This is a genomic window from Pseudomonas sp. GYB4201 (assembly GCF_056312595.1).
In genome coordinates, this window is sequence record NZ_JBWGIG010000039.1 from 1 (window position 1) to 57,186 (window position 57,186).

General features: G+C 65.5%; 49 protein-coding genes and 3 tRNA genes (1 of these 52 only partly in view). 24 read left to right on the forward strand and 28 right to left on the reverse strand.

All coding sequences use genetic code 11. The features are described 5' to 3' along the window. Positions 1–606: 606 nt before the first annotated feature. The 7 genes from AC0Z2B_RS26670 (at position 607) to csrA (ending at position 9,867) form a co-directional block, all read left to right on the forward strand. Complete coding sequence (locus tag AC0Z2B_RS26670) at positions 607–1,275, forward strand: TIGR02466 family protein (protein ID WP_476300622.1); 669 nt, start codon at positions 607–609, stop codon at positions 1,273–1,275. Between the two features lie 116 nt (positions 1,276–1,391). Beyond that, complete coding sequence (locus AC0Z2B_RS26675; RefSeq protein WP_476300624.1) at positions 1,392–2,606, forward strand: hypothetical protein; 1,215 nt, start codon at positions 1,392–1,394, stop codon at positions 2,604–2,606. A 51-nt stretch (positions 2,607–2,657) separates the two neighbouring features. Then, positions 2,658–3,905: a hypothetical protein gene (locus tag AC0Z2B_RS26680; RefSeq protein ID WP_476300626.1), complete on the forward strand. Its 1,248-nt coding sequence runs from the start codon at positions 2,658–2,660 to the stop codon at positions 3,903–3,905. A 74-nt stretch (positions 3,906–3,979) separates the two neighbouring features. After that, entirely contained in the window at positions 3,980–6,502 is a 2,523-nt protein-coding gene (locus AC0Z2B_RS26685; RefSeq protein WP_476300628.1) for an excinuclease ABC subunit UvrA, read from the forward strand. 327 nt (positions 6,503–6,829) lie between these two features. Further along, complete coding sequence (locus AC0Z2B_RS26690) at positions 6,830–7,630, forward strand: glucose 1-dehydrogenase (RefSeq protein ID WP_476300630.1); 801 nt, start codon at positions 6,830–6,832, stop codon at positions 7,628–7,630. Further along, the gene (locus AC0Z2B_RS26695; RefSeq protein WP_476300632.1) at positions 7,623–9,434 is read left to right on the forward strand and encodes a glycoside hydrolase family 15 protein; all 1,812 of its coding nucleotides are present in this window, start codon (positions 7,623–7,625) and stop codon (positions 9,432–9,434) included. Before AC0Z2B_RS26690 ends, AC0Z2B_RS26695 begins: the two co-directional genes overlap by 8 nt. 235 nt (positions 9,435–9,669) lie before the next feature. Further along, a complete protein-coding gene (gene csrA, locus AC0Z2B_RS26700) occupies positions 9,670–9,867 on the forward strand; it encodes a carbon storage regulator CsrA (RefSeq protein WP_027979421.1) in 198 nt (65 codons plus the stop codon). Positions 9,868–9,957: 90 nt separating this feature from the next. Here csrA and AC0Z2B_RS26705 read toward each other — a convergent pair whose 3' ends face one another. The 12 genes from AC0Z2B_RS26705 to AC0Z2B_RS26760 all read right to left on the reverse strand — a co-directional run bounded on the left by AC0Z2B_RS26705 (position 9,958) and on the right by AC0Z2B_RS26760 (position 22,037). Beyond that, positions 9,958–12,369, reverse strand: coding sequence for a response regulator (locus AC0Z2B_RS26705; RefSeq protein WP_476300634.1), 2,412 nt, complete (start codon positions 12,367–12,369; stop codon positions 9,958–9,960). A gap of 40 nt (positions 12,370–12,409) precedes the next feature. Then, positions 12,410–12,868, reverse strand: coding sequence for a response regulator (locus AC0Z2B_RS26710; protein WP_476300636.1), 459 nt, complete (start codon positions 12,866–12,868; stop codon positions 12,410–12,412). Positions 12,869–12,889: 21 nt separating this feature from the next. Continuing rightward, the gene (locus tag AC0Z2B_RS26715) at positions 12,890–15,148 is read right to left on the reverse strand and encodes an ATP-binding protein (protein ID WP_476300638.1); all 2,259 of its coding nucleotides are present in this window, start codon (positions 15,146–15,148) and stop codon (positions 12,890–12,892) included. Positions 15,149–15,498: 350 nt separating this feature from the next. Then, positions 15,499–16,239, reverse strand: a complete 741-nt coding sequence (locus AC0Z2B_RS26720) for a hypothetical protein (RefSeq protein WP_416423358.1) — start codon at positions 16,237–16,239, stop codon at positions 15,499–15,501. A gap of 168 nt (positions 16,240–16,407) precedes the next feature. Beyond that, positions 16,408–17,772, reverse strand: coding sequence for an ArnT family glycosyltransferase (locus AC0Z2B_RS26725; protein WP_476300640.1), 1,365 nt, complete (start codon positions 17,770–17,772; stop codon positions 16,408–16,410). Positions 17,773–17,922: 150 nt separating this feature from the next. Then, positions 17,923–18,009: transfer RNA gene (locus tag AC0Z2B_RS26730), tRNA-Leu, on the reverse strand. Positions 18,010–18,227: 218 nt separating this feature from the next. Then, positions 18,228–18,301: transfer RNA gene (locus AC0Z2B_RS26735), tRNA-Cys, on the reverse strand. Positions 18,302–18,344: 43 nt separating this feature from the next. Further along, positions 18,345–18,420: transfer RNA gene (locus tag AC0Z2B_RS26740), tRNA-Gly, on the reverse strand. Between the two features lie 66 nt (positions 18,421–18,486). Continuing rightward, complete coding sequence (pgsA, locus tag AC0Z2B_RS26745) at positions 18,487–19,047, reverse strand: CDP-diacylglycerol--glycerol-3-phosphate 3-phosphatidyltransferase (protein ID WP_416423354.1); 561 nt, start codon at positions 19,045–19,047, stop codon at positions 18,487–18,489. 33 nt (positions 19,048–19,080) lie between these two features. Next, positions 19,081–20,904 carry an excinuclease ABC subunit UvrC gene (uvrC, locus tag AC0Z2B_RS26750; RefSeq protein WP_476300642.1) on the reverse strand — a complete coding sequence of 608 codons (1,824 nt, stop codon included), beginning with the start codon at positions 20,902–20,904 and terminating at the stop codon, positions 19,081–19,083. A 2-nt stretch (positions 20,905–20,906) separates the two neighbouring features. Beyond that, the gene (gene gacA, locus AC0Z2B_RS26755) at positions 20,907–21,551 is read right to left on the reverse strand and encodes a response regulator transcription factor GacA (protein WP_416423352.1); all 645 of its coding nucleotides are present in this window, start codon (positions 21,549–21,551) and stop codon (positions 20,907–20,909) included. A 117-nt stretch (positions 21,552–21,668) separates the two neighbouring features. After that, entirely contained in the window at positions 21,669–22,037 is a 369-nt protein-coding gene (locus AC0Z2B_RS26760) for a helix-turn-helix domain-containing protein (RefSeq protein WP_416423351.1), read from the reverse strand. Positions 22,038–22,118: 81 nt separating this feature from the next. On the opposite strand from AC0Z2B_RS26760, the gene AC0Z2B_RS26765 reads away from it, so the two are divergent. Beyond that, positions 22,119–22,331: a DNA-binding protein gene (locus AC0Z2B_RS26765; RefSeq protein ID WP_416423350.1), complete on the forward strand. Its 213-nt coding sequence runs from the start codon at positions 22,119–22,121 to the stop codon at positions 22,329–22,331. Positions 22,332–22,344: 13 nt separating this feature from the next. On the opposite strand, the gene AC0Z2B_RS26770 is transcribed toward AC0Z2B_RS26765, so the two are convergent. Then, entirely contained in the window at positions 22,345–22,779 is a 435-nt protein-coding gene (locus AC0Z2B_RS26770; RefSeq protein ID WP_476300644.1) for a GNAT family N-acetyltransferase, read from the reverse strand. Positions 22,780–22,790: 11 nt separating this feature from the next. After that, positions 22,791–23,543: a carbon-nitrogen hydrolase family protein gene (locus tag AC0Z2B_RS26775; protein WP_476300646.1), complete on the reverse strand. Its 753-nt coding sequence runs from the start codon at positions 23,541–23,543 to the stop codon at positions 22,791–22,793. Positions 23,544–24,269: 726 nt separating this feature from the next. Between AC0Z2B_RS26775 and AC0Z2B_RS26780 the strand changes: the two genes are divergently transcribed. From AC0Z2B_RS26780 to hbdH, 7 genes are all read left to right on the forward strand, one after another. Next, on the forward strand, positions 24,270–25,358 hold the full coding sequence (locus AC0Z2B_RS26780; RefSeq protein WP_416423347.1) for a 3-deoxy-7-phosphoheptulonate synthase: 1,089 nt from the start codon (positions 24,270–24,272) through the stop codon (positions 25,356–25,358). A gap of 158 nt (positions 25,359–25,516) precedes the next feature. Further along, the gene (locus tag AC0Z2B_RS26785) at positions 25,517–25,798 is read left to right on the forward strand and encodes a peptidylprolyl isomerase (protein WP_007952068.1); all 282 of its coding nucleotides are present in this window, start codon (positions 25,517–25,519) and stop codon (positions 25,796–25,798) included. A gap of 112 nt (positions 25,799–25,910) precedes the next feature. Next, positions 25,911–27,758 (forward strand): extracellular solute-binding protein, encoded by a 1,848-nt coding sequence (locus AC0Z2B_RS26790; protein WP_476300648.1) that lies wholly within the window; start codon positions 25,911–25,913, stop codon positions 27,756–27,758. Next, positions 27,758–28,819, forward strand: a complete 1,062-nt coding sequence (locus AC0Z2B_RS26795; RefSeq protein WP_416423345.1) for a microcin C ABC transporter permease YejB — start codon at positions 27,758–27,760, stop codon at positions 28,817–28,819. The genes AC0Z2B_RS26790 and AC0Z2B_RS26795 overlap by 1 nt, the downstream gene beginning before the upstream one ends. After that, a complete protein-coding gene (locus AC0Z2B_RS26800) occupies positions 28,819–29,841 on the forward strand; it encodes an ABC transporter permease (protein WP_416423344.1) in 1,023 nt (340 codons plus the stop codon). The genes AC0Z2B_RS26795 and AC0Z2B_RS26800 overlap by 1 nt, the downstream gene beginning before the upstream one ends. A 7-nt stretch (positions 29,842–29,848) precedes the next feature. Then, positions 29,849–31,435, forward strand: coding sequence for an ABC transporter ATP-binding protein (locus tag AC0Z2B_RS26805; RefSeq protein ID WP_476300674.1), 1,587 nt, complete (start codon positions 29,849–29,851; stop codon positions 31,433–31,435). A gap of 16 nt (positions 31,436–31,451) precedes the next feature. Next, positions 31,452–32,222, forward strand: coding sequence for a 3-hydroxybutyrate dehydrogenase (gene hbdH, locus AC0Z2B_RS26810; RefSeq protein ID WP_476300650.1), 771 nt, complete (start codon positions 31,452–31,454; stop codon positions 32,220–32,222). Positions 32,223–32,238: 16 nt separating this feature from the next. Here hbdH and AC0Z2B_RS26815 read toward each other — a convergent pair whose 3' ends face one another. Continuing rightward, positions 32,239–33,393 carry a PilT/PilU family type 4a pilus ATPase gene (locus tag AC0Z2B_RS26815; RefSeq protein ID WP_416423342.1) on the reverse strand — a complete coding sequence of 385 codons (1,155 nt, stop codon included), beginning with the start codon at positions 33,391–33,393 and terminating at the stop codon, positions 32,239–32,241. Positions 33,394–33,480: 87 nt separating this feature from the next. On the opposite strand from AC0Z2B_RS26815, the gene AC0Z2B_RS26820 reads away from it, so the two are divergent. Together AC0Z2B_RS26820 and AC0Z2B_RS26825 are read left to right on the forward strand one after the other, a co-directional pair. After that, positions 33,481–35,655 (forward strand): PAS domain-containing protein, encoded by a 2,175-nt coding sequence (locus AC0Z2B_RS26820; protein WP_476300652.1) that lies wholly within the window; start codon positions 33,481–33,483, stop codon positions 35,653–35,655. A 51-nt stretch (positions 35,656–35,706) separates the two neighbouring features. Beyond that, on the forward strand, positions 35,707–35,982 hold the full coding sequence (locus AC0Z2B_RS26825; RefSeq protein WP_008369722.1) for a peptidylprolyl isomerase: 276 nt from the start codon (positions 35,707–35,709) through the stop codon (positions 35,980–35,982). A gap of 69 nt (positions 35,983–36,051) precedes the next feature. Here AC0Z2B_RS26825 and AC0Z2B_RS26830 read toward each other — a convergent pair whose 3' ends face one another. Both AC0Z2B_RS26830 and AC0Z2B_RS26835 read right to left on the reverse strand, forming a co-directional pair. Beyond that, positions 36,052–37,251: an amino acid deaminase gene (locus AC0Z2B_RS26830; RefSeq protein ID WP_476300654.1), complete on the reverse strand. Its 1,200-nt coding sequence runs from the start codon at positions 37,249–37,251 to the stop codon at positions 36,052–36,054. 37 nt (positions 37,252–37,288) lie between these two features. Next, positions 37,289–37,678 (reverse strand): RidA family protein, encoded by a 390-nt coding sequence (locus AC0Z2B_RS26835; RefSeq protein WP_476300656.1) that lies wholly within the window; start codon positions 37,676–37,678, stop codon positions 37,289–37,291. A 197-nt stretch (positions 37,679–37,875) separates the two neighbouring features. Between AC0Z2B_RS26835 and AC0Z2B_RS26840 the strand changes: the two genes are divergently transcribed. Continuing rightward, positions 37,876–38,283, forward strand: a complete 408-nt coding sequence (locus AC0Z2B_RS26840; protein ID WP_416423338.1) for a hypothetical protein — start codon at positions 37,876–37,878, stop codon at positions 38,281–38,283. Positions 38,284–38,358: 75 nt separating this feature from the next. On the opposite strand, the gene AC0Z2B_RS26845 is transcribed toward AC0Z2B_RS26840, so the two are convergent. Beyond that, on the reverse strand, positions 38,359–38,619 hold the full coding sequence (locus AC0Z2B_RS26845; protein WP_416423337.1) for a DUF1652 domain-containing protein: 261 nt from the start codon (positions 38,617–38,619) through the stop codon (positions 38,359–38,361). Positions 38,620–38,967: 348 nt separating this feature from the next. Here AC0Z2B_RS26845 and ligD point away from each other — a divergent pair, with 348 nt between their 5' ends. Then, positions 38,968–40,590 carry a non-homologous end-joining DNA ligase gene (gene ligD / locus AC0Z2B_RS26850; RefSeq protein WP_476300658.1) on the forward strand — a complete coding sequence of 541 codons (1,623 nt, stop codon included), beginning with the start codon at positions 38,968–38,970 and terminating at the stop codon, positions 40,588–40,590. 492 nt (positions 40,591–41,082) lie between these two features. Here ligD and AC0Z2B_RS26855 read toward each other — a convergent pair whose 3' ends face one another. The 4 genes from AC0Z2B_RS26855 to rlmKL form a co-directional block, all read right to left on the reverse strand. Beyond that, the gene (locus tag AC0Z2B_RS26855; protein ID WP_476300660.1) at positions 41,083–41,706 is read right to left on the reverse strand and encodes a LysE family translocator; all 624 of its coding nucleotides are present in this window, start codon (positions 41,704–41,706) and stop codon (positions 41,083–41,085) included. A gap of 56 nt (positions 41,707–41,762) precedes the next feature. After that, positions 41,763–41,945 carry a hypothetical protein gene (locus AC0Z2B_RS26860; RefSeq protein ID WP_476300662.1) on the reverse strand — a complete coding sequence of 61 codons (183 nt, stop codon included), beginning with the start codon at positions 41,943–41,945 and terminating at the stop codon, positions 41,763–41,765. A 71-nt stretch (positions 41,946–42,016) separates the two neighbouring features. After that, the gene (locus AC0Z2B_RS26865) at positions 42,017–44,404 is read right to left on the reverse strand and encodes a sensor domain-containing diguanylate cyclase (RefSeq protein WP_476300664.1); all 2,388 of its coding nucleotides are present in this window, start codon (positions 44,402–44,404) and stop codon (positions 42,017–42,019) included. 193 nt (positions 44,405–44,597) lie between these two features. Next, a complete protein-coding gene (gene rlmKL, locus AC0Z2B_RS26870) occupies positions 44,598–46,862 on the reverse strand; it encodes a bifunctional 23S rRNA (guanine(2069)-N(7))-methyltransferase RlmK/23S rRNA (guanine(2445)-N(2))-methyltransferase RlmL (protein ID WP_416423330.1) in 2,265 nt (754 codons plus the stop codon). Between the two features lie 538 nt (positions 46,863–47,400). On the opposite strand from rlmKL, the gene rmf reads away from it, so the two are divergent. Next, the gene (gene rmf, locus AC0Z2B_RS26875) at positions 47,401–47,616 is read left to right on the forward strand and encodes a ribosome modulation factor (RefSeq protein ID WP_008368461.1); all 216 of its coding nucleotides are present in this window, start codon (positions 47,401–47,403) and stop codon (positions 47,614–47,616) included. Positions 47,617–47,719: 103 nt separating this feature from the next. Here the strand turns inward: rmf and AC0Z2B_RS26880 are convergent, their stop codons facing one another. Continuing rightward, positions 47,720–48,745: a quinone-dependent dihydroorotate dehydrogenase gene (locus AC0Z2B_RS26880; RefSeq protein WP_416423329.1), complete on the reverse strand. Its 1,026-nt coding sequence runs from the start codon at positions 48,743–48,745 to the stop codon at positions 47,720–47,722. A gap of 160 nt (positions 48,746–48,905) precedes the next feature. On the opposite strand from AC0Z2B_RS26880, the gene AC0Z2B_RS26885 reads away from it, so the two are divergent. The 4 genes from AC0Z2B_RS26885 (at position 48,906) to AC0Z2B_RS26900 (ending at position 53,762) form a co-directional block, all read left to right on the forward strand. Continuing rightward, positions 48,906–50,093 (forward strand): CmpA/NrtA family ABC transporter substrate-binding protein, encoded by a 1,188-nt coding sequence (locus AC0Z2B_RS26885; protein ID WP_476300666.1) that lies wholly within the window; start codon positions 48,906–48,908, stop codon positions 50,091–50,093. A 15-nt stretch (positions 50,094–50,108) separates the two neighbouring features. After that, positions 50,109–50,684, forward strand: a complete 576-nt coding sequence (locus tag AC0Z2B_RS26890; protein WP_416423327.1) for an ANTAR domain-containing response regulator — start codon at positions 50,109–50,111, stop codon at positions 50,682–50,684. 187 nt (positions 50,685–50,871) lie between these two features. Next, complete coding sequence (locus AC0Z2B_RS26895; protein WP_476300668.1) at positions 50,872–52,083, forward strand: nitrate/nitrite transporter; 1,212 nt, start codon at positions 50,872–50,874, stop codon at positions 52,081–52,083. 2 nt (positions 52,084–52,085) lie between these two features. Next, a complete protein-coding gene (locus tag AC0Z2B_RS26900) occupies positions 52,086–53,762 on the forward strand; it encodes a bifunctional protein-serine/threonine kinase/phosphatase (protein WP_476300670.1) in 1,677 nt (558 codons plus the stop codon). A gap of 234 nt (positions 53,763–53,996) precedes the next feature. On the opposite strand, the gene AC0Z2B_RS26905 is transcribed toward AC0Z2B_RS26900, so the two are convergent. From AC0Z2B_RS26905 to AC0Z2B_RS26925, 5 genes are all read right to left on the reverse strand, one after another. Beyond that, positions 53,997–54,980 (reverse strand): OmpA family protein, encoded by a 984-nt coding sequence (locus tag AC0Z2B_RS26905; RefSeq protein WP_416423324.1) that lies wholly within the window; start codon positions 54,978–54,980, stop codon positions 53,997–53,999. A gap of 109 nt (positions 54,981–55,089) precedes the next feature. Continuing rightward, on the reverse strand, positions 55,090–55,680 hold the full coding sequence (gene sigX, locus AC0Z2B_RS26910) for an RNA polymerase sigma factor SigX (RefSeq protein ID WP_008368464.1): 591 nt from the start codon (positions 55,678–55,680) through the stop codon (positions 55,090–55,092). A 90-nt stretch (positions 55,681–55,770) separates the two neighbouring features. Then, on the reverse strand, positions 55,771–56,595 hold the full coding sequence (locus AC0Z2B_RS26915; protein WP_416423323.1) for a mechanosensitive ion channel family protein: 825 nt from the start codon (positions 56,593–56,595) through the stop codon (positions 55,771–55,773). A 2-nt stretch (positions 56,596–56,597) separates the two neighbouring features. Beyond that, positions 56,598–56,843: a CrfX protein gene (locus AC0Z2B_RS26920; protein WP_416423322.1), complete on the reverse strand. Its 246-nt coding sequence runs from the start codon at positions 56,841–56,843 to the stop codon at positions 56,598–56,600. Between the two features lie 91 nt (positions 56,844–56,934). Next, a protein-coding gene (locus AC0Z2B_RS26925) for a zinc transporter ZntB (protein ID WP_416423321.1) crosses the window boundary here: on the reverse strand, positions 56,935–57,186 show its end. 744 nt of this gene lie beyond the right edge of the window; the window shows 252 of its 996 coding nt (coding positions 745–996); its start codon lies beyond the right edge, outside the window — the gene reads right to left on this strand; it ends in the stop codon at positions 56,935–56,937.

Below are 57,186 nucleotides of genomic sequence, written 5' to 3' on the forward strand. Positions count from 1 at the left end.
AGCAGGGGCAAGCCTTTTTTGCTTACTTTTTGTGGCGTTTGACAAAAAGTGAGCCGCCGTAAGGGCGGAAAGGTGATTGTGCATCACCCTTGGTATTGGATATGTGCATGGCTTTCGAATCTCGCTTTTGAGGGATTCGGACATATCCATTTTCGCGGTGCGACCACCGACTGTTTCGGCCTTACGCCGACTCACTTTTTTTCAGACGCCAAAAAAAGTAAGCAAAAAACGCTTGCCCCTGCTTGGGCCCTCCGCTGCGCTACGGGTCCCCTCCTTCCGGCGCCGCTCAACGGGCAGACGGCACCCGCTATAGAAGCCTGCGGGTTACCGTCTCTTCGGCCTGCGGCCTCGGCCCTTCGGGCAGCCCATTGATCGACGCCTCCAGTCGGCCCGGGCGCTTTACGGGGCATACAATCAAGATCAAAAGCAAAATCAAAAGCCAGAGCAAAAGCCAGATCAACAGCAGATCAACAGCAGGTCACAGGCCAGGTCACGGGCCAGGTCACAGCCTGGATCAGCCTGGATCACAGGCTCGCCGCCTGCCCGCTGGCGCGGGGGGCGCGCACTGGGCGATAATTGCCACCTCCTCCGCCCGCGAGCCCCGTCATGTCCGACTCCAGCTTCCCACCGCAGGTCGACCCCGACCAGATCAAGATCACCCGGCTGTTCCCCACGCCCATCGCCGCGTTGCAACACCCGGACTTCGAGCACCTCAACGAACGCCTCAAGGCGGTGATCCTGGCGCGCAGCGAGTCCCACCCCGGCACCCAGCATAGCAACCTGGGCGGCTGGCAGTCGGACGACGGCTTCACCGACTGGGCCGGCGAGCCGGGCGCGCAGTTGCTGGCCTTCGCCCAGGAGTTGGCCAACCAGCTGTCAGCCGTCAGCTCGCCGGAACATGGCCTGATCGAGGCGCACCTGAAGTGGAACTACAGCGCCTGGGCCAACATCAACCGTCGCGGCCACGCCAACGCCCTGCACGGCCACCCCGGCTCGTTCTGGTCCGGGGTGTACTGGGTGGATGACGGCGGCCGCGCCGATGATCCGGCAGTGGGCGGTGAACTGGAGTTCGTCGACCCCCGCGGCATCACGCCGATGCTGCTCAACCCGGCGCTGCGCATGCGCATCGAAGGCTGCCTGGGCGCCGGCGCAGGCCACGCCCACACGCCGCAAAGCGGCACGCTGCTGATGTTTCCGTCCTGGCTGCTGCACTCGGTGCGGCGCTACGAGGGCGACCGCCCGCGGATCTCCGTGGCGTTCAACTTCTCCATCTGAGCGGGCGCCCGGGCCATTCGGCGCCGGGCGGCTTCCTTAGGAAAAGTCCTACATAAGTCCTGATCTCTGCGCGTGACAATGCCGGCTTCTTGAACGCACATTGGAAGGGAGGCCACATGAACAGGGCTTATCTGCAAGTTGCCTCGCTCGGCCTGGCGCTAGTCACACCCGCAAGCTGGGCCAGCGAGCTGGACATCACTGCCGAGTTCATTCCGCGCATCAGCTCGCCCGGCAACGTCAAGTTCGTCAACACCACGCCGTTATCAGGCTATTGCGGTGACAACAACGCCAACTGTCGACCCGGCGATTTCACCATCATGTTTCCACTGACCATCGAGCGCACCTGGGTGAACCCAGGCCCTCTCGATGGGCACAATTACCAGCGCGTCGACGGCGACTGGAAGACCGTCTACGTCAGCCAGGATGGCGGCGGGCCAACCGTGCCCGTGCGCTTTCGCCTCAACCTGCTGGCCCGGCGCTACAACCTGGGCACGCTGATGCCAGGCGGCACCCCGGGCAGCATCAGTTTCATCTCCAACCTCGCTGGCCGCTATGGCGCGACCAGCGGCGGTTGCCAGGGACGGGTCGGCGCCGGCAACGGCATCTTTTATAGCTATGCCTGGAGCGTGCCCCAGGGCACCGTGACCTGCACCCGGGAACCGGCCAACGACCTGCTCGGCCCCTATGCGGGAACCCTCAGCGAGGTGTCCGTGGGTTACGAACTCGAAGCCCCCAACCCCTTCGCCCTGGGCAACGGCACCTACCGCGGCACCTTGCGCTACAGCCTCGGGCCAGGCAGGCAGATCGACCTGGGTAACGGCCGCTATAACGAGGATCAGATCAACTTCAATTTCCAGCTCAAGGTACAACACGAACTGCGCGTCGACTTCCCCGACGGCAGCGACCACGCCGTGCTGGAGCCCGATGGTGGCTGGACCCAATGGCAGCACGGCGGCCGGGCGCCCACGAGCCTGCGGCGTACCCACCCGTTCCTGATCTGGGCCTCGGCACCGATGAAGATGTACCTCAAGTGCGAGGCGACCATCGGCAACCAATGCAGCATCCGCGAACCGCTCAGCGGCCACCAGGTGCCCATCGTGGTGGCCGTGACACTGCCGGGCGAGGTGCGCCACAACGGCGCCGTGGTGCAGCAACTGCCACTGCCGCTGGGCGAGGCCCAGGCGCTGCAGTTCCAGAACGTGGCCATTGCGGCGGGGCGCCAGGCGCGCCTGCACTATGGGGTGGAACAGCCCTACGTAGCGGCGATGCTGCAACATCCCGGCCGCCAGTACAGCGGCGACGTGACGATCGTCTTCGACGCCCAGCTGTAGCACGCAACTTGGGAATTGCCCTACAGACGCAGGCCAGCTTTCCTGTCCAGAATGCTGCTCTCAAGTTTTCCCTCTCCGGAGGCTACGATGTGGCGGGTTCAATCGGTAGGTTGGGGGCTGGCAAGCCTGTTCAGCGCGTATTGCCACGCCAGTGAACTGGAGGTGACAGCCGAGTTCATCCCAAGGGTCACATCGCCCAGCAATATGAAATTTGTCAACACCACACCGGTCACGGGGTACTGCGCCACCCACGCCAATCATTGCCGGCCCAATGATGTGACCTTGGTGTTCCCCCTGTCCATCGAACGCCAATGGATCGTCCCGGGGCCTATCGAGGGGCACAATTACCAACGGGTGGACGGGCGCTGGAGAAGCGTCCTGGTCAATCATGATCGCAGCGCAGCCAGCATTCCGTTGCGCCTGCGCCTCAACTTGCTGGCACGACGCTATGAGCGTGGTGTGCTTGCGCCAGGGGGGAAAGCGGCGGGCATCGCCAGCGTCGGCAACAGCTCGGGGAGCTATGGCGCCAGCACCGGTGGTTGCCTGGGGCGAACAGGGAACGGCACAGCGTCCTTGTACGATTTCGCCTGGACGGTTCCCGCCGCCTGGGCAACCTGCACACGCAGCCCCAAGACCGCCCGCATGGGGCCCTATGCGGGCAGGGTGGACCAGGTGTCGGTCGGCTACGAGCTCGAGGCGCCAAACCCGTTCGCCCTGGCCAACGGCACTTATCGCGGCAGCCTGACCTATACCCTGGGTCCAGGCCAGCAAATTGACCTGGGCAATGGCCGCTACAGTGAGTCCGAGGTCACCTTCAATTTCGTCCTGTTGGTGCAGCATGAACTGCGAGTGGACTTTCCCGCAAACTCGCACCGTGTTGTCCTCGAGCCTGCTGGCGGCTGGCCACGCTGGCAAGGAAGCAGCCAGATACCGCCACAGCTGGAACGCGTGCACCCGTTCCAGATCTGGACCTCCCTGCCCATGAAGGTCTACCTGAAATGCGAGTCGCCGATCGGCAACCAGTGCAGCATCCGCGAGCCCATCAGTGGCCACGCGGTACCGCTGGCGGTCGCCGTGACTTTGCCGGGCAATATCAACCATGGCGGCAAACCCGTAAAGCTCCTGCCCTTGCCGGTGGGCGAGGCCCAGGCGCTGGCGTTCCAGAGCGTAGCCATCACCAAGGGCGGCCCGGGGCGCTTGCACTATTGGGTGCAGGCCCCACACGTGGCAGCCATGATGAAAAACACCGGCCGCCAGTACAGCGGCGACGTGACGATCGTCTTCGACGCCCAGCTGTAACTGCGGCGCACTTTGCCAACCGCCAACGGTCGGTTATAAGACGTGATCGCCATTGCAGGTGCAGGTGCAGCCCCATGAAACCCATCGGCCAGTCCGGCTACGTGCGCGTGCGCGGTGCTCGCGAGCACAACCTCAAGAACGTCGACGTCGACATCCCGCGTGATGCCCTGGTGGTGTTCACCGGGGTGTCGGGCTCGGGCAAATCGTCCCTGGCTTTCGGCACGTTGTACGCCGAGGCGCAGCGGCGCTACTTCGAATCCGTGGCGCCCTATGCGCGGCGCCTGATCGACCAGGTTGGGGTGCCGGACGTCGACGCCATCGACGGCCTGCCACCCGCCGTGGCCCTGCAACAGCAACGGGGCACGCCTAGCACCCGTTCCTCGGTGGGCAGCGTGACCACCCTGGGCAGCCTGGTGCGCATGCTCTATTCGCGCGCCGGGCACTACCCGGCGGGCATGGGCATTTTGTACGCCGAGGACTTCTCGCCCAACACGCCCCAGGGCGCCTGCCCCGAGTGCCATGGCCTGGGCCGGGTGTACGAGGTGAATGAGCAGACCTTGGTGCCCGACGACTCGCTGACCATCCGCGAGCGCGCCGTGGCCGCCTGGCCCACCGCCTGGCAGGGCCAGAACCTGCGCGACATCCTGGTGACCCTGGGCTATGACGTGGACATCCCCTGGCGCGACCTGCCCCGCGAGCAACGCGACTGGATCCTGTACACCGAAGAGCAACCCACGGTGCCGGTGTACGCCGGCTTCACCCCGGCCGAGACCCGCCAGGCGCTCAAGCGCAAGCTGGAGCCCAGCTACCAGGGTACCTTCACCGGCGCCCGGCGCTACGTGCTGCACACCTTCACGCACTCGCAGAGCGCGCTGATGAAAAAGCGCGTCAGCCAGTTCATGCGCGGCGCCCTCTGCCCGCTGTGCCAGGGCAAGCGCCTGAAGCAGGCGGCGCTGCAGGTGACCTTCGCCGGGTTGGACATCGGCGAGCTGTCGCAGATGCCGCTGGCGCGCCTGGCCGAGGTGCTCAAGCCCCTGGCGGCCCACGGCCCCAGCGCCAGCGCCGGGCTGTCGGTGGAAAAGCAGCTGGCCGCGCAACGCCTGGCCCATGACCTGCTGCAGCGCCTGCACACCCTCACCGACCTGGGCCTGGGCTACCTGGCGTTGGAGCGCAGCACGCCGACGCTGTCGTCCGGTGAGCTGCAGCGCCTGCGCCTGGCCACCCAGCTGAACTCCCAGCTGTTCGGGGTGATCTACGTGCTCGACGAGCCCTCGGCCGGCCTGCACCCGGCCGATGGCGAGGCGCTGTTCACGGCGTTGCAGGGCCTGAAGGCCGCCGGTAATTCGCTGTTCGTGGTGGAGCACGACCTGGAGACCATGCGCCGCGCCGACTGGCTGGTGGACGTCGGCCCTGCCGCTGGCGAGCACGGCGGCACCGTGCTGTTCAGCGGCCCGCCCCATGGCCTGAGCGATATCGAGGAATCGCAGACGCGCCTGCATCTGTATGGCGGCGCAGTGCCGGTGCCCTTCCCTCGGCGCCCGGTGCGCGACTGGCTGAAGCTGGCCGACGTCACCCGCAACAACCTGCACCAGCTGGCGATGGCGTTCCCGCTGCACGCCTTCACGGCTGTCACCGGCGTGTCCGGTTCGGGCAAGTCCAGCCTGGTCAGCCAGGTGCTGCTGGAGCTGGTGGCCGCCGCCCTGGGCCACGCCCTGCCCGATGAAGAAGAAGGCCAGGACAACCCGCTGGAAGACGCGGCGCCGGTGACCGAGTCAGGGCATATCGTCGACGGCATGGCCGCCATCCAACGCCTGGTGAAGGTCGACCAGAAACCCATTGGTCGCACCCCCCGTTCGAACCTGGCCACCTACACCGGCCTGTTCGACCAGGTGCGCAAGCTGTTCGCCGCCACGCCCCAGGCCCGCGAGCGCGGCTTCGACGCCGGGCAGTTCTCCTTCAACGTCGCCAAGGGCCGCTGCCCGCAGTGCGAGGGCGAAGGCTTCGTCAGCGTCGAGCTGCTGTTCATGCCCAGCGTCTACGCGCCCTGCCCCACCTGCCACGGCGCCCGCTACAGCCCGCAGACGCTGGAGGTGCAATGCCTGGGCCTGAACATCGCCCAGGTGCTGCAACTCACCGTGGACCAGGCCTGCGCGGTGTTCGCCGAGCAGCCGGCCATCAGCCGTGCGCTGACGGTGCTGCGCGACATCGGCCTGGGCTATTTGCGCCTGGGCCAGCCGGCCACCGAGCTGTCGGGCGGCGAGGCCCAGCGCATCAAGCTGGCCACCGAACTGCAACGCGGCCAGCGCGGCGCCACCCTGTACGTGCTGGACGAACCCACCACCGGCCTGCATCCCTGCGACGTCGACCGCCTGCTGGCGCAGCTCAACGGCCTGGTGGACGCCGGCAACACGGTGATCGTGGTGGAGCACGACATGCGCGTGGTCGCCCAGAGTGACTGGGTGATCGACATGGGGCCGGGGGCTGGCGACAAGGGCGGCACGGTGGTGGCCAGCGGGCGCCCGGAGAAGGTGGCGAGCGCGAAGGCCAGCAAGACCGCCCCCTACCTGGCCGCAACGCTTGCAAACACCCCCCCGTAGCAGCTGCCGCAGGCTGCGTCAGACTGCGACGCCGTCTGCCTGGGGATGCGCGGGGCGCTCGGACGCGGCCTGCGGCCGCTGCTACAGAATCGTGCAACGCTTACCTGCTGCGTCAGGCTACAACACCGTCTGCCTGGGGATGCGCGGGGTGTTCGGACGCGGCCTGCGGCCGCTGCTACAGAATCGCGCAACGCTTACCCGCGTAGCAGCTGCCGCAGGCTGCGTCAGGCTGCGACGGGGCCTGCCTGGGTACAGGGCAGGGATTTGCGCTGAACTCCTGGCGCCGCGCGCCAGTCGACTGTGCACGCCCATTGCCCGGAGAACGGCATGCACATTTCCCTGCAACATCAGGTCGCGCTGGTGACCGGCGCCAGCTCTGGCCTGGGGGCCGGGGCCGCGCTGGCCCTGGCCGAGGCCGGCGCCGCGGTGGTCATCAACTACAACCGCCATGGCGAGCCCGCCGAGCAGCTGGCCGAGCGCATACGCCAGCAGGGCGGCAAGGCCATCGCCGTGCAGGCCGACGTGTCAAAAGAGGACCAGGTGCAGGCCCTGTTCGCCCGCACCGTGGAGACCTTCGGCGCGCTGGACATCCTGCTGGCCAACTCCGGCCTGCAGCGCGACGCCGCCACCGTCGACATGACCCTGGCCGACTGGAACCAGGTGCTGGAGGTGAACGTCACCGGCCAGTTCCTCTGCGCCCGCGAGGCCCTGCGCCAGTTCACCCGCCAGGGCCCGCGGCCTTGGGTGTCGCGGGCGCTGGGCAAAATCATCCACATGAGCTCGGTGCACCAGCTGATTCCCTGGGCCGGCCACGCCAACTACGCCGCCTCCAAGGGCGCGGTCGACCTGCTGATGCGCAGCATCGCCCAGGAAGTGGGCGGCCAGCGCATCCGCGTCAACGCCATCGCCCCGGGCGCGGTGCGCACGGCCATCAACCAGGACACCACCGAGGGCGACAACGCCAAGCGCCTGCTGGAACTGATTCCCTATGGCCGCCTGGGCGAGGTCGAGGACGTGGCCAACGCCGTGGTCTGGCTTGCCTCCGATGCCTCGGACTACGTGCACGGCACCACCCTGTTCATCGATGGCGGCATGAGCCTTTACCCAGGATTCAAAGACAATGGCTGAACACAATTCGCAGCGCCCCATCCAGGCCCACGGCATCATCGGCGACATGCGCAGCGCCGCCCTGATCGCCGACACCGGCGCGGTGGACTTCTTCTGCTGGCCGGATTTCGACAGCCCGTCGATTTTCACCGCACTGCTGGACACCCCCGAGGCCGGGGTATTCGAACTCGGCCCGGTGCTCCCGGACGCGCGCCGCCAGCAGATCTACCTGCCCGATAGCAACATCCTGCAGACCCGCTGGATCGACCATGACGCGGTGGTGGAGATCACCGACCTGATGCCCATCGGCGAGACCGCCGATGACCTGCCGCGCCTGGTGCGGCGCATCCGCGTGGTCAACGGCAGCGCCCAGGTACGCATGCGCTGCCGGGTACGCCATGACTACAGCCGCGCCACCAGCACCGCCCGGCAGGACGGCGACAGCGTCTGTTTCACCGCCGACGGCCAGCCGGGCCTGCGCCTGGCGTCCTGCCAGGCACTGAGCGCCACGGGTGACGGTTGGGCGTTGGCCGAGTTCGAACTGGCCGAGGGCCAGTGCGCCGAATTCATCCTCGGCGCTGACGACGACCCGCTGGTGCGCGCCGGCCAGGGCCTGAGCTGCTTCGAACACACCCTGAAGTTCTGGCGCGACTGGCTGCGCCAGTCCCACTACCAGGGCCGCTGGCGTGAGATGGTCCACCGCTCGGCCCTGGCGCTGAAGCTGCTGACCTCACGCAAGCACGGCGGCATCATCGCCGCCCCCACCTTCGGCCTGCCCGAGCAGGCCGGCGGCGCGCGCAACTGGGATTACCGCTACACCTGGATCCGCGATGCCTCGTTCACCGTCTACGCGTTCATGCGCCTGGGCTTCAGCGAAGAGGCCAACGACTACGTGCGCTGGGTGCGCGCGCGGGTCAGCGACTGCTGCCAGGAGAAGGTCGACCTGCACCTGATGTACGCCCTGGACGGCCGCCAGCAGCTACCGGAGAGCGAACTGCCGCACCTGGCCGGCCACGGCGGCGCGCGCCCGGTGCGCATCGGCAACGACGCCTACACCCAGACCCAGCTGGACATCTACGGCGAGCTGCTGGACGCGGTGTACCTGGCGAACAAATACGGCGAGGCCATCTCCCACGAAGGCTGGACCAATGTCTGCACCCTGGTGGACAAGGTGTGCGAGCGCTGGCAGAGCAAGGACGTGGGCATCTGGGAGATGCGCGACAACCCGCAGCACTTCCTGCACTCGCGGCTGATGTGCTGGGTGGCCCTGGACCGCGCCCTGCGCCTGGCCAACAAGCGTTCGTTGCCGGCACCCTTCGCCCGTTGGGACGAGGTGCGCCAAGCCATCCACGCCGACATCTGGGACAACTTCTGGGACACCGACGCCGGGCACTTCGTGCAGCACCTGGGCAGCCGCGACGTCGACGCCGCCTTGCTGCTGATGCCGCTGGTGCGCTTCGTCGGCGCCAGCGACCCGCGCTGGCTGGCGACGCTGGCAGTGATCGAGCGCGAGCTGGTGCGTGACGGCATGGTCTACCGCTACCGTAGCGGCGACGGCCTGGACGGCGAGGAAGGCGCCTTCACCGCGTGCAGCTTCTGGTACGTGGAGTGCCTGGCGCGGGCCGGCCGGGTGGAGCAGGCGCACCTGGAATTCGAGCAGCTGTTGCGCTACGCCAACCCCCTGGGCCTGTACGCCGAGGAGTTCGACCGCCAGGGCTGCCACCTGGGCAACACCCCCCAGGCGCTGTCGCACCTGGCGCTGATCAGCGCGGCCAGCTTCCTCGACCGCAAGCTGGGGGGCCAGCGTACGCATTGGCAGCCTTGATGCCAGGGGCCCTGGGGCATGACGAATTGTGCATGCGCAATGAAGTTTTTCATTCAGGCAGGCGCAAACGCGCGGAAACAGCCATAATGGCATGCATCACATCCTGATACTTATTTGTTTCCTATTCTGAAAAGACCGGATCAAGGCAAGTTCGGGGAATTTAATCCGGTCCTGTGCGTCTCAATCCCGACCCAAACGTCATAAGTGGACTCACTGACCCAGCAAGGAGCAGCACATGCTGATACTCACCCGTAAAGTAGGCGAGACCATCGTCATCAACGACGACATCAAAATTACCATCCTGGGCGTAAAGGGGATGCAGGTCCGCATCGGCATCGACGCGCCGAAGGAAGTCCAGGTTCACCGCGAAGAGATCTACAAACGCATTCAGGCCGGCAGCCCTGCCCCCGAAAAAGAAGACCACAACCACTAAGGTCTCCTGCGTTCCCGCCTTGCCGCCTGGGCCTTAGGCCCAGTCGCACGTCTTCCAAGCACCCACAGCGCTGAAGGTGCCCCTGTTCACTCAGGGCAGCGGCCGTGTGTCCGCAAGGCTGCGCTCGGGCATCAATGCCTGCTCGAGCTTGTCGGCCAGCTCGTCGTCACGGAACGGTTTCTGCACCACCAGCGGGTCCTGCCCCTCGAAGCCGCCCATGTCCGCATAACCGGTGATGAACACCACCGGCAGCCCGGGGAACACTCCCCTCGCCACCTGCGCCAACTGCGCGCCGTTCATGCCAGGCATGGCGTAGTCGGTCACCAGCACATCCACCTGCTCGCTCAACACGTCCAGCGCGGCCTGGCCGCTGGCGGCTTCCAGCACCCGGTAGCCCAGGCGCGCCAGCAGCTGCGCGGTCAGCTCGCGCACCTGGTGGTCGTCGTCCACCAGCAGCACCGTGCGGTCGCCACCGCTGAGCGGGCGCTCGACGCTGGCGGCAATGGCGGCCGCCGGCCGCTCCACATGCGCGGCCAGGGCCGGCAGGTAGACGTCCACCGTGGTGCCCTGCCCCGGCGCCGTGACAATGCCCACGCCGCCGCCCGACTGCTTGGCGAAGCCGAACACCTGGGCCAGGCCCAGGCCCGAGCCCTTGCCGATGTCCTTGGTGGTGAAGAACGGCTCGAAGGCCTTGGCCAGCACCTGGGCGCTCATGCCACTGCCGGTGTCGCCAATCGATAGCACCACGTAGGCGCCCGGCTCGGGGTCCTGGGGGTGCTGCGCCGGGCGCTCGACGATTTCATTGCGGGTGGCCAGGCGCAGGGTGCCGCCCCCGGGCATGGCGTCGCGGGCGTTGATGGCCAGGTTGAGGATGATCATCTCGGTCTGGGTCGGGTCGACCAGGGCGCTCCACAGGCCGTCATCGGTGTGGGTCTGGATCCAGATGCTGCCGCCCAGGGTGCGCTGCAGCAGCTCGAACATGCCGAACACGGTGTCGTTGAGGTTGACCGGAATCGGTTCCAGCCGTTGCCGACGCGAGAACGCCAGCAGCTGGGCGGTAAGCTTGGCGCCACGCTCGCCCGCCTCGCGAATGTTGTGCAGGCGGCTTTGCACCTTCTCGTGCACCCCGCGTTCCAGGTCGCGGGACAGGAAGGTGGCGCTGGTGAGGATCACCGTCAGCAGGTTGTTGAAGTCGTGGGCGACGCCGGCCGTGAGTTGCCCTACCGCCTCTAGCCGCTGCATCTGCTGCAACGTGGCCTCGATGCGCTCGCGCTCCTTGATCTGCTGGCGCAGCTGTTCGTTGGCCGCAGCCAGTTCGTCGAGCACCATGCGTTCGCTGGTGATGTCACGCACCGCTGCATACATCAGCTCTTCGTCGGGCACGATGGTCCAGGACAGCCAGCGGTAGTCGCCGTCGGCGTGGCGCATGCGGTTGACGAAGCGCGTGGAGACATTGCCGCTGGCGATGTTCTCGGTTTCGCGCACCGTGGCGCCGATGTCGTTGGGGTGCACCAGCTCCCACAACTGCATCTGCCCCAGGGTCTGCCGCGACCAGCCCAGGGCGTCTTCCCAGGCCGGGTTGAGGGCGATGGGCGACATGTCGAAGCGCATCACCGCCAGCAGCTCGCGGGACAACTCCCAGGTGCGGTCGCGCTCGCGGGTGCGTTTTTCCACTCGGTCGCCGAGCAGCTCATTGAGGCGCTGCAAGGCTTCGGTGGCTTGTTTCTGCTCGGTGATGTCCTGGATCACGCCGGTGAAGCGCACGCACACCAGGCCCTCGAAGAACGCCCGGCCACTGGTGGACAACCAGCGCTCGCCGCCGTCGGGCAGCAACGCGCGGTATTCAGCCTGGTAGCCGACGTTGCCCTCGGGCGACATGGCCTGGGCCATCCTGGCCTCCACCAGCGGGCGGTCCTCGGGGTGGCAATGCTCAAGGAAGTAGGCAATGTCTATCGGCGTGGATTCAGGAATGCCGTACAGCGCCCGGCAGCGCTCGTCCCACAGCAGCAGGCCGGTGACTGGCGACAGGTCCCACACGCCCATCTGCGCGGCATCGATGGCCAGGCGCGCGCGCACTTCCACCTGCTGCAGGTTTTCCTCGGCGCGCACCCGCTGGCGCCGTTCGTCCACCTCGGCCAGGGCGCGCTTCACGGCCTTGGGCAGCAGGCTCAGGTTCTGCTTGAGCACGTAGTCGATGGCGCCCAGGCGCATCATCTCCACGGCGTTTTCCTCGCCGAACACGCCGGAGAGGAAAATGAACGGGGTTTGCGGGGCGATCTCCCGCGCACGCTGCAGCACCTGGGCCCCGGAGGACCCCGGCAGCAGGAAGTCGCACAGAATCAGGTCGAACACTTTGGTGCGCAGGACCTGCTCGGCACCCTGGTGGTTGAACACCAGTGTCGATTCGATCACCAGGCCGGCTCGCTCCAACGTGAGCAAGCTCAGTTCGGCGTCGCGCGGGCTGTCTTCGATCATCAGCAATTGCAAGGGCTTGGACAGCATACGCAGGTGTCGTTCTCGCTTGGTGTAGACCGCTAAAGGTTCAGGTAGGGCGGCGCTGCAAGCGCAACGACCCCGGCGGTGGCTCGTTGAGCACGGCCCAGAATATGCCCAGGTCGGAGATCGCCGCGACGAACTCCTTGAACTCCACGGGCTTGACCACGTAGGCGTTGACCCCCAGTTCATAGGCGCGCAGCAGGTCGGGTTCCTCGCGCGACGAGGTCAGCATCACCGTGGGAATGCTGCGCAGCTCGGCCGTCTCGCGCACCGCCTTCAACACTTCCAGGCCATCGACCTTGGGCAGCTTTAGGTCCAGCAGCAACACCGCCGGGTTGCCCTCCAGGCGTTCGGCATGGGCGTTGCGACGAAACAGGTAGTCCAGCGCCTCGGCGCCGTCACGCATGACGATCACTTCGTTGGCCAGCTGGCTGCGCTCGAGCGCCACCAGCGTCAGTTCCAGGTCTCGTGGATTGTCTTCCACCAGCAGGATGGGTTTAAGCATGTGCAGCCTCGGTAAAAAAATTCAGTCTTGGGGGCTGGCCGCGGGCCGGGGCAAGGCGAAGCTGAAGGTTGCCCCTTCGCCCAGGCTGCCCTGGGCCCACACGCGGCCGTCATGGCGTTCGATGATGCGGCGCACGCTGGCCAGGCCGATGCCGGTACCCTCGAACTCTTCCATGCGGTGCAGGCGCTGGAACACGCCGAACAGCTTGTCGACGTACTGCATGTCGAAACCCACACCGTTATCACGAACATAGACCACGATTTCGCCCAATTGCTCCTCGGCGCCGATCTCGATGATGGCCGGGGTGCTGTCGCGGCTGTACTTGATGGCGTTGCTGATCAGGTTGCGCAGCGCCAGGTGCAGGAACGCAGCGTCAGCCACCACCCGCGGCAGCGCCTGGATGCGCCATTGCACCTCGCGCCCTTCGTAGTCGGGGGCCATTTCCAGGCGGATGGCCTCCACCAGCGCGCCCAGGTCGACGTCGGACAGGCGCAGGGCCGCGCGGCCCATCTGCGAGAAGCTCAGCAGGTTGTCCACCAGGCTGCCGGCGAAGCGCGCCGACTCGCCGATGTGGTCGAGGAAGCGCTGGCCGCGCTCGGAAAGCTTTTCGCCCTCGAAGTCGCCCAGCAGCTCGGCGTAGCCGGCGATATGCCGCAGCGGCGCGCGCAGGTCGTGGGACACGCTGTAGGAGAACGCCTCCAGCTCCTTGTTCGAACGCTTGAGCTCGCCGGCCAGCTGCGCCAGTTCCTCGGCCTTGCGCAGCACGATGCCCAGCACCGCGGTGCGCAGCTCGGCCACGCCCTCCACCTCTAGCGGGTCCCAGGGGGTGGAGAAGCCTTTCACGGTCTGCTGCCAGCTGTCGAAACTGTTGCGCGGGGTCAGCACGCCGCTGGCGCTGACCGCCTTCGCCGGCTGCCCGGCCCAGGTCACGGTACGCGCCTGCTCGGGCTTGAACCAGATCAGGTAGTGGGAGTGGATTTCCGAAATCGCCACGGCCAGCACGCCACCCACGTGGACGGCCAGGCCCTGCAGGCTGGAAATGTCGCGGCCCACGTTGTCACTGTGGAACACCGTGCCGCCGCCACGCTCGGCCAGCCACTCGGTGAGTGCCAGCACCAGCTCCTGGGGCGGGGTCTGGCCCACCAGGTCGCAGGTGGACGAGGTGATGATGGCCGCTCCCTTAGCCTGGGCGAAGCCCAGCAGGGTGTCGCTGAGCGCCAGGGCGCCCTCGCGCACGCTGTCGCGGTCGGCCATGGCCGACAGCAGCTGCACGATTTGCTGGCGCACGCCCAGCAGGCGCTGGTTGCGCACGTGCAGCTCCATGGATTCGATCTGCAGCGACAACACGCTGCCCAGCAGCTCGCAGGCCGTACGGCTCTGGAAGCGCACCGGGCGCGGCTCGGCGTGGTGGCAGGAAATAAGGCCCCAGAGCTTGCCGCCGACGACGATGGAAATCGACATGGACGCCAGGGTGCCCATGTTGCGCATGTACTGCAGGTGCACCGGCGACACGCTGCGCAAGGCCGCGTGGCTGAGGTCCAGCGGCTTGGCGGTGACCGGATTGAGCTGCGGCAACAGCGCCGCCGGCACGTAGTTGGCGTCCTCGATCACGCGGATGCGGTTGGCGCAATACAGCGCCCGCGCCTGGGGCGGGATGTCCGAGGCGGGGAAACACAGGCCCAGGTAACTGGGGTAGCCCGGGTCGGCCTGCTCGGCCAGCACCAGGCCGTTGCCTGCCTCGTCGAAACTGTAGGCCTTGACCCGGCCGAATCCGGTGATGCGCTTGACCTCGGCAACCGCCTGGGCGCACACCTGCTGGATGCTCTGCGCTCCCTGCAACTGGCCAATGAAGGTACGCACCAGCGGGTACAGGCTGGCATAGGCGGCCAGCACGTCGCTGGCGGGCTCGAATTCGGCGATCAGCACACCGTCGAAGCGGTGCACCATCAGTGCGATTGGCGGGCCGTCATAGGTGCCCACGGCGAAGCGCACGTCCGCCACGTGCACCGGCTTGTGCTCCTCGCTGGCGCGCTCGGCCAGCAACCGGACTACCTGGGCGCCGTTGTGCAGCAACGCCGGCAACGCCTGCCCCAGCCACCACGGGGCGGGCTCGCCCAGCCAGTGCTGGATGTTCTCGCTGACCTGCAGCACCACCAGGCTCTGGGGGTCGAGCACCAGCATGAAGCCATGGGGCTGGATGCTGCCCGGCAGGTGGATGCGCTCTTTCGCGCAGTTGTCAGTGGCCTGGGCCAAGGCAGCTGAAGTGTCGCCGGATGTCAAAGAAGATCTCCTTATGCGTGCCGATCAATCCGGTACGGAAATGGCACGAATCATGGTCATCCGCTTATAAATCAAACAGACAGTCAGGACTCAGACAGCACAGTAGCAAATTCTATCGCGTTGCCTTGGAAAAAACCTCTACAGACGTTGTACAACCCGCCACCCCGTCGCAGCAACTGTCTTGACATGGCGTCGTCTGCATCGCGACTAAAGTCGGCTCCTACGCAGTACGTGGTAGGAGCCGGCCTTGGCCGCGATGCAGGCGACGCGGTCCATGGGGTATCCGCATTCGCGCAGCCCATTGGCGGCGTCAGGGTACGTGACGCAGCCTTCGGCAGCTGCTGCGGGGGTCACATCCCTTTCGCCACCAACTCCTTGCCGTAGCTCACCAGCCAGCCGCGCACCTGCGGCGTGGTGCCGGCCTTGTCCGCCAGGTGATGGGTGTTGTTCGACACCCAGGTCAGCCGGGTGTAGCTGTTGCCATTGCCATCGCGCACGCCGTACATCATGCCGCGGTGGCCGCCCAGGTCGACGTTGGCCAGTTCCTTGATGGTGGTCACCGACACGCCCTTGAGCACCATGTCCTGCAGCAGCAGGTCACCGTCCGGGCAATGCAGGTAGCGGCGCAGGCCGTTCAACCCGGCATCGGTGGCCACGCCCATCTTGTACGACGCCTGCACCTCGCACTGGCGTGTCAGGCTCAGGCGCGGCGCCTCGTACAGCCCCGGCCCGTTGGCGCGCTTGCGCGCCGGGCGCTGGGCCTGCATTTGCGCCAGGCGCGTGGCCATGCTGGCGTTGTCCACGGTTTCCACGTAGCTGCTGGGCTTCCTGCGCTGGCGCAACTTCTCCGCGATCAGCGCCCGCTCCTCGGCACTGGGCCCGCTGCCGGGGCCGCTGCTGGCGCGCAGCAAATGCGCGCTGGTCATGGCCGACTCCAGGTTGTCCTGGTCCTTCAAGGGAATGTCATAAATCGAGATTTCGCGGTTGCCTTCGGCCACCGTCGGTCGCTCGAGCGGCGCGGCGTGGCCAGACAGCGCTACCACCACCGGGGAAAACAATAGGCCGCAGGCCAGGGCTTTGCTGGGGGTCATGGTTTCAGTCCTTGAAACACGGGGGCTACGCATTGGATCAACACGGCCGTGGAATCGTTTTACTACAAACAGGATAAATGGGGAATGCGGGGCGGGGGGTGATTTGGGTCAAGGGTGGGGAGCGCTCAGCCTGGCACCCTGCCCCCGCTTTCTCCGTAAACCGTCAGCTCACCAAAACCAATACGGCAAGAACTTCGGCGTTGGCTCCACCGCCAGCTCCAGCTGGTAGGTACTGGCATTGAACAGGAACGCATCCAGCCAGAGGAACGCCACCAAACCGAACGCCAGGGTGATGAACTCCCGGTGCGCATGCCCGGCCAGCTGCCTGGCCAACAACGGGCGCGCCAGTGCCAGGAGCAGGCAGCCGCCGATGACTACCGGGTAATTGGGCTGCAGCGGCGTGGCCGCAACCTGGTTGTACGCCACCACCACCAGCAACATCGCCAGCCCCACCAGCGGCAGGTTCAGGCAGAAACGAAGCAAGCCGCGCCGCGCCCTGGCGAACTGCCCGTCAGCGTCGACGAAGATGTAGGCGGCCAGCAGGGCAATGGCCGGAGTAATCGAGAGGATGTAGCGCGGCTTCTTCGAGTTGGGGATGGTGAAGAACACCAGCAGCGCGAGCAACCAGGCCGCGAGGTACAGCAGCAACGCCGTATCCGCTTGGCGCGGTGCGGCCAGGAAGTGCCGCCAGCGCTTGAAGATAACCTGCAAGGCATAGAACACCGTCACGCCATAAGTCAGCAGGCCAGCGCTGAAATAGAAGTAGTAGCGCGGCGCGTGGGTATTGGCCACGCGCCCCAGGCCTTGCATCATCAGCACTTCCATCATGAACGCCCTGCCCCCTTGCACATAGGCCGCCCACGTCAGCAACGCCACGCCGACCATCAGGGTCAGCCCCGCAACCAACAGGAAGTAGAACAGCGTTCGCCATTGCCGGCTCAACGCATAGTAAGCCGCCACTACAATGGTGGGCCCAATAAGCCCCACCGGCCCGCGAAAGATAAAGCCCAGCGCCAACGCAACCCCTATCAGCGGCAGTTGCGCCCGCACCTGTTTCATATCCGCGCGGTAAGCCAGGTAAAAACCCATGAGTGTTACCAGCGCCGGGTAAACATCCAGCGCCAAATAACTCACGCCATCGAGAAACGCCCAGGTAAATAATGAAAACAACACGCCATAGGCGCCCCAGCGCTTGTCGTGCAGCGCCCCCAGCTTGTAGACGAACACCAGCATCAGGGCGCCTGCGATGCACACGGGCAGCCCCATGGACAGGATCGACAAGCGGCCAAATGGCAACGAGGCCAGGTACACCAACAACGTATTGGCAATGGTGTAGTCAGGATACGGCTGCAAGTCATCGGCGATGGGAAACAGCGTCAGGCCGTGATGCAACATATAGTCGGCGAAGTCGACAAAGCGGGTGGTGTAGTTGAGGACGGCGGGTTTGTATTGCAGCGCCATCAATACAACGAGGCTGATCAGGAAGATGCTCCTGCCAGGCCGCTGGGCGACCTGCCTGGTTAAAACGTCCATGGTGCGGGTATGCCCCCAAAAAAATTGGACGATAACATGGGGAAAACAGGCGCACCATGAACGGTGACTGTCTTGTTACAAAGTAAAAACAGAGCGTCAGAAACAACAAAGGCCTGCCAGCACAGTGTGCGGCAAGCCTTTGTATGGAGTTGGTGCCCGAAGCCGGGGTCGAACCGGCACGTCCTTACGAACGGGGGATTTTAAGTCCCATGCGTCTACCAATTTCGCCATTCGGGCGGTAGCGCGGTGTTGCTTGCAACAAGGGATTTCAAGTCCCCTGCGCTGGCTGTGTAATAACCATCGAAGTCATCAGGCCATACAACAGCGAGCCGTTGAATATATACATCCCCCCCTGATCACGCAACAACCATCAGGGGCTTTCCAAGACAAAATATTACACTGCCCTGGAAATAAAAAAGCTCTGTAGATCAAGGATCTACAGAGCTCGTTTATAATGGAGGCCGAGGTCGGAATCGAACCGGCGTAGACGGATTTGCAATCCGGAGCATAACCACTTTGCTACTCGGCCTCAAATGTGAAGCAACTTTACAACCGCTGCTCCACATGTAAAGTGGAGCGGGAAACGAGACTCGAACTCGCGACCCCGACCTTGGCAAGGTCGTGCTCTACCAACTGAGCTATTCCCGCGTCGTGTTGATGGGCGCCATTCTAACGATTTAAAAATCGCCGTCAACCCTTTGATTCAAAAAAGTTTTATTTATTTTCAGAATGGCTGTTCAGGTGCGGCCACGCAGCGCGCAGGTAGTGCGCCATGGACCACAGCGTCAGCGCCGCCGACACCACCAGCAGGCCATAGCCCAGCAGCACCCAGAAGGTAATGGCCGGCGGGTTGGCCAGCAGGATCACCAGCGCCAGCATCTGCGCAGCGGTTTTCCACTTGCCCAGGTTGGACACCGCCACATGGGCGCGCGCGCCAATCTCGGCCATCCATTCGCGCAGCGCCGACACCACGATCTCGCGGCCGATGATCACCGCCGCCGGCAAGGTCAGCCACACGTTGTGGTGGGCCTGCACCAGCAGCACCAGGGCCACCGCCACCATCAGCTTGTCGGCCACAGGATCCAGGAACGCACCAAAGGGTGTGCTCTGCTCCAGGCGACGCGCCAGGTAACCGTCCAGCCAATCAGTGGCGGCGGCAATGGCGAAGACCGTGCTGGCCGCCGCGTAACTCCACTCGTAAGGGAGGTAGAACAGCAGGATGAAAAACGGAATGAGCAGGACGCGCAGAACGGTAAGCAGGTTCGGGATATTCATCGGCACAACTGGCGGCTGGGTGAGTGGGGCATTCTACTCGCTGTGCAGATTCGCATAAATCGACTCCGCCAGCTTTTTGCTGATGCCAGGGGCTTTGGCAATTTCTTCGATGCTTGCACGAGACAGCTCCTGCAAGCCACCAAAATGTTTCAACAAATCGCGTCGACGCTTCGGCCCCACGCCCGCCACCCCTTCCAGGGTGGAGGTGCGCCGGGTCTTGCCGCGCCGGGCCCGGTGGCCGGTGATAGCAAAACGGTGGGCTTCGTCGCGGATCTGCTGGATCAGGTGCAGCGCCGGCGAATCACCCTTCAGGGTGAATTCGTGGGCCACGTCGTTCAGGTACAGGGTTTCGAAACCGGCCTTGCGGGTGGTGCCCTTGGCCACGCCCAGCAGGATCAGGTCCGGCACCGCCAGCTCTTCGAGCACCTCGCGGGCCATGTTCAGCTGGCCCTTGCCGCCGTCCACCAGCAGCACGTCGGGCAGCTTGCCCTCGCCGTCCTTGAGCCGGCTGAAGCGCCGGGTCAGGGCCTGGTGCATGGCGGCGTAATCGTCGCCGGCGGTGACGCCTTCAATATTGTAACGGCGGTAGTCCGACTTGATCGGCCCCTCGGGGCCGAACACCACGCACGAGGCCACCGTGGCCTCGCCGCTGGAATGGCTGATGTCATAGCACTCCAGGCGTTGCGGCGGCTCGTCGAGGTTGAGCACTTCGGCCAGGGCGTCGAACCGCGCGGCCACGTGCTGGCGGTTGGCCAGGCGCGCACTCAGGGCCTGCTCGGCATTGGTCACTGCCAACTGCTGCCAACGCGCGCGAGTGCCACGCACCCGGTGGCTGACGCTGAGCTCGCGGCCGCGCAGGCTGTCGATGGCGGCCACCAGGGCCTCGACGTCCTCGGGCACCACGTTGACGATCAGCTCGCTGGGCAGGTCGCGCTCCGAGCTGGTGAGGTAATACTGTGCGAGGAACGCCGACATGACCTCGGCCACTTCCTCCTCGATGCCCACCTGCGGGAAAAAGTTCTTGCTGCCCAGCACGCGGCCGCCGCGCACGCTGATCAGGTGCACGCAGGCGCCGCCCGGGTTGACGAAGGCCGCCACCACGTCGACGTCGCCGCTGCCGCCTTCCATGCTCTGCTGGTCCTGGACCCGGCGCAGCAAGGCGATCTGGTCGCGCAGCAAGGCGGCGTTCTCGAAGTCCAGGGCCATGGCGGCCTTTTCCATGCTCGCCGACAGTTCATTGGTGAGCTGGTGGCTGCGCCCTTCGAGGAACATGATCGAGTGGCGCACGTCCTCGGCGTATTCCTCCGGCTCCACCAGGCCCACGCAGGGCGCCTTGCAGCGCTTGATCTGGTATTGCAGGCAGGGCCGGGTGCGGTTCTTGTAGTAGCTGTCCTCGCACTGGCGCACGAAGAAGGTCTTCTGCAGCAGGCCCAGGCTTTCGCGGATGGCACCCGCACTGGGGTAGGGTCCGAAATACTTGCCCTTGGCCTTCTTGGCCCCGCGGTGAATGCTCAGGCGCGGGAACTGGCCATCGGACAGGAACACATAGGGATACGATTTATCGTCGCGCAGCAGAATGTTGTACGGCGGCCGCCATTCCTTGATCAGCGTCTGCTCCAGCAGCAGCGCCTCGGTCTCGTTGGCGGTGATGGTGGTTTCCACCTGGGCGATGCGCCCCACCAGCGCGGCGGTCTTGGGCGCCAGGCCGGTCTTGCGGAAATAGCTGGCCAGGCGCTTCTTGAGGTTCTTGGCCTTGCCCACGTAGAGCAGGCGCGCCTCGCTGTCGAACATGCGGTACACCCCGGGGCGACCGCTACAGGTGGACAGGAAGGCAGAAGGATCGAAAGGGGTGTCCATGGTCAAAGTGCAGCGTCAACCATACCGTGCCGTACTGCCAACAGCGTCAGCTCCACGTCGCTGGCGATCGACAGTTTCTCGAAGATGCGGTAGCGGTAGGTGTTCACGGTCTTGGGCGACAGGCACAGCTTGTCGGAGATGATCTGCACTTTCTGGCAGTTGACGATCATCAACGCAATCTGGATCTCGCGCTCGGACAGCAGGTCGAACGGCGAGTTGGTGGTTTGCGGCTGGAACGACTTGAGCGCCAGCTGCTGGGCGATCTGCGGGCTGATGTAGCGTTGCCCGGCGAACACCAGGCGAATGGCCTGGATCATTTCATCCAGGCCCGCACCCTTGGTCAGGTAGCCCGCGGCGCCGGCCTGCAGCAGGCGCGTGGGGAACGGGTCTTCCTCGCACACCGTTACCGCCACCACCTTGATGTCGGGGTAGCTGCGCAGCAGCTTGCGCGTGGCCTCCAGACCGCCGATGCCAGGCATCTTGACGTCCATCAGGACCACGTCGGGCTTGAGTTCGCGCGTGAGGCGCAGGGCCTCTTCACCCGACTCGGCCTGGCCGATTACCTGCAGCCCGTCGATGTCCGCCAGCATACGGGTAATGCCCGTACGTACCAGATCATGATCATCGACTACTAGGACCCTAATCAAGCAGACACCTCGTTGTTGTGGTCTTTTACGGAATGTTAGCCACCTTAGCAAAAAATCGGATCCGGAACCTAGCGCAAAGCGTCATCCACATGACGCCATGCGCCTGCCTGGCTGCCTTCATCGAGGCTTGGGCGACCCGCGACGCGGGCGCGCGGTGTAGCTGGCGGCCATTTCCGCCAGGCTGATTGCCATGTGCCGGATGGCGTCCTGCCCCTCCCGTGGGAGAACCCGATAATGCCCCAGAACATGCTCCTCGGCCTGGCTTAGCCGATCAGCGGGGATGGGCGCGCGGTCCCCGGTGAGCACGTAAAGCACGTCCACCCCGTGGGTGGCGACGCTGGCAAGGTACGTAGCCTTGGGGGTGCGCTCACCGCTTTCGTATTTTCCCTGGGCGTTGGGCTCGACACCACCGATGTCGCCGAACTCCTTCTGGGTCAGGCCAAGCCTGTCCCGTTCTTCCCTCAAACGCGAACCGATTCCAGTCATTTGAATGTATAATCCCTTATTAATCACCCAATCGGGTGATGTTTATAACCACAATTACACCAAATAAAACGGACTTGAACTATGCACGGTATACGGACTGCCGCACAAGCCAGGGCCTGGCTAGACCAGCAGGGAAAATCGGTACAAGAGTTTGCCAGGGAACATGGCGTGGATCCGGCAACCACCTACCAGGTGCTGTCGGGACGCAAGAAGGGACGCCGCGGGGAATCGCACCGCGTCGCCGTTTTGTTGGGGATGAAGGAAGGGATATTGCCGGACCGGGCGCCAGAGTGACGGGCGCTCTGGATCAGTCGCCGCTCAGGCGCTCCATGCGCCAGAAGCACTGGTCCTCGCCAACCTCGGCAAAGCCTTTGCGCAGGTAAAGGTGCCGCGCCGGATTGGACTGGAACACCATCAGCCGCACCCGCGGCAGGCGCCGCTCGCGGGCCAGTTCCACGATCCGGTCCAGCGCCCACCCGCCAATGCCGCGGTTGCGCGCTTCGGGCAGCAGGTGCAGTTCACGGATGAACAGCGCCTGCCGGTCGATGCTCAAGCTGAAATACCCCTGGGCGACGCCATCGGCCAGGACAATGAAATTGTCGCGCCACAACCACGCCTGGTTGAACGCCTCTTCCTGCCACAGCAGGCTGTAGCGGCCGTAGTACAGCAGCATGGCACGGCGCGTGAGGTCACGCGCGAAGGTCAGGTCGTGCTCGGTGGCCGCACGCAGCGCAAGCTCCATCGTCCCTCCCCTCAAGTGAACTGAACCACGTTGCCCTGCCAACCGTTGGCGGCCAGGCGCGCCAGCAGCAATTGGTCGCCCGCGCCTTGGGCTTCGACGACAAGGGCGCCGGAAGCGTCCCACAGCGCGCTGCGCCCAGCAGCCTGCCAGCCACCGGTGACGCCACCATGGTTGGCCACCAGCACCGCCATGCCATGGGTTTGAGCATAGCCCTGAAGGATGGCGCCATCGACCGCGTAGCCCGCTTCGCCGATCAGCACGCTGGCGGCGTACAGGCTCGCGCCGGCCTCGCGCGCCAGGCGCGGGTGGCTGGCCTGGCCGAAATCCGCGCACACCGCCAGGGCAATCTGCTCGCCGCCCAGTTGCAGCGGCGCACCGCCTTGGCCGGGGACGAAATACGCCTCCTCGCCGCCGTGCAGGTGCTGCTTGGTGTACACCGCCTGCTGGCCATCGGCACCCAGTACCAGCGCGCCCACCTGCACGCCTGTTTGCCCGGCTTCACGCAGGGGCAGGCCGACCACGGTGGTCATCGCCAGTTGGCGGGCGCGGTCGCGCAGGGGTTGCAACTTGGCAGCGTCGGCGCCCAGCGCCAACTCGGCGGCCAGGGTGGGCTCGTAGCCAGTCAGCGACAGTTCGGGGAACAACAGGAACTGCACGCCGTGTGCCGCGGCAAGGTCCATGAAGCGCAAGTGGTGGGCGATGTTGGCGGCGAGGTCGCCAGCCACGGCGCAGGCTTGGGCGGCGGCGATGCACAGGCGAGTCATGGGTCCTTCCCTTTTGGCGAGACGAGAAGGCCTGCATCATGCCGCAACATTTGCGCCAACGCACCTGCAACGGCAACCCCTTATCTCGTAGCCGCTGCCGGAGGCTGCGCTGGCCAGCATGAACCCTGAACATCTCAAGCGAAGCATAGGGCCAGCGCAGCCTACGGCAGCGGCTACGGAGTTGCAGGGCGTCGCGGCCAGGGCAAAATATTGTGCTTGAAACATTTAGCCACGCTGCAGTAAGCTCGACGTATTCAAACGGAGACATTTCATGTCGCACCCAGCTCACCTCAAGGCTCAACACACTGCCAGCGCTCGTCGCCCGGTAGCGGTTGCCTGCGCGTGCGCTGCCGTTGTTGCAGATTATTACTATGGGTATTGGTTTAGCCACTGGCGCGCCTGATACCTAGATATCCGGCGGCCAGATCCCAAGGTCGCCCGGTTTGAGAAACTCCAAAACCCCCGGTCGGCCTCCCGACCGGGGGTTTTGTTTTTTCCGCCTTCCACACATTTGATACAGAGGATTACCGCAATGAACTACGCCACCTATTACCGCTACGACTACTGCACCGCCTGGCGATTTACCACCCTCCGTTCGGGCCAGCTTGCCGCCTCCGACCGGTCCTGCCTGGGTGGCCATACACAGACAAACGTCATTAGTCGAACATCGCGATAGGGCTGAGCGAGCGCAGCAGACTGCGCCGCCAGCCCAGGGAAAAATTACACATGAACATCTCCATCAGCGCCCTGCCCCTCGCCACCGCTACCGCCGCCGTCCAGCCCCTGGCCCCCGCCGCCAATGCCCCGGCCCTGCAACGCCTGCCCAGCACCACCGAACTCAAGCAACAGCTGCCCCTGAGCCGCGACCTGGCCCACCAGGTAAACGGCCACCGCAACGCGATCCGCGCCATTCTCGAAGGCCGCGACGAACGCATGCTGGTGGTGGTCGGCCCCTGCTCGCTGCACGACCCCGAAGCCGCGCTGGAATACGCCGAGCGCCTGGCCACCCTGGGCAGCGACCTCAAGGGCCAGCTGCTGCTGGTGATGCGCGCCTACGTTGAAAAGCCGCGCACCACGGTGGGCTGGAAAGGCCTGGCGTACGACCCGCGCATGGACGGCAGCGACGACATGGTCGGCGGCCTGAAGCTGTCCCGCGACCTGATGCGCGAAATGCTGCACATGGGCCTGCCCCTGGCGACAGAATTGCTGCAGCCCATGGCCGCCGGCTACCTGGACGACCTGCTGAGCTGGGTGGCGATCGGTGCACGCACCACCGAATCGCAGATCCACCGCGAGATGGCCAGCGGCCTGAAGATGCCCGTGGGCTTCAAGAACGGCACCGATGGCGGCATCGCCATTGCCTGCGACGCCATGCGCAGCGCTGCCCACCCGCACCGCCACTTCGGTGTGTCGGCCGACGGCCACCCGGCCATCATCGAGACCGCCGGCAACCCCGACACCCACCTGGTGCTGCGCGGCGGCCACCGCGGGCCGAACTACGACCAGGACAGCGTCGCGCAGGTGCACAGCGCCCTGGGCAAGGCCGGCATCCCGGCGCGCATCATGGTCGACTGCAGCCACGCCAACAGCAGCAAGAACCCGCTGCGCCAGCCCGAGGTGTTCAACGACGTGCTGCGCCAGCGCCTGGCCGGTGACCGCTCGCTGGTGGCGACCATGCTCGAAAGCCACCTGTTCGAAGGCTGCCAGGCCATTGGCCCGGGCATGCGCTACGGCGTGTCGGTGACCGACGGCTGCCTGGGCTGGGACGACACCGAGGCGCTGCTGCGCAACGCCGCCCGCCAGTTGCGCGGCTGAGCCGGACGCAGCCTTCGGCAGCTGCTACGTGTGTAATGCGGTCCCGTAGCAGCGGCCGCAGGCCGCGTCCCGGGGCGCCACATAATCGCCCCCGGGGCAGCGCTTTTGCGCAAATTGCGGTAGGCTGCCTTCTTTAGGTTTTTTTGGAGTACTTTCCCATGGCCAAAGCCACTGCCCGTCACATCCTGGTTTCCTCCGAAGCCAAGTGCAACGAACTGAAAGCGCAAATCGAAGGCGGCGCCGATTTCGCCGAAGTCGCCAAGGCCAACTCCACCTGCCCATCCAGCCGCCAAGGCGGTGACCTGGGTTCGTTCGGCCCAGGCCAGATGGTCAAGGAATTCGACACCGTGGTGTTCAGCGCCCCGATCAACGTGGTGCAGGGCCCGGTCAAGACCCAGTTCGGCTACCACCTGCTGGAAGTCACCAGCCGCCAGGACTGATACCTGTCCCGCTGCTGACGGCCCGCCTTGTGCGGGCCGTTTTGTTTGTGATCAGTGCCTTGGTTGATGATAGGGTAAGCACGCGCCCACACTCATTCGAACAAGGCAGACAATGCGCTCGGTTTTCGCCCTCCTCCTGCTGACCGCCCAGTTGCTGATGCTCCCCTGCGCCCTTGCCGCCGCGCAGCACGCCCTCACCGTCTACGGCGAGCCGCCCAAGTACCCCGACGGTTTCAAGCACTTCGACTACGTCAACCCCGATGCCCCCAAGGGCGGCAGCCTGCGCCGCTCGGCGGTGGAAATCGGCCAGTTCGACCACCTGCTGCCTTATATAGACAAAGGCACCGGCGTGAGCCAGGTGGACGGCCTGCTGTACGCGCCCCTGGCCCTGCGCTCGCTGGACGAGGCCTACACCGTGTACGGCCTGATCGCCGAGAAAATGGAACGCGACGACAGCGGCCTGTGGCTGCGCTTCTATATCAACCCCAAGGCGCGCTTCAGCGACGGCGTGCCCATCACCGCCGCCGACGTGAAGTTCACCTTCAACCTGCTGATGACCCAGGGCAGCCTGCGCTTTCGCACCCAGTTCGCCGAGGTGAAAGGCGTCGAGGTCGAAGGGCCGCGCCAGGTGCGCTTCGACTTCAGCGCCAACGACAACCGCAGCCTGCCCCTGGACCTGGCCTCGCTGCCGGTGCTGCCCGAGCACTGGTGGAAAGACCACGACTTCGCCAACGGCGGCGGCTTCGAGGCCGCGCCCGGCAGCGGCCCCTACACCGTGGGCAAGGTCGACAACGGCCGCAGCATCACCTTCCAGCGCGACAAGGACTGGTGGGCCCGGGACCTGCCGGTGACCCGCGGGCTGTACAACTTCGACCAGTTCGGCATCGAGTTCTTCGGCGATACCGAGGTGGCGCGCCAGGTGCTGCTGGGCGGCGCCTTCGACTACAACCGCGAGTTTTCCGCCACTGGCTACACCATCAAATACAACAGCGCGGCGCTGGACGACGGCCGCCTGCAACGCGCCCACCTGGCGCCGCAAAGCCTGCAGGCCGCCCAGGGTTTCGTGTTCAACCTGCAACGGCCAGTGTTCAAGGACCGTCGCGTGCGCCAGGCCCTGGCCCTGCTGTGGGATTTCGAGTGGACCAACCGCCAGCTGATGCGCAGCATGTACATCCGCCAGCAGAGCTTCTTCGCCAACAGCCCGCTGGCAGCACGGCAGCTGCCGGACGCCGCCGAGCTGAAGATCCTCGAACCGCTGCGCGGGCAGGTGCCAGACGAGGTCTTCACCCAAGTGTTCGAAGCCCCGCGCACCGACGGCAGCGGCTTTATTCGTGACAAGCAATTGCAGGCCCTGGCGCTGTTGAAGGCCGCCGGGTGGACGCCCGACGGCGACCGCCTGGTGAACGCCGCTGGCGAGCCGCTGAGCTTCACCTTCCTCAATGGCCAGCCCGGCCTGGAAAAACTTATCCTGCCGTGGAAACGCACGTTGGCGCAGATCGGCATCGACCTGCAGATCCGCCGCATCGACTCCTCCCAGTACATCAACCGGCTGATGGCCCGGGACTATGACATGATCATCACCGGCTACCCGGTGTCGCCCTCCCCCGGCATGGAACTGTCCAACTACTTCGGCTCCGCCAGCGCCACCGATTCGGGTTCCAGCAACTACATGGCGCTCAAGGACCCGGCCGTGGACACGCTGATCAAGGGCCTGGTCAATGCCAGGACCAAGGCCGACATGACCGAATACGCCCACGCCCTGGACCGGGTGCTGCAGTGGAACTACTACTGGATTCCCAACTACTACCCGCCAGGCACCTCTACCGTGTGGTGGAACCGCTTCGGCATTCCCGCGCACCCGGCGCCCAATGACGAGGCCCCGGAAAGCTGGTGGCAGGTCAGCCCCACGCCGCTGACCAATGCGCAAATGGCCGAGCTGCGCGCCAAGGAGGCCCATTGATGCTGGCCTATACCCTGCGGCGCCTGCTGCTGATCGTGCCGACGCTGCTGATTATCCTGCTGGTCAACTTTGTCATCGTCCAGGCGGCGCCCGGCGGCCCGGTGGAACAGGCCATCGCCCGCCTGCAGGGCCTGGGCGGCGTGGCCGTGGGCGGTGGCGGCGGCGATTCGGCCCAGGGCGCGTCGCGCGCCAGCCGTGGCCTGGACCCCAAACTGATCAAGGACATCGAGCACCAGTACGGCTTCGACAAACCCGCGCCGGAACGCCTGTGGCTGATGATCAAGAACTACGCCACGCTGAACTTCGGCAACAGCTTCTTCCGCGGCGCCAAGGTCACCGACCTGATCCTCGACAAGATGCCGGTGACCCTGTCCCTGGGCTTCTGGGCCACGCTGATCACCTACCTGGTGTCGATCCCGCTGGGCATCCGCAAGGCGGTGCACCACGGCAGCCACTTCGACATCTGGAGCAGCACCGCCATTATCATCGGCTACGCCATGCCGGCGTTCCTGTTCGCCATGCTGCTGATCGTGCTGTTCGCCGGCGGCACCGAGCTGAACTGGTTCCCGGTGCGCGGCCTGGTGTCGGAAAACTTCGACCAGCTGTCCACCCTGGGCAAGGTCGCCGACTACTTCTGGCACCTGGTGCTGCCGGTGACCTCACTGGTAATCGGCGGCTTCGCCACGCTCACCATCCTCACCAAGAACTCGTTCCTCAACGAAATCACCCGCCAGTACGTGGTCACCGCCCGCGCCAAGGGCGTCAGCGAACGCCGGGTGCTGTACGGGCACGTGTTCCGCAACGCCATCCTGCTGGTGGTGGCCGGCCTGCCCCAGGCGTTTATCAGCGTGTTCTTCGCCGGTTCCCTGCTGATCGAGGTGATCTTCTCCCTCGACGGCCTCGGCCGCCTGAGCTACGAAGCCGCCGTGGCCCGTGACTACCCGGTGGTGTTCGGCACCCTGTTCATCTTCACGTTGTTCGGCCTGCTGATCAAACTGGTGGGCGACCTGTGCTACACCCTGGTCGACCCGCGCATCGACTTTGCCGGGAGGAGCGCCTGATGAAACGCCTGTCCCCGGTCTCACGCCGGCGCCTCGACCGTTTCCGCAAGAACCGCCGCGGCTGGTGGTCGCTGTGGATCTTCATTGCCCTGTTCGCCCTGAGCCTGGGCGGCGAGTTGATCGCCAACGACAAGCCGCTGGCCCTGAGTTACCACGGCCAGTGGTACTTCCCGGCCTTCAAGCGCTACACCGAAACCGAGTTCGGCGGCGTGCTGCCGTTCCAGCCCGACTACCGCAGCGACTATGTGCGCAAGCTGATCGCCGACGCCGGCGGGGAAATGATCTTCGCGCCCATTCCGTTCAGCGCCGACACGCCCAACTACGACCTCACCCAGCCGGCCCCCAGCCCGCCCAGCGCCAGCAACTGGCTGGGCACCGATGACCAGGGCCGCGACGTGCTGGCGCGGGTGATCTACGGCGCGCGGGTGTCGATCCTGTTCGCCATCGCGCTGACCGTGATCAGCTCGCTGATCGGCATCCTCGCCGGCGCCCTGCAAGGCTATTACGGCGGCTGGGTGGACCTGTTTGGCCAGCGCCTGCTGGAGGTATGGTCGGGGCTGCCGGTGCTGTACCTGCTGATCATCCTCTCCGGTTTCGTCGAGCCCAACTTCTGGTGGCTGCTGGGCATCATGGCGCTGTTTTCCTGGCTGGCCCTGGTGGACGTGGTGCGCGCCGAATTCCTGCGCGGGCGCAACCTGGAGTACGTCAAGGCGGCCCGGGCGCTGGGCCTCAACGACGGCAAGATCATCCGCCGGCACATCCTGCCCAACGCCATGAACGCCACCCTCAGCTACCTGCCGTTCATTCTCACCGGGGCCATTTCCACCCTCACCGCCCTGGATTTCCTGGGCTTCGGCATGCCGGCGGGCAGCGCTTCGCTGGGCGAACTGATCGCCCAGGGCAAGGACAACCTGCAGGCGCCGTGGCTGGGTTTCACGGCCTTCTTTACCCTGGCACTGGTGCTGTCGCTGCTGGTGTTCATCGGCGAGGCACTGCGCGATGCCTTCGACCCCCGCGCCTGAGGCCAGCATGAGCGAAAACCTGATCGAAATACGCAACCTGAGCGTGGCCTTCAACGACCACACCGTGGTGCGCGAGCTGAACCTGGACATCCGCCCCGGCGAGTGCCTGGCGCTGGTGGGCGAGTCGGGCTCGGGCAAGTCGGTGACCGCCCACTCGATCCTGCAACTGCTGCCGCAGACCGGCAGCCACACCCAGGGCAGCATTCGCTACCGCGGCACCGAGCTGCTGGGCGCCCCGGCCAACGTGCTGCGCGAGATCCGCGGCAACCGCGTGGCGATGATTTTCCAGGAGCCCATGACCTCGCTGAACCCGTTGCACACGGTGGAAAAGCAGATCGGCGAAACCTTGCTGGTGCACCGCGGCCTGACCGGCAAGGCCGCCCAGGCGCGCACCCTGGAGTTGTTGCAACTGGTGGCCATCCAGCAGCCGGAAAAGCGCCTCAAGGCCTACCCGCACCAACTGTCAGGCGGCCAGCGGCAGCGGGTGATGATCGCCATGGCCCTGGCCTGCGAGCCCGACCTGCTGATTGCCGACGAACCCACCACCGCCCTCGACGTGACCGTGCAGCGGCGCATCCTGGCGCTGCTCAAATCACTGCAGCAGCGCCTGGGTATGTCGCTGCTGCTGATCAGCCACGACCTCAACCTGGTGCGCAGCATTGCCCAGCGGGTGTGCGTGATGCGCGCCGGCGAGATCGTCGAGCAGGCCGACACCGAAACCCTGTTCTGCACGCCGAAACACCCCTACAGCTGCATCCTGATGAACGCCGAACCGGCCGGCGAGCCGCTGCCGCGCCACGAACGCCCGCCGCTGCTGGACGTTGACAACCTGCGGGTGTGGTACGCCACCAGCGGCGGCTTCCTGCGCAAGCCCCATTACCTCAAGGCGGTGGACGGCATCAGCCTGAGCCTGCAGAAGGGCAAGACCCTGGGCATCGTCGGCGAGTCCGGCTCGGGCAAGTCCACCCTCGGCCAGGCCATCCTGCGCCTGCTCGATTCCCAAGGCGGCATCCGCTTCGACGGCCAGCCGCTGGAGGGCCTGAACCCCAAGCAGATGCTGCCGTGGCGCAAGCGCATGCAGGTGGTGTTCCAGGACCCGTTCGGCAGCCTCAGCCCGCGCATGTCGGTGCAGCAGATCATCAGCGAAGGCCTGGAAGTGCACGTTGAATGCGATGCCGAAAACCGCGAGGAACGGGTGATCAAGGTCCTGGAGGAAGTGGGCCTGGACCCGGCCAGCCGCCACCGTTACCCCCACGAGTTTTCCGGTGGCCAGCGCCAGCGCATCGCCATTGCCCGGGCGCTGGTGCTCAAGCCCGACCTGATCCTGCTGGACGAACCCACTTCGGCGCTGGACCGCACCGTGCAGAAGCAGATCGTCGCCCTGCTGCGCCAGTTGCAGGACGACCATGGGCTGACCTACCTGTTCATCAGCCACGACCTGGCGGTGATCAAGGCCCTGGCCCACGACGTGATCGTGGTCAAGGACGGCCAGGTGGTGGAGCGCGGCGCCAGCCACGACCTGTTCGAAGCTCCGCAACATCCTTATACCCGCGAACTGCTGCTGGCCGCCCACGTGCAGGCCGAGCCGCACTGACCCTGGAGGCATAGGCATGACCCTGAACGGCAAGACGGCATTGGTCACCGGTTCCACCAGCGGCATCGGCCTGGGCATTGCCCACGGCCTGGCCGCTGCCGGCGCCAACGTGATACTCAACGGCTTCGGCGACGCCCAGGCGGTGCTGGCCGAACTGGCCCGCCACGGCACTAAAGTCGGCCACCACCCGGCGGACGTCAGCCAGCCGGCGCAGATAGAGGCGATGTTCGCCTATGCCCAGGCCGAGTTCGGCGGCGTCGACATTCTGGTCAACAACGCCGGCATCCAGCATGTGGCCGCCGTGGAAGACTTCCCGGTGGAGCGCTGGGACGCGATCATCGCCATCAACCTGTCCTCGGTGTTCCACGCCACGCGCCTGGCGCTACCGGCCATGCGCGAGCGCGGCTGGGGGCGCATCATCAACATCGCCTCGGTGCACGGGCTGGTGGGCTCCACCGGCAAGGCCGCCTACGTGGCGGCCAAGCACGGGGTGATCGGCCTGACCAAGGTGGTGGGCCTGGAAACCGCGCGCACCCAGGTGACCTGCAACGCCATCTGCCCCGGCTGGGTGCTGACGCCGCTGGTGCAGAAGCAGATCGACGACCGCGCGGCCAAGGGCGTGGCCCCGCAACAGGCGCGCGAGGACCTGCTGGCGGAGAAACAGCCGTCGCTGGAATTTGTCACGCCCGAGCAACTGGGCGAGCTGGTGCTGTTTCTGTGCAGTGAGGCTGGCAGCCAGGTGCGCGGCGCGGCGTGGAATATGGATGGCGGGTGGTTGGCGCAGTGATACGGCCTGGGCCCGATCAGGTGTTTTCATCATCCACCAGGTTCCAGTCAGCGCTGTCCACGTCCGCCGCCGGCTCCGGCGGCAGTGGCACGCTGCTGGGCTCATGGCCGTTTTCACGGTGCAGCTTGAGGCGCAGGCGCAGGTTGTTCTGCGAGTCGGCGTTCTTCAGCGCTTCCTCCTCGCTGATCGCCCCCTCCAGGGCCAATTCGTACAGCGCCTGGTCAAAGGTCTTCATCCCCAGGTTCACCGATTTTTCCATGATGCCCTTGAGCTCGCCGAACTCGTTGCGGTGAATCAGGTCCTTGATGGTGGCCGTGCCCAGCATCACCTCCACGGCCGCCCGGCGCTTGCCGTCGGTGGTCTTCACCAGCCGCTGGGAGACGAACGCCTGCAGGTTGTTGCCCAGGTCATTGAGCAACTGCGGGCGACGGTCCTCGGGGAAGAAGTTGATGATGCGGTCCAGCGCCTGGTTGGCGTTGTTGGCGTGCAGCGTCGAGATGGCCAGATGGCCGGTATCGGCGAACGCCAGGGCGTGCTCCATGGTCTCGCGGTCGCGAATTTCGCCGATCAGGATGACATCCGGCGCCTGACGCAAGGTGTTCTTCAAGGCCGCCTGGAAGCTGCGGGTGTCGACACCTACCTCGCGCTGGTTGATGATCGACTTCTTGTGCCGGTGCACGTACTCCACCGGGTCTTCGATGGTGATGATGTGGCCGCTGGCGTTGCGGTTGCGGTAGTCGATCAGCGCCGCCAAGGAAGTCGACTTGCCCGAGCCGGTGGCGCCGACGAACAGCACCAGGCCGCGCTTCTGCATGATGGTCTCGAGCAGCACCGGCGGCAGCTTGAGGTCTTCGAAACGGGGAATGTCGAGCTTGATGTTACGGGCGACGATGGACACTTCGTTGCGCTGCTTGAAGATATTCACCCGGAAGCGTCCGACGCCATGAATGGACATGGCCAGGTTCATCTCCAGGTCGCGCTCGAAATCCTGGCGCTGTTCGGCGTCCATGATATCGGCGGCGATGGCCGCCACTTCGCCGGGTTTCAGCGCTTCCGCCGAGAGTGGCTTGAGCACACCGTTGAACTTGGCGCAGGGCGGCGCCCCGGTGGACAGGTAGAGATCGGAACCGTCCTGGGAGGCGAGGATTTTCAGCAGGGCTTGGATTTCCATATGCGAGGGTCCACAGGGCGACAATAGAAAAGTAAGCTATAGCTTGGCGGTAGAACACCCCGCCATGCAAATCAAAGGACAATGCACATGAGCGGCACCCCCGTCGGCAGCTCCATCGTCGAACTGATCGAACAGCTGCCGTGGCGCGACAGCCCCCTGCCCGCGCCCGCGCAGTGGCCGCAGAGCCTGCGCACCGCGGTGGACATCGTGGTGCATTCGCCCATGCCCATGTTGCTGCTGTGGGGCCCGCAGCTGTGCCAGCTGTACAACGACAGTTTCGCCCTGCTGGCGGGCAGCAACCACCCCCGCGCGTTTGGCCAGCCGGTGGACCTGATCTGGCCGCAGCTGAAGGAATTCACCGACCCCATCTACCGCGCGGTGCTGGCTGGCGAGGTGCGCACCTACGTGGAACAGGGCTTTACCCTGCCCCGCGACGCCGGCCCCGCCCAAGTGTGGCTGGACCTGACCTACAGCCCTATCCGCGATGAAAGCGGCACGGTGGCCGGCATCCTCGTCACCGCCATCGAAGCCAACGAGCGCCGGCGAGTGACCGCCGAGCTGCAACGCCGCTCCGAAGCCAGCGCCAAGGCCCAGCTCGACACTGAGGAGCGCCTGCAACTGGCGCTGGAGGCGACCAACGGCGTCGGCACCTGGGACTGGGACATCCGCGAAGACCTGTTCCAGGCCGACGCGCGCTTCGCCCAGTTGCACGGCGTGGATCCGGGCCTGGCCGGCAAGATGCCCATCGGCGAGTACCTCAAGGGCGTGCACCCTGACGACCGCGGCATGGTGGCGCGCAGCATCAATGCCTGCGTGCACAGCGACGGCGAATACGCCAACGAATACCGGCTACTGCGCCCCGATGGCGAAGTGCGCTGGGTGTACGCCCGCGGCCGCAGCCACAACGACCACCATGGCCGGCCGGTGCGCTTTGTCGGGGCCTCCATCGACATCACCGAGCGTCGCGAGGCCGAGCGCACCCTGCTGCGCCTCAACGAAACCCTGGAAGAACGGGTGGCCGAGCGCACCGAAGCGCTGGCCGAGGCCAACCGCCGCCTGCACACCGAGATGCAGGAGCGCGAGCGCGCCGAGGAAGCCCTGCGCCACGCGCAGAAGATGGAAGCCGTGGGGCAACTGACCGGCGGCATCGCCCACGACTTCAACAATATGCTCACCGGCATCATCGGCAGCCTCGACCTGATGCAGCGCTACATCGCTGCGGGCCGCGCCGATGAGATCGGCCGCTTCAGCGAGGCCGCCATCACCTCGGCCCATCGCGCCGCGGCCCTGACCCACCGGCTGCTGGCGTTCTCCCGGCGCCAGTCGCTGGACCGCAAGCGCCTGGACCCCAACCAGCTGGTGCACTCCCTGGAGGAGCTGTTCAGCCGCACCAAGGGCGAACATATCCAGCTGAAGATCCGCCTGGCGCCCAACGTCTGGCCGGTGAACACCGACGCCAACCAGCTGGAAAACGCCCTGCTCAACCTGGTGATCAATGCCCGCGACGCCATGCCCGACGGCGGCACCCTGCGCATCGAGACCAGCAACCTGAGCCTGGCTGCACCCAGCGAGGAACCGGGCCTGGAGGCCCTGAAGCCGGGCCAGTATGTACTGCTGAGCGTCAGCGACGACGGCGCCGGCATGACCCCGGCGATCCAGGCCAAGGCCTTCGACCCCTTCTTCACCACCAAGCCCATCGGCCAGGGCACCGGCCTGGGGCTGTCGATGATCTACGGCTTTGCCCAGCAGTCGGGCGGCCTGGTCACCCTGCACAGCGAACCGGGCCAGGGCACCTGCGTGCGCCTGTACCTGCCGCGCCACGTCGAGCAGGAAGAGGCCAAGCCCAAGGTGCTGGCGCCCCAGGGCGCGCCGCTGGCACAGCACGGTGAAAGCGTGATGGTGGTGGAGGACGACCCGGCGGTGCGCATGCTGGTGCTCAACGTGCTGGACGAACTGGGCTACCACGCCCACCCGGCGGCAGACGCCAAGGCCGCCTTGCCGCTGCTGGAGTCGAGCCTGCGCATTGACCTGCTGGTGACCGACGTGGGCCTGCCCGGCCTCAACGGCCGGCAGCTGGCAGAGATGGCGCGCCAGCATCGGCCGGGGCTCAAGGTGCTGTTCATGACCGGCTATGCGGAAAAAGCCGCCGAACGCCACAGCTTCCTCGCCGAGGGCATGGACATGGTCACCAAGCCGTTCTCCATCGACCTGCTGGCCAACAAGATTCGCGAGATGATCAATCAACCCGCCGCCGACAGCTGATTTGCGGCATAATCGCGCGCTTTTTCAACGTCGTTCACAGGGCCCCGCGTCATGAAAGCTCAAGCTCGCCACATTCTGGTGAAAACCGCCGAAGAGGCCGAACAACTCAAGCAGCGCATCGCCAAGGGCGAAGCCTTCGACGTGCTGGCGAAAAAATTCTCCACCTGCCCGTCGGGCAAACGCGGCGGCGACCTGGGTGAAGTGCGCCCGGGGCAGATGGTGGGCGCCATCGACCAGGTTATCTTCAAGAAGCCGCTGCGCACCGTGCATGGGCCGATCAAGAGCAAGTTCGGCTACCACCTGGTGCAGGTGTTCTACCGCGATTGATCCCTGTAGCAGCGGCCAAAGGCCGCGTCTAGCCATTGGACGCAGCCTTCGGCAGCTGCTACGGGTTTTTCAGAACTGGGTGGTGAAGGTTTCCACCACGTTGAAGCGTTCGTCGACGATGCAGCCAACCCGCCACTTGTCGAACGTCAGGCACGGGTGCGAGGTGCCGAAGGCGATGATGTCACCGATGCGCAGGTCCACCCCCGCCGCCACCTTCACGAACGCGTGCTGGTCCATGATGCGGGTGACCTCGCAGGCACTGACGTCATCGCCGGTATCGCCCAGCAACCCGGCCCGGTAGCGCCGTAGCGGCTGCGGCATGCCGGCGTCATGGGCGACGTCGCGCTTGCCCAGCGCCACGATCGCACAGCCCGGCTCCGGCACCGACTGCACGTGCGCCCACACCTCCATGGCCGGGCGCAGCCCCTCGCCCAGGTCGGCACGACGAGCCAGCACGCCACCCTGGGCGACCTTGTAGATGCCATGGTCATGGGCCACGTAGCTACCCGGGCGCAGCACGGCCAGGAAGCGCCCACGGGCGGCGTGGGCGTCAAACGCCTCGGCAATCAGGTCGTACCAGGCCGAACCGGACGCGGTGACGATGGGTTGCGGCAAGGCAAAGGCGCCCTGCCCCTGCAACTCGACGGCCAGGCTGACCAGCGAGGCGGCAAAGGCGCGGATAGCGGCAATTTCCTGCTCGCCGTGGATCACCCCCTCGTAGCCTTCGATGCCGGTGAGGCGCAAGGCCGGCTGGGCAGCGATGGCGACGGCCAGCGCCTTGACCTCGGCCTCGCTGCGGCAACCGCAACGGCCGCCGGCCACGCCGTACTCGATCATCACGTTGAGGTGCTGGCCACGTTCGGCGAAGTATTCACCCAGGGCCCGTACCTGGTCCGGGTGGTCCACCAGGCAGTGGAAGTCGAAGCCGGGGTCCAGCAGCAGGTCGGCGACCAGGCGCATGTTCGCCGCGCCCACCAGCTGGTTGGCCATCAGCACCCGGCGCACACCGGCCGCATAGGCCGCGCAGGTTTGCACCGCGGTGGCCAGGGTGATGCCCCAGGCGCCGCGCTGCAGCTGCCGGGCGAACAGCGCCGGGGCCATGCTCGTCTTGCCGTGGGGCGCCAGCTGCGCGCCGCTGGCGCTGGCGAACGCCTGCATCCAGCGAATGTTGTGTTCCAGCGCCTCGCCGTGCAGCACCAGGGCCGGCAGGGTGACGTCGATCAACAGGTTGTCGCCCGGTACCGCGGCGCCCTTCTCCACTACTTGCATAACCTATCTCCAGGGGCGGTAACGCGCGTGATCATGCTCAGGGTTTGGCCTTGTAGGCGACGCAGTCGATTTCGACCTTGCAGTCCACCACCATGCTCGATTGCACGCACGCCCTCGCAGGCGCCAGGTGCGGCGGGAAGTATTCGGCGAAGACCTTGTTGAAGCTCCAGAAGTCGCGCGCATCGTCCAGCCACACGCCGGTACGCACCACGTGCTCCAGGCCGTAGCCCGCCTCGTGGAGGATGGCGATGAGATTCTGCAGGGTCTTGTGGGTTTGCGCGACGATACCGCCGTCGATGACCTCGCCGTTTTCCATGGCCACCTGGCCCGATACATAAAGCCAGCCATCGGCTTCCACCGCACGTGCGAAGGGCAGCGGCTGACCACCGGCACCTGTGCTGCCGGTGCCATGACGAGTAATGGACATGAGGACTCCTGTGCTCTCGCGCTGAGCGCAATGATGGGGAATATGCACCGCCATTGTGCCAGCCGCCCCGCCCGCCATCGACGACAACTTTGCGACAGGGTTTGAAAATCCGATACCAAATTCACATGCGCACAAGGCCGCGACCGCGCTACTATCAGCGTTTGCGCTGGACGCATGATTTTTTTCAAGGACTAGAAATGCCGCTGACTTTCCGTCGCCTCGCCCTATTTTGTGCCTTCCTGTGTTTCGCCCTCGCCCTGATCTGGGGTACCTCCGCCGAACGCCTGCTCGCCTTCTGGGACATCCCCCACAGCGAAGCCGCCGCCTTGCTGGGCAGGCGCATTGCCGCGCTGCTGCTGGGCGTGGGCGTGATGTTTTTCTGCGTACGCGGTTGCCCGCCGTCGCCGGCGCGGGCTGCCATGGTGCGTGGGTTCATGGTGGGTTGCCTGGCCATGGCGCTGCTGGGGTTGTTCGACTGGCTCAGCGGCCATGCCGGCCCCGGCATCCTGATTTCGGTGTTCGCCGAGCTGGGCCTGGGCCTGGCGTTCGTCAGCGTGGGCAATGGCGAGCGCGCCATCCTGCGGCAGATGCAGGCGTCGCGCTGACACCTGGGCAAGGCACAAAAAAACCGGCGCGCCCAAGGGGAGCAGCCGGTTTTTATATACGGGCGGTTCAGCCCATCAAAGGCTGTCGTTCACCCGTCGCACCTGGTTCAGGTGCCGGTGCGCCAGGTCGGCGCGCAGGCCGGCGATCAGGTTCGAGATCGCCCGGCTGCTGTTGAGCTGCTGCGCGCTGATGCCGGTGACGGTGAGGTCCACCCGGTCCGATGTTCGATCGAACACTCGCACCGTCAGGGACTGGTCCTGGGCCAGGGTGCATTGGCAACGCTGGGGCAGAAAACTTGATTCAATGATGTTGCGCAGTTCAAGGGTGGACAACATGGCAAAAGCTCCATTTCTTATCGGTTGCGTCCGTGATTTTTCAGCGGCTTCGTGCAGCCTAGATGGCTATTTGATTGCGCGCTGCACCACCGGTCTGATGGCAGGGATCCTGCACTTTTCTTGTGCAGCTTCCATGCCCGCCCACCGCTGCCAAGCGTATCGTTGAAAATCAACGACATACTCGCTCGAAATCAAAAAGCCATCATGCAAAATGCCACTTTGTAGGTCGCAAACCCTGCAATTTGCACACCTTCCCCGCGCTGAAACTTAACCGCCCTCGCCATGGTCAGCTGAAAATACCGCACAGCACAAAAGATCCCCGAGGTTCAGCCCCAGGAAGTACACATCATGGCCAAGCCGTTGAGCGAAGATCGTCGCAGCCCGCCTGCCGACACCCCCTCAGAGCCAGCTCCCATCCCGCCCCACCTGGCGCCGCAACGGGCCACCCGCGTCGAGCAGCCGCCCGAAGGCGAATGGTTGTTCGAGATCAAGCATGACGGCTACCGGCTGATGAGCCGCATCAGCGGCGGCGAGGTGCGCCTGTTCAACCGCGAGGGGTTGGACTGGACCGCCGAGCTGCCGCACCAGGCGCAGGCCATCGCCGCGCTGCAGCTCAACGAGAGCTGGCTGGACGGCAAGCTGGTGCAGGCCAACGCCGAGGGCGTGGCCGACTACCTCGCCCTGCAGGAGGCCTTCGAGGCCGGCCGCTGCATGGACCTGCAGTATTACCTGTTCGACCTGCCATTCCACAACGGCGAAGACCTGCGCGAGCAGCCGCTGGAGCAGCGCCGCGCGCGCCTGCGCAAGCTGCTGGGCAGCAGCAAGCACCCGCTGCTGCGCTTCTCCGACAGCTTCACCGCCAGCACCCCGGACATCCTCGAAGGCGTCTGCACCCTGAACCACGAGGGCGTGATCGGCAAGCGCCGCGGCAGCCTGTACCGCGACGGCGAGCGGAACCTGGACTGGATCAAGCTGGACTGCGTGACTGACGCCAGCCATGCGCCACTGATGACCGAAAGCCAGGCGCGCCACACGGACGAACCCAGCCATGACTTCAGCGATGGCCACCGCGAGTCTGTCGCCGGGGTGTCCATCAGCCACCCCGAGCGCGTGCTCGATCGCGTCAGCCAGACAGCCCGTGTCGACCTGGCGCGTTTCTACCAGCGGATCGGCGCCTGGCTGCTGCCGCAGCTGCGCCAACGCCCGGTAGCCCTGATGCGCGCGCCCCACGGCGTCGAGGGCGACCTGTTCCTGCAGCGCCACACCGAACACCTGGCGTTGCCGCACATCACCCTGCTGCCTCCCGCCCTCGACCCCGGGCACGCGCAACTGATGCAGGTCGACCGCCTGCCAGCGCTGATCGAGGCCGTGCAGCGCGGCGCCGTGGAATTCCACGCCTGGGGCGCCACCAGCGACCGCCTGGACCTGCCCGACCGCCTGGTGCTGGACCTCGACCCGGACCCGGCGCTGCCCTGGGGCATGGTGCTGGACGCCACCGCGCAGACCCAGGCGCTGCTCGATGAACTGGGCCTGCGCAGCTACCTCAAGACCAGCGGTGGCAAGGGCATGCACATCATCGTGCCACTGGCCCGCCACGCCCGCTGGAACCGCGTGCTGGGGTTCGCCAAGGCCATCGCCCACTACCTCATGACCCAGTTGCCCGAGCGCTTCACCGCCACCCAGGGGCCGCGCTACCGGGTGGGGCGCATCTTCGTCGATTACCTGCGCAACCAGCGCGGCGCCAGTACGGTGGCCGCCTACTCGGTACGGGCCCGCCCCGGCCTGCCGGTGTCCACGCCCATCGCCCGGCACGAACTGGCCAACCTGGAAAGCGCGCGCCACTGGCACCTGGGCAACATCGGCGAGCGCCTGGAACAGCTGCCCACCGACCCGTGGCAAGGCTATGACAACCGCCAACGCCTGACCACGCGCATGTGGACGCAGCTGGGCGTGGAGGCGCCCCATGATTAGGATCCGATTATTGTGTGGTTTGAAAAGGTGTTTCACTAACTGTTAGCTGGCTCATAGTTAGCACACAGGCTATCGTGCAGGTGTCGAGACAGGATGTCTCAACGTTTGCCCTTGAATGGCCAATGCCCGGAGATCCCCAACCCCGAGGGCATTGGTCTTTTTTTTGCCCACACACCGCCCACCCGATGTAGCAGCTGCCGCAGGCTGCGTCGTGCCGCGCAAGCGGCGCTCGATCTCAAGAACCGCCAGACAATCATAACTGGCCGCTGGCGGCCGCGACGCAATCTTCAACCAAAACCGTCGACGTGCACCCATAGTGCCTGTATTGAAACCGCATCAAGGCGCAAAGGCGCACGCCTCGATTTTACGGCCGTCCCGGAAATCGAGCGCCGCCCACGCGGCGCGACCCGACTCACGGCCGGTGCTACATCTGTTGCACCGTGCCAAGGTACGGCAACGAAGCTGATCAGGGGCATTTCCCCAATACAGCCTCTAACGCCGCGCCGCCAGCAACCCCACCCCCGCGCAACTCAACAACACCGCGCTCGCGCGGTTGAACACCCGCCGTGGCCGCGGTTCGCTGAACCAGCGTTGCAGGTGGCTGCCCAGCCAGGCGTAGATGGCGATGGCCAGCCATTCCAGCAGCAGGAAGATGGCCCCCAGCCAGAAGAACTGCTGGCCCACCGATGTAGGGCCGTCGACCGAGACGAACTGCGGCAGGAAGGCGGTGAAGATGAGGATGGCCTTCGGGTTGCCCGCCGCCACCCAGAACTCCTGCCCCGCCAGTTTGAACAGGCCGCGGCTGCCCGGCCCGCCAGGCGCCTGGCCGTCCACCGGGGCGCGCCACAGCTGCACGGCGAGGTAGAACAGGTACAGCGCGCCGGCCACCTTGACCATCAGGAACAGCCGTTCCGACGCATGCAGTACCACCGCCAGGCCCATGGCCGCGAGCGCGATCATGCCGGCGAAGGCCAGCAGCCGCCCGGCGCCCGCCAGGCATGAGGTGCCGAAGCCGTAGCGGCTGGCGTTGTTCAGGGACAGCAGGTTGTTCGGCCCCGGGGCCATGTTCAAGGCAAAGCAGGCGGGCACGAACAGCAGCAGGGTCGCAAGGTTCACGGCATGACGCTCCAGGCAGGACGGCCTGGCAGCTTAGCACCGCCTGTCGGGCTGGCTCAACGAGGGTCGTCGGGGCTCATTTCACCGTCGTCGGTCTCGGTGCGGACCTTGTCCGGGTCCAGTTCCGGGTCCTTGTCCAGGGGAATGGGCGGCAGGTTTTCATCGCCCGGGCGCGCGTCGGGCGGCACCGGGTCGGGAGCCAGGGGGTTCCTGGAGCGGTCGAGGGGGTCGGAGGTCATGGGGCACCTGTGCGCGCGGGGCTGGTTTTATTGTGATCGCCATCCGCGCCAGGAGTTGCCTGCTGGCGCGCCTACGCCAGTTCCGGCTCGACCCGGTCCCGGCCACCCTGCTTCGCCGCGTACACGCCGGAATCGGCGCGCAGCAGCAAGGCATCAGCGCCCTCGCCGCGGCGCCAGCTGGCCACGCCGAAGCTGGCGGTGACGATGCCTACTCCATCCACCGGGGTGTGGCGCAAGCCCTGCCACAGCTCCAGGGCCAGGGCGTGCGCCTGCTCGGCGTTGCTGCCGGGGCACAGCACCATGAATTCCTCGCCGCCCAGGCGGCAGAAGACATCGGTGCGGCGCAGGCGATGGCTGATTTTCTCGCAGATGTTCTTGAGCACCCGGTCGCCCACGGCGTGGCCGTAATGGTCGTTGATGCGCTTGAAATGGTCGATGTCGAGCATGATCACCGACAAGTGCAGATGATCGCGCTCGGCGCGGTCCAGTTCGACCTTGAGGCGCTCCTGGAAGTAGCGGCGGTTATGGATGCCGGTGAGCACGTCGGTCACCGACAGGGCGCGCAGCTCTTCCTCCACCCGCTTGAGGTCGGAGATGTCCGTCAGATAGCCATGCCACAGGGTGCCGCCGCCCGGCATCGGCTCCGGCGTGGCCTCGCCGCGCACCCAGCGCAGGCCCTGGCGCGGCAGCTGCACGCGGTACTCCTCGCGCCAGGGGGTCTGGTGCTCGGCGGAATAACGAATCGACTCCAGCACCCGCTCGGCGTCGTCGGGGTGGATGCGCTGCATCACCAGCCGGCCGTCCTCGCGCAGGGCGCTGGGCTCCATCTCGTAGATGTCGCGGATGCCGTCGCTGGCCCAGCTGAAGCTGGTGCGGCCGTCCGGGTCGAGGCGGAACTGATAGATGCCGCCCGGCACCTCGGCGCTCAGCTTGCGCAGCAGCTGGTCGCGGGCGGCCAGGGCCTCGTGCACGCGCTTGCGCTCGGTGATGTCGATGCACACGGCCAGGTGCCCCACCCACTGGCCTTTCTCGTCGAGCACCGTGGTGGCCAGCATGTTCACCGGCATCCGGCTGCCGTCGCGGCGCACCAGGGTCCACTCGCGGGCCTGGTCGCCGCCGTCGCCGGGGGTCTCCACCAGCATCGCCTGGGCCAGGGGGATGTCGCGCTCGTAATAGGCGCGCAGGGTGCAGGCGCGCGCCACCAGCTCTTCGCTCAGGTGCAGGTTCTGCAGGGTCAAGTGCCCTACTGCTTCCTCGCTGCGGTAGCCCAGCATGCGCTCGGCGCCGGCGTTGAAGATGGTGATCAGGCCATTGAGGTCAGTGGCAATGATCGCCACCTGGGTCGCGGCGTTGAGCACGCTGCGCAGTTGGTTGTGGGTGATGCGCAGGGCCTGCTCGCTGCTGCGCAGCTGGGAGGTGCGCTGCTCTACCAGCTTCAAGGCCCGCTGGCGCTGGCTGACCAGGCTGTAGAGCAAGGCGCTGAGCATCAGCGTCAGCAACGCACCCAGGGTCACCACCACGTTCAGCGGCGAGGTATGGTTGGCCTCGGCGAACAGCGGGCTGGGGCTGATGTCCAGCTGGTAGTCGCGGTCGGCCAGGCGCAGCAGGTGCGTGGCGGTCAGGCCCTCGGGCGGCGCCGGGTTGCTGGACTCGTACAGCACCTCATGCTCGCCCGCCGTGGACAGGTCGAGGATGCGCACGTGCAGGTTGTCGTCGTTCTGCGCCGGCAGGCCGTCGCCCATCAACTGGCCGAGGCTGATGACCGCCGACACGAAGCCCAGCGGCGGCCCGCCATCCTTGCCCGGCACCGGCGCCACCATCAGCACCCCGCGGCTGTTGCGCAGGGCCACGCCCACCAGGTTGACCGGCGGGGTGACGGCCAGGTCGCCGGTCTTCAGGGCGCGCTGCAGGGTCTCATGCCGCGAGGGCTGGGAGTTCACGTCAAAGCCCAGGGGCAGCTTCAGCCGCGTCTGCGACTGGGTGAAGAACACTGGGTAGTACTCGTCGCGCGGGGCGGCTGGCACCAGCGAACCGTCCGGCCGCTGTTCGCGGATGGCAAAGTCCTCAATGCCCTCGTCACGGGCCGCCTGCTCAAAGGCGGCGCGCTGGGCGTTGGTCACCCGCGGCAGCCAGGAATAGGCCTGGGTGCGCAGCAGCAACGGCCCGGCATAGCCTTCGTATTCGTGGCGGCTGACGTTGTCGGAATAGCTGAAAAAACGGCGCAGGCCCGCCAGGCGCTGGGTCTGGTCCTCGAAGCGCTCTTCGATGCGGCTGAAACGTTCATTGGCCAGCAGCTCGAAGCGTTGCCGCAACTGCCGCTGATACAGCTCGGAGGTGCCCAGGGCCACCAGGCTGGTGACCACGGCGCCAGCGGCCAGCGCCAGCGAGGCAATAAGCCAGGCGGAGGCGTCCTCACTGATAAAGCCAAGAATTTTCGGGCGAACGGCATGCAACGACATAAGCGGAACTCACAACGCCGGCGTGCTTCGTATCACTTTGGCTTTGGCTCAGTTATAGCTATTTGCCAGTAGTTTGCCTAGTGAGTCATCAAGCGAAATTGTTGATCATGGAGTGCAGCAAAAAGGGCTCCATGGGAGCCCTTTCGCGATGTAGCCAAAATGTACGACAGTCAGGCCTGGCGCGGGCTACCGTTCATCGGGCCTGAATTTTCCAGGCGCGGTGAATCTTGCTGTTGCGGGCGAAGTCCGGGTCCAGGGTCTGGGCGCTAATCTCCTCCACTTGGTAACGCTCGCCCAGGTGCTCGTCGAGCTGGAACTTGCGGAAGTTGTTGGAGAAATACAGCACCCCGTCCTTGGCCAGGCGCGCCACGGCCAGGTCCAGCAGCTCGACGTGGTCGCGCTGCACGTCGAACACGCCTTCCATGCGCTTGGAGTTGGAGAAGGTCGGCGGATCGATGAAGATCAGGTCGTATTCCTCGCGGTTGGCCGCCAGCCACGCCATCACGTCACCCTGCTCCAGGCGGTTCTTGTCGGAGAAACCGTTCAGCGACAGGTTGCGGCGCGCCCAGTCCAGGTAGGTTTTCGACAGGTCGACGCTGGTGGTGCTGCGCGCGCCGCCCTTGGCCGCGTGCACGCTGGCCGTGGCGGTGTAGCAGAACAGGTTGAGGAAGCGCTTGCCGGCCGCCTCGCGCTGGATGCGCAGGCGCATCGGCCGGTGGTCCAGGAACAGGCCGGTGTCCAGGTAGTCGGTGAGGTTCACCAGCAGCTTGATGCCGCCTTCCTGCACTTCGGTGAACTGGCCCTGGGCGCTCTGGCGCTCGTATTGCTTGGTGCCGCTCTGGCGCTCGCGGCGCTTGATGATCACGCGGCTCTTGTCGATGCCCAGCGCCTGGGGAATGGCGGCCAGGGCGTCGAACAGGCGGGCCTGGGCCTTTTCCGGGTCGATGGATTTCGGCGCGGCGTATTCCTGCACGTGGACCCAGTCGTGGTACAGGTCGATGGCCAGGGCGTACTCGGGCATGTCGGCGTCATACACGCGGTAGCAGTCGACCTTCTCGCGGCGGGCCCACTTGCCCAGCTGCTTGAGGTTCTTCTGCAGGCGGTTGGCGAACATCTGCCCGCCTTCGCTCAGGCGCGCCTGCTCGACCACAACCGGTGCCGGCTTGATCGGGTTGCCGTTCTTGTTGACGCGCGCGTACGGGTCGGCAGCCGGCTGGGTGGCCTGCTCGTCGGCCTGCTCACGTTCCAGCTGGCGCTGCTCGGCGGTGCGACGCTCGCCGGTGACGAACTGATCGGGCAGCACCTTGATCAGCAGCAGCTTGCACGGCAGCGCGCCGTTCCAGAACGAGTATTGTTTGTGGCTGCGAATGCCCATGCGCTTGCCCAGGTCCGGGGCGCCGGTGAACACCGCCGCTTCCCAGTTCAGGCAGGCCTGGCGCAGGCGCTCGCCGAGGTTCTGGTAGAGGTACAGCAGGCTGGCCTCGTCGCCCAGGCGCTCGCCGTAGGGAGGGTTGCAGATCACCAGGCCTTTCTGGTTCTGGTCCGGGCGCGGCTCGAAGGTGGCGACTTCGCCCTGGTAGATCTTGATCCAGTCGCTGAGGCCGGCACGCTCGACGTTGTTGCGGCCAGGCTGGATCAGCCGCGGGTCGGCTTCGTAGCCGCGGATCCACAGCGGTGGCTTGGCCAGGCCGGCGTCGGCACGGGCCAGCGCCTCGTCGTGCAGCTTGCGCCACAGGGCCGGCACGTGGCCCAGCCAGGCGCTGAAGCCCCAGCGGGTGCGCTTGAGGTTGGGGGCGATGTCGGCGGCGATCATCGCCGCTTCCACCAGGAAGGTGCCCACGCCGCACATCGGGTCGGCCAGCGCGCCGCCTTCGGCAGCAATGCGCGGCCAGCCGGAACGGATCAGGATCGCCGCCGCCAGGTTTTCCTTCAGCGGCGCCGCGCCCTGCTGCAGGCGGTAGCCGCGCTGGTGCAGGCTGTGGCCGGACAGGTCCAGGGAGAGGATGGCTTCGCCACGGTCCAGGCGCAGGTGCACGCGCAGGTCGGGGTTGAGCTTGTCGACGCTGGGGCGCTCGCCCTCGGGGGTGCGCAGCTTGTCGACGATGGCGTCCTTGACCTTCAGGGCGCCGAAGTGGGTGTTGTCGATGCCCGAGCCATGGCCGCTGAATTCCACCGCCAGGGTGCCGTCGGGCAGCAGGTGGTCCTGCCAGTCCACGTCGTGCACGCCGTGGTACAGGTCTTCGGCGTCCTTCATGGCGAAGCGCTTGAGCACCAGCAGCACGCGGTTGCCCAGGCGCGACCACAGGCACAGGCGGTAGGCCGTTTCCATGTCGGCCATGCCGCGCACGGCGGAAGTGTGTTCGCGGGTGTCTTCGAGGCCAAGCGCGGTGGCTTCCTCAGCAAGCAGGCCTTCGAGGCCCTTGGGGCAGGTGAGGAAGAGTTCGTAACGATCCGACATGGGGTATCCAGGGGCATGAGCCATAAATGGAAGGGCAACGCATCACCCTTCCCGAGTTTAACCAGGCGCTTTTCTGTGGAAGCGCCCGTGTGACACCACCGTGGTGTCGACCGCCGGGACTGGAAATCGGCTGTGGAACAGCCTTTGATCGCCCCGGCAGAAAAAAATTCTGCAAAACGACGGGCCTGAAAATGACCCTTCGTCGTTTAATACTGAAAAGCATTTAGCCATCAATCCCTGATGGCAACGTCCCATTACTGGGGCTGCAAGGCTGATCATAGCCGGGTTTCACCCCCGCCGGCCTTTGAAGCATCCTTTTACTTATGGTCGAGACACCATAATCGTTACGTCCTTATGACAAAACGGTCGTTCACACGGAAGAACGCATTGTTTAGAAATCCCTACAGGCCGCATCGCAATGGTACGGCACCACTGCTCGCCACGCCGGCAGCGAGCATCCAAAACCGGCAGAAAGACTCTGCCCGGCCTCAGACGAGGCCGACGGGACATAACAGTCAACAGACGAGGGCAACACCCTATGAGAAGACTTAAGCGTGATCCGTTGGAACGAGCATTTTTACGCGGATACCAATATGGCATCCATGGCAAATCCCGTGAGCTTTGCCCTTTTACTCTACCGTCAGTTCGTCAAGCCTGGATCAATGGCTGGCGTGAAGGACGCGGCGACAACTGGGACGGTATGACCGGCACTGCGGGTATCCACAGACTCAACGAACTTCACGCGGTCGGCTGACGAGGACGATTTTTCTCTTACATTTTCGTGATCAACCATGCGCGCCCTAACGGGCGGCGGGCGAGAGCCCAGGGGCCCCTTCGAGGGCCCCTTTTTTATGCCTTCAGCCTCGTGGCAGCGCGGCGATGGCGTCCACTGCCTCGCGGATCAGCGCCGGGCCCTTGTAGATGAAGCCCGAGTACAGCTGCACCAGGCTGGCGCCGGCGGCGATTTTCTCGGCCGCGTGCTTGCCTTCGGTGATACCGCCCACGGCGATGATCGGCATGCGCCCGGCCAGCTCGCCGGCCAGCACCTTGACGATGTGGGTGCTCTTCTCGCGCACCGGCGCGCCCGACAAACCGCCCGCCTCGTCACCGTGGGCCAGGCCCTCGACGCCTTCGCGGCCCAAGGTGGTGTTGGTGGCGATGACCGCGTCCATGCCGGAGGCCAGCAGGGCCTGGGCCACTTGCACGGTTTCCTCGTCGCTCATGTCCGGGGCGATCTTGATCGCCACCGGCACGCGCTTGCCGTGCTGCACGGCCAGCACTTCGCGGCGTGCTGCCAGGGCGTCGAGCAGCTGCTTGAGCGACTCGCCGAACTGCAGGCTGCGCAGGCCCGGGGTGTTGGGCGAGCTGACGTTGACGGTGATGTAGCTGGCGTGGGCGTAGACCTTGTCCAGGCAGATCAGGTAGTCGTCGACGGCACGCTCCACCGGGGTGTCGAAGTTCTTGCCGATGTTGATGCCCAGCACGCCCTTGTACTGCGACGCGCGCACCCGGTTCAGCAGGTTGTCGACGCCCAGGTTGTTGAAGCCCATGCGATTGATGATGGCGGTGGCTTCAGGCAGGCGGAAGATGCGCGGCTTGGGGTTGCCCGGCTGCGGGCGCGGGGTGACCGTGCCGATCTCGACGAAGCCGAAGCCCAGCTGGGCGAAACCGTCGATGGCCGCGCCGTTCTTGTCCAGGCCTGCGGCCAGGCCCACCGGGTTGTCGAACGCAAGGCCCATGACGGTCACGGGCAGGCGCGCCGGCGCCTTGGTCAGCAAGCCGTTGAGCCCCAGGCGGCCACCTGCGCCGATCAGGTCCAGGGACAGGTCGTGGGAGGTTTCCGGAGAGAGTTTGAACAACAACTGGCGGGCCAGGTTATACATGGGCAGGCATGACTCGTTGGAAGATCGTCGGGGGCCGGCATTATAGCCACATTTACGCCCCCGTAGCAGCTGCCGCAGGCGGCGTCCGCATCCAGCACCGTCCCGGTGCACTGGCATACCTCTTGCGTCACGTTGGGTACTTTTACACGGACCCCCAACCATGACCGAGCCCCACACCCCCCTGGCCTGGGTGGCCGGCAGCGATGCGCCGGAGAAAACCAGCCTGAACATCGGCTACATGGCCCTCACTGACTGCGCCCCATTGGTGGTCGCCGCCACCCAGGGCTTCGCCCAGCCCCACGGCCTGACCTTGAACCTGCACCGCCAGGCGTCCTGGGCCGGGCTGCGCGACAAACTGTTGAGTGGCGAACTGGACGCTGCCCACAGCCTGTACGGCATGGTCTACGCCGTGCACTTGGGCATCGGCGGCACCCCGGCCAGCGCCATGGCGGTGCTGATGGGCCTCAACCAGAACGGCCAGAGCATCAACCTGTCGCCCACCCTGCAGGCCGTGGGCGTGACCAGCCCCGAGGCACTGGCGCGCCACGCGCACCAGCAAGGTGCACGCCTGACCTTCGCCCAGACCTTCCCCACCGGCACCCACGCCCTGTGGCTGTATTACTGGCTGGCCGCCCAGGGCATCCACCCGCTCGACGACGTCGACAGCGTGGTGGTCCCCCCGCCGCAGATGGTGGCGCACCTGCGCGCCGAGCGCATCGACGGCTTCTGCGTGGGCGAGCCCTGGGCCGCCAGCGCCGTGGACCAGGGCCTGGGCTTCACCCTCAGCACCAGCCAGGCGATCTGGCCCGACCACCCGGAGAAGGTCCTGGCCTGCACCCAGGCCTTCGTCGACCAGCACCCCAACAGCGCCCGCGCCCTGGTCGCCAGCGTGCTGCAGGCCAGCCGCTTCATCGAGCAGAGCCCGGAAAACCTGCGTGGCACCGCGCAGCTGCTCAGCGGCGAGGAGTACCTGGACGCACCATTGACCGCCATCGAGCCGCGCCTGCTGGGCAACTACGATGACGGCCTGGGCCACCACTGGCATGACCCCCACGCCCTGCGCTTCTTCGCCGGCGGCAGCGTCAACCAGCCGTGGCTGTCCGACGCCATGTGGTTCATGACCCAGTTCCGCCGCTGGGGCCTGCTGCGCCATGACCCGGACTACCTGGGCATCGCCCGTCAGGTGCAGCAGACCGCGTTGTACCGCGCGGCCGCCGCCAGTGTCGGGGTGCCGGTGGCCAGCGATGACCTGCGCAGCAGCCAGCTGATCGATGGCAAGGTCTGGGACGGCAGCGACCCTGCCGGCTACGCGCGCAGCTTCGCCCTGCATGCCCTGGCCGATGACTGACGGGAGACGACCACTATGCTGCGTATCCTGTTGATCAACGACACCCCGCGCAAGGTCGGGCGCCTGAAGTCGGCGTTGGTGGAAGCCGGTTTCGAGGTGATCGACGAGTCGGGCCTGACCATCGACCTGCCGGCACGCGTCGAAACGGTGCGCCCCGACGTCATTCTGATCGATACCGAGTCACCGGGCCGCGACGTGATGGAGCAAGTGGTGCTGGTGAGCCGTGACCAGCCACGCCCCATTGTCATGTTCACCGACGAACACGACCCGCAGGTGATGCGCCAGGCGATCAAGTCCGGGGTCAGCGCCTACATCGTCGAAGGCATCCAGGCCCAGCGGCTGCAGCCGATCCTGGACGTGGCCATGGCCCGTTTCGAGAGCGACCAGGCCCTGCGCGCGCAACTGCAGGCCCGCGACCAGCAGCTGGCCGAGCGTAAGCGCATCGAGCTGGCCAAGGGGCTGCTGATGAAGATGAAGGACTGCAAGGAAGAAGAGGCCTACACCCTGATGCGCCGGCAGGCCATGAGCCGCCAGCAGAAGCTGATCCAGGTTGCGGAGCAGATCATCGCCATGAGCGAACTGCTGGGCTGATCCCCACCCTTGTTCCGTAAGAACGCGCGTGGGGGCTGGCCCGGGATTTGCTTTGTACCAGCCAGGTAGCCAACGGCGGTTGCCCCCACATTGAACGACAAAGACGTCGCACACCCTCTCGCCCTGGCGAGCCGGGTTGCGGCGTTTTTTCGTTTTCGGCCCCTGCTGCCCCCTGTCGAGGTGTTCGATGAGCACAAGCTTCTGGAAATCCGGCCACGCCCCTACGCTGTTCGCCGCCTTCCTGTATTTCGATCTGAGCTTCATGGTCTGGTACCTGCTGGGCCCGTTGGCCGTGCAGATCGCCAACGACCTGCAATTGACCACCCAGCAACGCGGCCTGATCGTCGCCACGCCAATCCTCGCAGGGGCCATCCTGCGCCTGGTGATGGGCGTGCTGGTGGATCGCCTGTCGCCCAAGACCGCCGGCCTGATCGGCCAGTGCACGGTGATCGTGGCGCTGTTCTGCGCCTGGCATTTCGGCATCCACAGCTACGAGCAGGCGTTGCTGCTGGGCGTGGGCCTGGGCGTGGCCGGCGCCTCGTTCGCAGTGTCGCTGCCGCTGGCCTCGCAATGGTACCCCGCCCAGCATCAGGGCAAGGCCATGGGCATTGCCGGCGCCGGCAACTCGGGCACGGTGTTCGCCGCGCTGTTCGCCCCAGCACTGGCCGCAGCGTTCGGTTGGAACAACGTGTTCGGCTTCGCCCTGCTGCCGCTGCTGGCCGTGCTGCTGGCGTTCAGCGTGCTGGCCCGCAACGCCCCGCAACGGCCCAAGCCCAAGGCCGTGGCGGATTACCTCAAGGCCCTGGGCGACCGGGACAGCTGGTGGTTCATGTTCTTCTACAGCGTGACCTTCGGCGGCTTCATCGGCCTGGCCAGCGCCCTGCCCGGCTATTTCAACGACCAGTACGGCCTGAGCCCGGTGACGGCGGGCTACTACACCGCCGCCTGCGTGTTCGGCGGCAGCATGATGCGCCCCCTGGGCGGCGCCCTGGCCGACCGCTTCGGCGGCATCCGCAGCCTGCTGGCGATGTACAGCGTGGCGGCGATCTGCATCGCCGCCGTGGGCTTCCACCTGGGCAACTCCTACGCGGCGCTGGCGCTGTTCGTCGGCGCCATGCTCGGCCTGGGCGCCGGCAACGGTGCGGTGTTCCAGCTGGTGCCGCAACGGTTCCGCCTGGAGATCGGCGTGATGACCGGCCTGGTGGGCATGGCCGGCGGCATCGGCGGCTTCCTGCTGGCCGCAGGTTTAGGGGCGATCAAGCAGCACACAGGCGACTACCAGTGGGGCCTGTGGCTGTTCGCCGCCCTGGCGGTGGTGGCCTGGTTCGGCCTGCACGGGGTCAAGCGCCGCTGGCGCACCACCTGGGGCTCGGCCGCCGTTACTGCGGCGCGGGTCTGAGCATGCCCTTGCAATTGAGCTGTGCCCAGGCCAGCGCCTGCGGGCCACGCGCGGAAAACCAGGACGCCTTGCGCCTGGTGACTCCGGCGCCGGAACTGGCCGCCAGCAAGGGCTACCTGTTCGCCCTGGCCGACGGCGTCAGCCAGTGCGCCGATGGCGGCCTGGCGGCGCGCGCCACGCTGCAGGCCCTGGCCCTAGATTACTACGCCACGCCGCAGACCTGGGGCGTGGCCCAGTCCCTGGACCGCCTGCTCAGCGCCCAGAACCGCTGGCTGCAGGCCAACGGCGCCGGCCAGCCGCTGCTGACCACCCTCAGCGCCGTGGTGCTGCGCGGCCAGCGCTTCACTCTTGCTCATGTCGGCGATTGCCGGGTGTACCGCTGGCAACCGGGCCAACTGCGGCAGATCAGCGAAGACCATGTGTGGGAGTCGGCGGGCATGGAGCACGTGCTGACCCGCGCCCTGGGCCTGGACCGGCACCTGGTGGTGGACTATCAGGAGGGTGAACTGCAGGACGGCGAAGTGTTCCTGCTGCTCAGCGACGGCGTGTGGGCGACCTTGGGCAACACCCAGATTGCCGCGGTGCTGGCCGACCACGTAGGCCATCTCGACCAGGCGGCCCAGACCCTGGTAACCGCCGCGCACCTGGCCGGCAGCCAGGACAACGCCAGCGCCCTGCTGGTACGTATCGACAAACGTGGCGCCGACAACCTCGGCGACACCTTGCACCAGCTGCGGCAATGGCCGCTGCCGCGCACGCTCAAGCCCGGCCAGGCGTTCGAGGGCTGGACGGTGGTGGCGCCATTGGCCCTGAGCCGGCAATCGCTGCTGTACCGGGTCGAGGACAGCCAGGGCCAGCGCTGGCTGTTGAAAACCCTGCCCGCCGAACGCCACGACGAGGCGGGCGCACAGCAGGCGCTGCTGATGGAGGAATGGTTCCTGCGCCGCGTGGCCGGCCGCCATTTCCCCCAGGTGCACGCCCTGCCCGGCCGCCAGCACCTGTACTACGTGATGCGTGACCACCCCGGCCAGACCCTGGCCCAGTGCCTGGCCCAACAGGGACCGCTGCCCCTGGCGCACTGGCAGGCGGTTGCCCAGGGCCTGTTGCGGGCGCTGGGGGCGCTGCACCGGCGCAACATCATCCACCGTGACATCAAGCCGGAGAACCTGCTGCTGGGCGACGACGGCGAGCTGCGCCTGCTGGACTTCGGCCTGGCGTTCAGCCCCGGCCTGTCCGCTGACAACCCCAACGCTCTGCCGGGGACCCCGAGCTACCTGGCACCGGAATGCTTCGCCGGCGCCGCGCCCGCACCACAGCAGGACTTGTACGCCGCAGGCGTGTGCCTGTATCAGCTGCTGACAGGGCACTACCCGTATGGCGAAATCGAGGCCTTCCAGCACCCGCGCTTCGGCGTTCCTGCCAATGCCCACCGCTACCGCCCCGACGTGCCCGACTGGCTGGACGCCATGCTGGCACGCAGCGTGGCGGCCGACCCGGCGCAACGCTTCGAGACGGCGGAGGAATGGCTGCTGGTGTTGGAACAAGGTGAACGGCAGGGCCTGCAGCCGCGTGCCTTGCCGTTGCTGCAGCGTGAACCGCTGAGGGTGTGGCGGGGGTTGGCGCTGGGGTCGCTAATGGTGAACCTGGTGCTGCTGGTGTGGGTGTTGCAGCACGCTTGACGCAAGCTATGCGGCGGGCCGGACGCTGCCTTCGGCAGCTGCTACAGGGATGCGCAGCCCGCCGCATCGCGGTTTCTGTAGCAGCGGCCCAAGGCAGCGTCCCAGGCGCCGCGCTGTTGCCGGCACACCGCGGCGCATCCGGACGCAGCCTGCGGCAGCTGCTACGGGGATGCGCGGAACCCGCAGGCGAAAAAAAACCCGGCCTAGGCCGGGTTTTTTTCAAGCTTTATCCAATTACTTGGATTGAGCTTCTACTTCAGCTTCTACGCGACGGTTAGTAGCGCGGCCAGCGTCAGTCGAGTTGTCAGCGACTGGACGGGTTTTGCCGTAGCCGATCGAGTCAACACGGTTGCCTTGCACGCCGTACTGGTTGACCAGTACGTTTTTAACGGCCAGGGCGCGACGCTCAGACAGCTTCTGGTTGTAGGCGTCTGGACCGACGTTGTCGGTGTGGCCTTCAACACGAGTAGTGGTCTGTGGGTACTGCTTCATGAAGTCAGCCAGGTTCTTGATGTCAGCATAGCTGTTTGGCTTGACGACCGACTTGTTGAAGTCGAATTTCACGTCCAGCTGGACGCGAACGACTTCTGGAGCTGGAGCTGGAGCTGGCTCTTCAGCAACTGGAGCTGGAGCTGGTGCTGGTGCTGGAGCCGGAGCCTTGCCACCGTTACCGCCGAAGTTCACACCCAGGCCGATGGTAGGAGCGTAGTCCCACTTGCCGTTGTCCAGTTTGTAGTCAGCATCGATACCGGCACGAGCGTACAGGTTGTCGGTGATGTACCACTTGGCGCCAGCGCCGATGGTAGCGAAGGTGGAGCTGTCGCGACCGCTGTGGCCGTCAGCTTGCACGTTGCTCAGGCTCTGGTGAGCGAAGCCACCGGAAACGTACGGACGAATGGCATCGCCGACAGTACCGAAGTGGTACATGGCGGTCAGGGAGCCAGTGTCACCGTGGATTTTCTGGCTGCCAGTACCATCGTTCGAACGAGTGTAGTTGGTCTTGCCGTAGCCCAGGATGACTTCAACGTCGTCGGTCAGGAAGTAGCCCAGCGAAGCGCCGGCAGTACGGCCGTCTTCGACGTGCTTGACGCTGTCGTTGTAGTTCTTCTGGTAGAAGGCTTCACCTTCGACCGCGCCTTGGCCTTGTGCCAAAGCGCCGAAAGAAGTTGCGGCAACAAGAGAACCAATGGCAATGCCTAAGGTGTTTTTCAGTTTCATCCGTTAAATCCCCATCTGGTGATTGTTAAGCAGTACCCCCTTACACGGGGGACAACTCGGCGGCCAGTCTAGCAGAACTAGCCCCCACGTTAGAGATATTTGCACCGAACTAAGTTTCGGCGATACCCGCAAATTTCTCACGTAGCTTGTCGAGCGCACGTTTGTATCGCATTTTCGTCGCGCTCAAACCCATGTGCATGATGTCCGCGATCTCTTGAAACTCAAGCTCTGCGACGAATCGAAGCACAAGTATTTCTCGGTCGATCGGGTTGACATGTATCAGCCAACGATCCAATCCACCACGCTCCTCCGGTTTCGGCGCCTTCTCTTCGGATGCCTCCTCGAGTGGGTCGAGGCTCAATGCATCCATGAGGCGGCGCTTGCGCCGTTCCTTACGGTACTGCGTGATACATTCGTTGTAGGTGATGCTGTAGAGCCAGGTCTTGAACTTCGATTTACCCTCGAAATTCTTCAGACCGTACAACACCTTCAACATCACCTCCTGACAGACATCGTCAGCATCACGATCGTTCCCTAAATATCTCGCACACACGTTGAACAGGGTTCGCTGATAGCGCCTCATCAGCTCTTCGTAGGCACGGGTGACGTGAAAAAGCTCCACATGCGAACGCGCCACCAGCTCCTCGTCTGTGAGCGTGCGGGGGTCGTAACGCAGGGGCAACGAATGAACTTTATTCAAAACAAGTCGGGCCGACAGTCAGGTCAATATCCACCATGGCCCGACACCCGGGCCATTTTGCGGCGGCATACAGTAGCAGAATTTGCCGGCTCAGCGGCTACTAACCCGCTGTTCCAAGAGGATCCGATTCGACAGGGAAACCAATTCCCCGTCGTCGGTCAGCACCGTCGTCTTGACCGTGCCGATCTCCTCGATCTGGCCTTCAACCTCTCCAATTCGCACTTGTTGCCCCACCTGGTACAACTCCCGCACGTAAATTCCTGCCAGGATCTGCCCGGCGATTTCCTTGCTGCCGAGGCCCATGGCCAATGCAACGGCCAGACCAACGGTAATCAAAACAATGACGATGACGTGGTTCAGCAGGTCAGTCTTGACCTCGAGCTGGCTAATGGCCACCGAGATACTGATGACAATGACCAGCCACTGCGCCACTCGCCCAAGACCTGCCGAGTAGTCCAGCCCCACGCCTTCGGCCGCGCCGCGCACCAGGCCATTCACCAGTTGCGCCAGCAGCACGCCGACCAACAGCACCAGCGCGCCACCGAAAACCTTCGGCAAATAGAGCGCCAGCATGTCGAGCGTAGCTGAAACTCGCTGCAAGCCAAGGGACTCGGCCGCAGAAACCAGGAAAATCAGCAACACGAACCAGTAGACGATCTTGCCCACCAGGGTGGAAATCGGCACCTGGATGCCACCGCGGCTCATCAGCTTGGTCAACCCGGTGCCTGCCATCAGGCGGTCCAGGCCCAGCTTGGCCAGCAGCTTGGACAACAGGGTATCGAGCAGCTTGGCCACGACAAAGCCCAGCAGCAGCACCACCAACGCACCGAACAGGTTGGGGATGAAATTCGCGACCTTCGTCCAGAGTGCGGTCATGGCCGTCACCAGGCTCTGAGTCCAGAGATCAAGTTGCATAGTCAATCAGCCTTATCAGCAGTGGGTTTGCGTCGCGAGACTGGCGCCACATGACCCGATCCATTTTCCACGGCGATCATGAAGGCCTGCAGCCAACGGCCCATCAGGCTGAACAGATCGCCGGCGCCGACTTGCCGATTGGCAGTCTTGAGGACACGCCCCAGGCAGGCGTCGTCATCCCGCCCTGGGGAGGAAGACGCCTTGAGCATGTCACGCAGTGATTCTTCAAACGGATCGTGCATACGCACCTCACGAATTATCAGTCAAAGACGAGAGCTGTCGCAGGCGGGTCACATCGATCCGGCAGGCATATGCAACCATATGTGTCCTGAACGGCGCCTAAACCCAACGCAATCGACGAAACAGCCACCATTGCCCCACGCCCAGCAGCACCATCAGCGTGCACGCCACCAGGAAGCCATACGGGCTGGTGTTCAGCGGAATGCCACCAACGTTGATACCCAACAGCCCGGTCAGGAAACTCATGGGCAGGAAGATACAGGTGATGATGCCGAAACGGTACATGGTGCGGTTCATGCGCTCGTTCAGGCGCCGGTCTTCCGCCTCCAGCACCAGGCCCACGCGCTCGCG

Coding starts and splice junctions, on each gene's coding strand:
- AC0Z2B_RS26800 (WP_416423344.1), top strand. CDS start 28,819: ATGAAACGCCTGTCCCCGGTCTCACGCCGGCGCCTCGACCGTTTCCGC.
- AC0Z2B_RS26880 (WP_416423329.1), bottom strand. CDS start 48,745: ATGTATAACCTGGCCCGCCAGTTGTTGTTCAAACTCTCTCCGGAAACC.
- AC0Z2B_RS26860 (WP_476300662.1), bottom strand. CDS start 41,945: ATGACCTCCGACCCCCTCGACCGCTCCAGGAACCCCCTGGCTCCCGAC.
- AC0Z2B_RS26785 (WP_007952068.1), top strand. CDS start 25,517: ATGGCCAAAGCCACTGCCCGTCACATCCTGGTTTCCTCCGAAGCCAAG.
- AC0Z2B_RS26900 (WP_476300670.1), top strand. CDS start 52,086: ATGCCCTTGCAATTGAGCTGTGCCCAGGCCAGCGCCTGCGGGCCACGC.
- AC0Z2B_RS26815 (WP_416423342.1), bottom strand. CDS start 33,393: ATGGAAATCCAAGCCCTGCTGAAAATCCTCGCCTCCCAGGACGGTTCC.
- pgsA (WP_416423354.1), bottom strand. CDS start 19,047: ATGAATATCCCGAACCTGCTTACCGTTCTGCGCGTCCTGCTCATTCCG.
- AC0Z2B_RS26670 (WP_476300622.1), top strand. CDS start 607: ATGTCCGACTCCAGCTTCCCACCGCAGGTCGACCCCGACCAGATCAAG.
- csrA (WP_027979421.1), top strand. CDS start 9,670: ATGCTGATACTCACCCGTAAAGTAGGCGAGACCATCGTCATCAACGAC.
- AC0Z2B_RS26680 (WP_476300626.1), top strand. CDS start 2,658: ATGCTGCTCTCAAGTTTTCCCTCTCCGGAGGCTACGATGTGGCGGGTT.
- AC0Z2B_RS26790 (WP_476300648.1), top strand. CDS start 25,911: ATGCGCTCGGTTTTCGCCCTCCTCCTGCTGACCGCCCAGTTGCTGATG.
- ligD (WP_476300658.1), top strand. CDS start 38,968: ATGGCCAAGCCGTTGAGCGAAGATCGTCGCAGCCCGCCTGCCGACACC.
- AC0Z2B_RS26905 (WP_416423324.1), bottom strand. CDS start 54,980: ATGAAACTGAAAAACACCTTAGGCATTGCCATTGGTTCTCTTGTTGCC.
- AC0Z2B_RS26885 (WP_476300666.1), top strand. CDS start 48,906: ATGACCGAGCCCCACACCCCCCTGGCCTGGGTGGCCGGCAGCGATGCG.
- rlmKL (WP_416423330.1), bottom strand. CDS start 46,862: ATGTCGGATCGTTACGAACTCTTCCTCACCTGCCCCAAGGGCCTCGAA.
- AC0Z2B_RS26805 (WP_476300674.1), top strand. CDS start 29,849: ATGAGCGAAAACCTGATCGAAATACGCAACCTGAGCGTGGCCTTCAAC.
- AC0Z2B_RS26685 (WP_476300628.1), top strand. CDS start 3,980: ATGAAACCCATCGGCCAGTCCGGCTACGTGCGCGTGCGCGGTGCTCGC.
- AC0Z2B_RS26720 (WP_416423358.1), bottom strand. CDS start 16,239: ATGACCCCCAGCAAAGCCCTGGCCTGCGGCCTATTGTTTTCCCCGGTG.
- AC0Z2B_RS26865 (WP_476300664.1), bottom strand. CDS start 44,404: ATGTCGTTGCATGCCGTTCGCCCGAAAATTCTTGGCTTTATCAGTGAG.
- AC0Z2B_RS26840 (WP_416423338.1), top strand. CDS start 37,876: ATGCCGCTGACTTTCCGTCGCCTCGCCCTATTTTGTGCCTTCCTGTGT.
- AC0Z2B_RS26765 (WP_416423350.1), top strand. CDS start 22,119: ATGCACGGTATACGGACTGCCGCACAAGCCAGGGCCTGGCTAGACCAG.
- AC0Z2B_RS26830 (WP_476300654.1), bottom strand. CDS start 37,251: ATGCAAGTAGTGGAGAAGGGCGCCGCGGTACCGGGCGACAACCTGTTG.
- AC0Z2B_RS26775 (WP_476300646.1), bottom strand. CDS start 23,543: ATGACTCGCCTGTGCATCGCCGCCGCCCAAGCCTGCGCCGTGGCTGGC.
- AC0Z2B_RS26915 (WP_416423323.1), bottom strand. CDS start 56,595: ATGCAACTTGATCTCTGGACTCAGAGCCTGGTGACGGCCATGACCGCA.
- AC0Z2B_RS26825 (WP_008369722.1), top strand. CDS start 35,707: ATGAAAGCTCAAGCTCGCCACATTCTGGTGAAAACCGCCGAAGAGGCC.
- AC0Z2B_RS26690 (WP_476300630.1), top strand. CDS start 6,830: ATGCACATTTCCCTGCAACATCAGGTCGCGCTGGTGACCGGCGCCAGC.
- AC0Z2B_RS26705 (WP_476300634.1), bottom strand. CDS start 12,369: ATGCTGTCCAAGCCCTTGCAATTGCTGATGATCGAAGACAGCCCGCGC.
- AC0Z2B_RS26895 (WP_476300668.1), top strand. CDS start 50,872: ATGAGCACAAGCTTCTGGAAATCCGGCCACGCCCCTACGCTGTTCGCC.
- AC0Z2B_RS26845 (WP_416423337.1), bottom strand. CDS start 38,619: ATGTTGTCCACCCTTGAACTGCGCAACATCATTGAATCAAGTTTTCTG.
- AC0Z2B_RS26820 (WP_476300652.1), top strand. CDS start 33,481: ATGAGCGGCACCCCCGTCGGCAGCTCCATCGTCGAACTGATCGAACAG.
- AC0Z2B_RS26835 (WP_476300656.1), bottom strand. CDS start 37,678: ATGTCCATTACTCGTCATGGCACCGGCAGCACAGGTGCCGGTGGTCAG.
- AC0Z2B_RS26695 (WP_476300632.1), top strand. CDS start 7,623: ATGGCTGAACACAATTCGCAGCGCCCCATCCAGGCCCACGGCATCATC.
- uvrC (WP_476300642.1), bottom strand. CDS start 20,904: ATGGACACCCCTTTCGATCCTTCTGCCTTCCTGTCCACCTGTAGCGGT.
- AC0Z2B_RS26760 (WP_416423351.1), bottom strand. CDS start 22,037: ATGACTGGAATCGGTTCGCGTTTGAGGGAAGAACGGGACAGGCTTGGC.
- AC0Z2B_RS26780 (WP_416423347.1), top strand. CDS start 24,270: ATGAACATCTCCATCAGCGCCCTGCCCCTCGCCACCGCTACCGCCGCC.
- AC0Z2B_RS26890 (WP_416423327.1), top strand. CDS start 50,109: ATGCTGCGTATCCTGTTGATCAACGACACCCCGCGCAAGGTCGGGCGC.
- hbdH (WP_476300650.1), top strand. CDS start 31,452: ATGACCCTGAACGGCAAGACGGCATTGGTCACCGGTTCCACCAGCGGC.
- AC0Z2B_RS26725 (WP_476300640.1), bottom strand. CDS start 17,772: ATGGACGTTTTAACCAGGCAGGTCGCCCAGCGGCCTGGCAGGAGCATC.
- rmf (WP_008368461.1), top strand. CDS start 47,401: ATGAGAAGACTTAAGCGTGATCCGTTGGAACGAGCATTTTTACGCGGA.
- AC0Z2B_RS26675 (WP_476300624.1), top strand. CDS start 1,392: ATGAACAGGGCTTATCTGCAAGTTGCCTCGCTCGGCCTGGCGCTAGTC.
- AC0Z2B_RS26770 (WP_476300644.1), bottom strand. CDS start 22,779: ATGGAGCTTGCGCTGCGTGCGGCCACCGAGCACGACCTGACCTTCGCG.
- AC0Z2B_RS26710 (WP_476300636.1), bottom strand. CDS start 12,868: ATGCTTAAACCCATCCTGCTGGTGGAAGACAATCCACGAGACCTGGAA.
- AC0Z2B_RS26795 (WP_416423345.1), top strand. CDS start 27,758: ATGCTGGCCTATACCCTGCGGCGCCTGCTGCTGATCGTGCCGACGCTG.